Genomic DNA, 57671 nt, shown 5'->3' on the forward strand with positions numbered 1-57671 from the left:
CCCTTACCAAGGGGGGGCTGGGGGGGGTGCGTGCCGAAGTGTTGGCAAAATCCGATGCTTATGTCGGCGGCGAAGATATTGATATCTGGATTGTCGAAGATTATTTGCGGCAAATTGGTTCGTCGCGGGCAGAAGTCGGCGCAGTTGGCTGGCAAAATTTATTAGAAATAGCGGAAAAATTAAAAATTCAACTTTCTCAAGTTAATGAGGCGAAGGAAAGCTGGTTTGACGATGAAAATTTTATGTCTTACGACTTACAGCTAAACCGAGACAAGCTTGAGGAAATTCTGGAATCTAGGCAGTTGTTAGAACAGTTGCGAGAAAGTTTAGATGAAGTGCTGAGTATTGCACAGGGAAAAGGTATCGGCAAAGCCGATATCGAACAGGTTTTGCTAGTAGGAGGAACTTCTTTAATTCCGGCTGTATCTAATTTAGTGGTTTCGTATTTTGGGCGGCAAAAAGTCCAAAGAGATAAGCCTTTTGAAGCAGTGGCCCACGGTGCTTTAGCGTTGACACAATTGGTAAGTGTTGACGATTATTTGCGCCACAGCTATGCAATTCGCCTCTGGGAACCTTATGCTAAAGCTTATGCTTATTCGCCGATATTTAGCAAGGAAATGAAGTATCCCTGTCAAAGTTCCGAAGAGTTGACGCTGCAAGTGGCAATTGAAGGGCAAAGGGAAATTCGGTTAGATATTGGGGAAGTTGCGGAGGTATCGCAAGCGGAGGTTATTTTTAACGAAAAAGGGCAAATGACGAGCAGTTGGCTCAACAAACAGACGGATTTTCGCTCTTTGGAGAGCCACCACCAGCAAGTTTGTGTGGCGCATTTGAACCCGCCTGGGGTATTGGGAATTGACAGGGTTTCGGTGAGTTTTGAGGTGGATGAGAGGCGGGTTTTGTTGGCGACGGTGCGGGATTTGGTCACTGGTAAGGTGTTGGTGGAAAAAGGGGCGATCGCCAAACTGCAATAATGGTAAAATTTTTAGATAACATTCGGAGCTTGAAATCGGTACTAGACAAACTCTCGTCCGGATGGTGCGCGGACTGAAGAATATCGATTTCAATCAAATTTATGCCGCCATGAAAAAGCAACAAAATAAATTCAGCCACCTGACGGCAATCGAAAGAATTTCCCTGTCATTCCCGGCAAGATTTTTATTGGATAAAAACTTGCTGCAAGGGAAAGTCTTAGATTTTGGGTGCGGCTTCGGCAGCGATGTGAGATTGTTGCAGCAAAAAGGCTTCGATATTACGGGTTATGACCCTTATTATTTCCCGGAATTCCCCGAAGATAAATTCGACACAATCATTTGCTTTTATGTTTTGAATGTTTTGTTTCCTGAAGAACAAGCTAATGTCCTGATGGAAGTGTCGCACCTGTTGAAACCGGGAGGGAATGCGTATTTTGCGGTGAGAAGGGATATCAAAAAAGAAGGCTTTCGAGAACATTATGTCCACAAAAAACCTACATATCAGTGCATTGTCAAACTTCCATTTAAGCCAGTTCACCTAGATGAGTATTGCGAAATTTACAAATACGTGCATTACAACCATCAAAGAAATTCTACTAATAACTGCATATTCTGCAATCCGTATAAAAACCTAATTTTGCTAACTGAATCAGCAACAGCTTATGCGATGTTTGACGGTTATCCCGCCAGTAAAGGTCATGTTTTAATTATTCCCAAGCGTCACGTTGCCAGTTATTTTGAACTGCCGTTTCGAGAGCAATCGGCTTGCTGGTTTATGGCTAATAAGGTACAAGAGATGTTAACTAAAGAATTTAAGCCTGACGGGTTTAATGTGGGAATAAATATTAATAAACAGGCTGGTCAAAGTCGCACTCACGCGGCTATTCATGTTATCCCGCGTTATAAGGGCGATGCGGCGGGGAATAAAGGCGGAATTAGGTATGTGATTCCCAAGAGTGAAAAATAAAAGTTAGCCAATTGTGAAAGGAATTATTTTTTACCGCAGAGGCGCAGAGAACACAGAGGAATAGAGAAGAGAGGAATTCATAATTTTTGTAAGGATTGTTATATGTGAGCAAACGGCGACCCAAATAGAGTTAAAATGTGTTTGCAAGGTCTAAAACTACACATTAGCAGCAATTTGGTGTTCTGTTTATGTCTAAGCGCAAAAAGCAAGAATGGCTCAAGGAAACTCTAGAACTCAAAGAAGACCACAATTGGAAGTCAAAGCCTGGAACTCGAATTTTTGTAGCAGGAAGAGGTGCAGTCCGCTTTGATGTCCCGGAAGATTGGCATTTTGAACCCGATACTAACTCGTTCCGATTTACGGATAAAAAGCCGCCGGATGATGATTGTCGTTTGGAGGTTTCGTTTAATTTGCTACCACCTGGTAACTGGGCAGATTTTCCGCTAGTACCGCTATTACAGAAGGTGGTTGAAGATGATACGCGAAATCCGATCGCTCCTGGGGAAATTATCCAATTGAAGCGGCAAACTGCCCGCATTGTTTGGACTGAATTTAAGTTTCTCGACCCTCCAGAGCAGCGGGAAGCTTATTCGCGAATCTGTATTGGATTGGGTTCTAATGTTCAGTGTTTGATTACTTTTGATTACTGGGTTGACGATGCAGAGCATTTGACTCCTGTCTGGGATACGGTGATGGATTCGTTAGTTCTGGGTTTGTTTATCAGCGACCCTCGAACGGGGTTCGCACTTCCAGACTAGACCGATTTTCAGGGAAACTTTCAACAACTAATTTTGCTCAGTGTTGGATTGGCAAGCCACCGGCCAGTAAATTTAGAACCTACATTAAACTTTACAACCGCTGTGCCATGAAAATATCTGGCTTGCCAATTCCGTTGGCGTCGGGCATCACTCCCACGATCGCAAAACCCATTTTTTGATAAAATTCGTAGGGATGACCGCGCAAATTTCTAATTTTGGCGACGTGTTCCCAAACGTTAGGATAAAGATTGATGCCTGAAAGAGTTGTTTGATTGTCTTGGTCGTCGGTACCCACCCACAGCACGATCCCTCCCCGGTTTTTAGCTTCTGCTGCTAAATCAGCTACGAGCGATCGACCAATTCCTTGTCCGCGAAATTCTGTTCTCACTACCAGCGGGTGCAGTTCCCAAACATTACCGTCATACTGTTTAATCCCACCAATCCATCCCAAAACAAGATTGCTGTCGCCGACAGCAATTCGACTGATGCGATCGGCTCCCAAAGATTCTTGCACTTCTTGCAAAGCAGATTTTAGATCGGGCCAAGCATCGGGCCAATGCTCTTTAAAACCTTCAACTATTAATCTAGCTACCTGTTGAATTTTTGGCTCGTCGCCAGCACGCAAATCTGTAATTTGTACGTTCATGAATTTACATACTAAATTAAGGATTACGGACTACTACGCTCACCAACCGGATTTTATAACCGGGGTAAACGGCAAAAACGAATTATTATTCATAGTCTTCAGGTTCCTTATGTTCCCAAAGCGAAAAGTTATTATTGAAAACTTGCGCTCCCCCGTTAGCGAGTCCCTCGAAGAGGATCGCCAATTCCCCGCAAAATACTAACACAAGTGCCGTACAATTATCCCACCATCCGGCATCAACCAACCTGCGAACCCCATGCTTTGCGATTACCTGGTACAAATCCTCACCGCCCGCGTCTACGATGTTGCTCAAGAAACAGCCCTAGAAGTAGCCCCGAATCTATCAGCACGGCTCAACAATAAACTTTTGCTGAAGCGAGAGGATATGCAGTCGGTGTTTTCCTTCAAGCTGCGGGGTGCGTACAACAAAATGGCGCAACTGTCGCCGGATTTGCTAGCACAAGGTGTCATTGCAGCTTCCGCCGGCAATCACGCCCAAGGAGTCGCCCTCGCCGCCCGCCACCTGGGAACTCGCGCGATCATAGTCATGCCCGTAACTACGCCGCAGGTGAAGGTAAATGCGGTGATATCCCGTGGTGGAGAGGTCGTTTTGCATGGGGATACCTACGACGATGCCTACGCCTTTGCGCGCCAATTAGAGGCCGAAAAAGGTATGACTTTTATTCACCCTTTTGATGACCCCTACGTGATTGCTGGACAGGGTACGATCGGCATGGAAATTCTGCGACAACATCAAAAACCAATTCATGCGATTTTTGTGGCAATTGGTGGCGGCGGATTGATTTCGGGAATTGGGGCCTATGTCAAGCGGTTGCGGCCGGAAATTAAGATTATTGGCGTCGAACCCATCGATTCGGATGCCATGAATCAATCGCTGAAAGCGGGTAAACGGGTGCGTTTGTCGCAGGTGGGTTTATTTGCTGATGGCGTTGCTGTGCGGGAAGTGGGGGAGGAAACTTTTCGCTTATGTCAGGAGTATGTGGATGAGATTATTTTGGTGGATACGGATGATGTTTGCGCGGCGATTAAGGATGTTTTTGAAGATACGCGATCAATCTTAGAACCTGCAGGCGCTTTGGCGATCGCAGGTGCGAAAGCTTACGCCGAACGGGAACAAATCGCAGGAGAAACATTAATTGCTGTTGCGTGCGGCGCGAACATGAATTTCGATCGGCTGCGTTTTGTAGCAGAAAGAGCCGAGTTTGGCGAACGCCGCGAAGCCATTTTTGCAGTCACAATTCCCGAACAACCGGGAAGTCTCCGCAGGTTTTGCGAATGTCTGGGCAAACGCAATTTAACTGAATTTAGCTATCGAATTGCGGATGAAAAAGAGGCACATATTTTTATCGGTGTACAAATTCAAAACCGTGCCGATGCGGTGAAGATAGCGGCAAGTTTTGAAGATTGTGGGTTCAACACTTTGGATTTAACTGATGATGAATTAACGAAATTGCACGTGCGGCATATGGTGGGCGGGCGTTCGATGCTGGCACATCACGAATTGTTTTATCGCTTTGAATTTCCCGAACGTCCGGGTGCGTTGATGAAGTTTGTGAGTTCGATGAGTCCTAACTGGAATATCAGCGTTTTTCACTATCGGAATAACGGCGCTGATTACGGGCGAATTGTGGTGGGAATTCAGGTGCCGCCGGATGAGATGCAGGAATGGCAGGCTTTTTTGGATACGCTGGGCTATCAGTATGGAGATGAGAGTCAAAATCCGGCGTATAAGTTGTTTTTGAGGTAGGGGTTTTTGGGAAAGTTACCCTCTTGATGAAGGAGGCGGTTGAAACCGGGGCCACCACGGGGGGGTTGCCCCTACAAAGGAGAAAATCTCAGACTTCAGACGCACCCTACAACACAAACTAGAATCATCGTGCAAACTCATAGGCAATATTCGTGATGCGGCCGCGCCAGTAGGGCAATAGCGAGCCATCAGGCAGTTGCCACGCCACCTCACCGGAGAGCGGAATCCGCATACCGTCTGGCAATTCGTAGTCCCAGAAGCGGCCCTGCCAGGGCGCAAACACCAGCCCCCCGTTAACTGTACGGGCGCGGGCCTCGGCGCGGATACTGGCGATTAGCCCTGCTTCATCAAAGCGGAAATCCAGGGAAACATTAGTGTCGCCATCCTGTAGCGTTGCTCTGGCCGAAGAATTGTCGATCGCCTCCCAGCGAACACCCTGACTCGGCAGCAGTCTCGTCGGATACCAAGCCGCCTCCGCGAAAAAGCGCATCAGTTCCCCTTGTGCAGCTTCTGGAGTGCCGCGGATATCCGCCAGAGTCACCAGGCCAAGCAGCGCTGCATGGAGGATGCCTTCGCCAGAAATGTAGGCATCATGAACAAACGCATTGATACCGGGGATCATGGAAATTCGCCCGTCCCAGTCAAAGCCAGGGGGCTGAGTAATTACCAATTGAGTTGAGGTGAAGGCGCTCCATTTTTCTGCGGTTTCGCTCAAGTTAAACGTACCTTCGTGGGAAACCCGCGCTGCTACAATTAGCGGTTGTCCATCCTTCAGCACCGCGCGAAAGTAGCGCTGCACTGGCTGGGGTAAATCGGCGATTTCCCGCCCATCAAATGTGAGAGGTTTAATCGGTAAGCGTGCAGCTTCCAGATTTGCTCGCAGTTCCTTGGTACCCAGATGCCAGCGGTATGCTCCAAGGGCGATCGCGCCAACAATGCCAACTACAAGGGCAAGGATGATTAGTACGATCGCCGATCGCCACATGGTGATTCCTCTTGATACCTAAAAACGAGTTAATCAAGCGCGACTCTTAAACCCATCGACCCACTACAACTCTGAGCGTTCCATCTGCCAAAGTTTCCTCTTCTTCAACATGAAAACCCTCTGACTCCACCGCCGCCATCAAACTTTTGCGCGCGTATTTTTGACTAATTGAATTGACAAATTCCTGCTGATTAATTCGAGCGCCCCAAAAATCCGCCACCAATTCGTAATCCTCTCCGCTGCGGCGAAAACCCAAATCGTAACCATTGGATTGCCGAATCACGTACTCGGCATTAGTTTTGTCACCCCGATAACCCCGTACCTGCACATTGGACTCTACTTGATAACCCAACTCTTCCAACACTTGATGCAGCAGTTCGCCGTTCTTGATCTGAACCTTGATAGTTGTGAAGTGTGACATATCACTTTCGGATTTTTGTGTAAAACGCTGATTTGATTATAATAGCATAAACAGCAACAGTCAATAAGTTAGAACTTGCGGTATTAAAGCCGCTTTTTACGATAAATATGGGGTTTGGCAGGATAGCATCTGCACATAAACCCGGTTGAGGGCGGTTTTGTGTCCAGCGTTCTGTAATTACCAAATTTTAAGTTTTAAATTGATAGCATACCGACACAAAAAAGCAACTGTAGACAAGCTCCCAACCCTTAAGCAATGATTCTTTGCCAATTCTTCAATCTAAAACCTAAAATCTAAAATCTAAAATGATATGATGGCCGACAATCCTAACCAACCTAGAGAATATGATGCCGTCCTCGGCGGCCAAAGTCAAATCCCGATCGCCGGCGCAGTTTTGGGAGGCATCGCTGGGGTCAAGCAGCGCTTCAACAGCCCTAGTATCGAGTCGCGGATTGCCGCCGTTAAAGATGCTCCTAAATACGGAGGCGCTGGTTTAAATTTAGCAATTGAGGCGCTGCTTGACCCCGCAGCAGAAGTGCAGCGAGTTGCTTATTTAATTTTGCGATCGAGGACAGAACCTCTAGTGCGTCAAGCTTTAAAAGACTTTGTACCTTACAAGCTTTTTGACTGCATCCGCACGGTCAAAACTGCGATCAATGTTGCGATTAGTCCCGGAGGATATCACACGGCGAGTTTGCACGGGAAAATAATTAGAATTTGCGATGTAGAGACAGGAGAAATACTCTATACTGTTGACAAGTATCCCCGTGCTCAAGAAACTTTTGTCCTTTGCCAAGAAAGTGAAGTGTTTGTGAGGAGCAGAAATACTCCAAAACACCGCGCGATCGAAATTTGGCAGGGAGGAGAATTGCGGCATACTTCCCTCGGACATGAAGGGGAAATTACCGCAATTGTCATCAGTCCCGACAGTCAAGTTATCGCCAGCGGTTCGGCAGATACTACTATCAAAATTTGGAATTTAGAGACGGGAAAGTTAATCTGTACCTTTGGCAATCTTTTAACTTGGGGATCTCATAAAGCAGGAATTGTTAGTCTTGCTTTTAGCCCGATCGCACACAGTCTCGCTAGCAGCAGTTCTGACGGTACAATTAAACTGTGGAACCTCCGCAGCAGAGAATGCTTTCAAACAATTAAAGGTTATGCTAATTGTCTGGCTTTCAGTCCAGACGGGCAGACTTTGGCTACTGGTGGCTGGGACAGAAACATTCAACTGCGACAGCTATCGAATCCAGATAGTTCAATCACATTGGCAGGGCATTTTAACTCAATAAATGCGATCGCCTTTACTGCCGACGGACGCACTGTTATCAGTGCTAGTGCCGATGGTAATATCAAATTTTGGAATGCCAGTACCGGCGAAAATATTCACACTCTCAGGGGACATCAAAACTCTGTTACTTGTCTTACTTTTAGCAGCGATGGTGAAACTATTATCAGTGGCAGTATAGACAAAACTGTCAAAAGTTGGGGAGTTAATTGAAGGAAGAAGGAAGTTCGGCAACGGATTCTGTAACGGATGTAGCGGATGGAAGAAATAGAGAATAGGGAATAGGGAATAGGGAATAGGGAATAGGGAAGAAGGCAGAAGGCAGAAAGAAGAGGGAATCGACCTCATGATTTTCACAAATTAAGTACCTCCTAACCATTCAGGCGCTGGCTATATTTACAAATTCCAGATTCCCGATTCCTCGGTGCGTGAATCTACGCAAACAAATATAATAAATTTACAATCTCAGTTTTTGTGCAAGCCGAGGATTGCGGAACTTCTTTTTGCACTACTACAAATAGTTACCGTAAAAATACCGGCTGGCAGGCATTATTCAGCTTATTATCAATTTGTGAACTGTCGCCAGAAAGCCTGAGCGAGCCGCAATTTCTGAATCCTTTAAAGTAGCTTTAATATATCGCATATTGGTCTGATGAGTATTCCTGCTAATTGTAATATTTGACTTAAAAAGTTTATGCTTAAAAGATAGGCTGGGGTTAAATATACAGTGCGCCCTAGAGTAACCATGTCACACTGCAACCAATCCCTCTGTCGTTCCCGCCATTTCGCAGAAATGTGCGATACTGCTGCCAGTTGGCAGCAAAAAGCCGATCGACTAACGGTAGAATTAAACACCACGCAGGATCTGCTTCACGCAGAAATCGATCGGCTCAAACAAGCCAACGAAACCCTTCACGCCGCTGTCAGTTGTGCCCCAATTTTCCTGTGGGCAACAGACAGAGAAGGCAAGTTAACCCTTGCAGCAGGGAAAGGATTAGAAAATTTGGGACTCAAACCAGGTGCAACTGTCGGGCTATCGATTGTTGAAGTTTACAGCAGCCAGCCAGATATCTTAGAAACTATTGCCCAGGTATTAGCAGGAAACGATCGTACTTGGAACGTCCGAGAGAGGCATTTTATCCACGAAATTCGATCAGCAGCGCTGCGAGATGGAAACGGCGAAGTGGTTGGGGCAGTGGGTGTTTCTACTGAAATTACCGAGCGCGAACAGTTGATCGCAACTCTGGAAACGGCAAATCAAGAATTACAAGAGAGACTTCAGCAGCAGACGGCAGTCTTCAATGCAGCGCTTGCCGAAAGCGAAAAAAAGTACCGCAACCTCGTAGAAACCTCCCAAGAATTGATTTGGTCGATCGATATTCAAGGCCTCTTGACTTTTGTCAATTCCGCCGCCAAACGCATCTACGGTTACGAACCGCCAGAAATGATCGGACGCCGCTTCACCGATTTTTTAGTTCCTGAGCAAGAAAGTAGACCAAGAGAAATATTTGCCCAACTTTTAGCGAGAACCAAACTTCAGCCACAAACCGCTAATTCTCCTTACGAAACAGTACACATTCGTAAAGACGGTACTCCCGTCCACCTGCGCGTCAACAGCATCGTCAACCAAGCTGAAAACGGCGCTATTTTAGGCTTGTGCGGAACGGCGACAGATATTAGCGATCACAAGCGATCGGAAGAAGCACTCCAAGAAGCTACAGACCAACTTCGCGCCGTTTTGGATGCCGTACCCGGACTGATTTCTTGGATCAGTTCAGATTTGCGGTATATTGGAGTCAACCAGCACTTAGCAACCTCATTCAACCTGTCTCCTGAAAGCTTTGTCGGTCAAGAAATCAACTTTCTCGACAAAGGCTCGACTTTCGGAGAACTGATCCGAATTTTTTTTGACAGTTCATCTCAGCAAACCTGCCAAGAAATAGAAATAGAAATTAACGGTTTCGTCCGCAACTATTTGATAGTAGCTCAGAAATATCATCAGGGAACCGCAGCAGTTTCTGTAGGAATAGACATTACCGGCCGCAAGCGTGCGGAAGCTCTCAAAAACCAATTGATATGCTCGTTGCAAGAATCAGAACACAAATTTCGCAGCCTTTATGAAGCCACCAGCGACGCAGTAATGTTGCTTGACGAAAAGGGATTTTTTGACTGCAACCGCGCTACCTTAAAAATATTTGGCTGTAGCAACACAAAACCATTTTACGGCAAGAAACTGAGCGACTTTTCGCCACAATTTCAGCCTAGCGGACAAGACTCATCCAGTCTAGCAATACAGAGAATATCGACAGCAATGCAAACAGGTAGCTGTCGCTTTGACTGGGTACACAAACGACTCGACGGTTCAGAATTTCCCGCTGAAGTGCTGTTAAATGCAATGGAAATTAACGGACGAAAACTAATTCAAGTAGTAGTGCGGGATATTACAGAGCGCAAGCGCGACGAAGATGGCATCAAAGCCTCCCTCGCAGAAAAAGAAGTTCTCCTCAAAGAAATTCACCACCGCGTCAAAAACAACCTCCAAGTTATTTCCAGTTTGCTCAAACTTCAGTCACGCTACATCCAAGACAGCCACGTTAGTGAAATGTTAAAAGAAAGTCAAAACCGAGTCAGATCAATGGCCCTGGTTCACGAACAATTGTATCAATCCAAAGACTTGTCAAACATTGACTTTGCTGAATACATCCAAAATCTCGCCCACAATTTATTCCAAGCTTATGAAAATCATGCAGAAGGCGTCAAGTTGCAAACAAATATTGCGCCGTGTTATCTCAATATCGATACGGCAGTTCCTTGCGGGTTAATTATTAACGAGCTTATGACAAATGCCCTCAAATATGCCTTTAAAGGACAAGTTAAAGGTAAAATTAACATAGATTTCACTTTAGATAATAACAGAGCTTGCGTGCTAACCGTGAGCGACAGCGGAATTGGTTTTCCTCAAAACTTAGATTATCGCACAGCCCGAACTTTGGGTTTGCGACTGGTCGCGTCTTTAGTCAAGCAAATCCGGGGGAGAATAGAACTCTTAGAAACTGCTGGCACGACTTTTAGAATAACCTTTTCTCAACCCAAGTTGCACTCTAAGGAGAAAAATTAGTGTCCAACAAAAAAATTCTGATAGTTGAAGACGAGAGCATCATTGCGGAAGACATTTCCGACAGTTTGATATCTCTAGGATATAGAATAACTGGCATGGTCTATTCGGGAGAAGAAGCAATTGAATCGGCAGCCAAGTTGCGCCCGGATTTAGTTTTAATGGATGTTAACCTGCAAGGAGAAATCGACGGCATTACAGCAGCCGAAGAAATTCGCTTGCGCTTTCAAATTCCGGTAGTTTATCTGACAGCTTATGCCGATGAAACTACTTTGCGACGAGTCAATAGTACAAAACCGTTCGGCTATATTGTCAAACCATTTGAAGAAAAAAACTTGCACACAACTATTCAACTAGCACTCTACCGACATCAGTATGACAGCTTGACCAACCTGCCGAATCGTTCATTTTTGCGCGAAAAGTTAAGTCGAGTATTAGATGGTCAAAAAGAATTGTCAGAAATCGTTCCAGTTGTCGCGCTTAGCTTAGATAAAATCAACCGCATTAACAGTACCTGGGGACACGATATCGGCGACTCGGTGCTTTGCAGCATCGCGCAGCGGCTAACTAACTGCATTGAAAACATTAATATTGTTGCTCGTTTGGAAGCGGCCGAATTCGCGCTGATTCTTAAACCAGTTGCAGAAAAACAGGATGTGGCTAAGATTGCTCAAAAGATTTTAGATATTGTATCCCAAGGTATGATTATCAAAGATTGCGAAGTCTATGTCACTGCTAGTATGGGGATCTGCTTGTATCCCGGGGACGGCACCGACGGAGATGAAATGCTGAAAAATGCTTATATAGCAATGTATCACTCTCAGCAGAAAGGCGGGAATAATTATCATTTTTATACGGCAAAAAATGCTAATTTTTTCATCAATACACTTCTTCAAGAAAGTTCGTTGCGCCATGCTTTAAAAAGCTCCGAGTTTGAAATCTACTATCAGCCGCAAATAGAAATTAAAACAGGTAAAATTATTGGTGCTGAAGCTTTGGTGCGCTGGAATCATCCAGAACGGGGGCGAGTTTCTCCGGGGGAATTTATTCCAATGGCGGAAGAAATGGGCTTGATTGCACCGTTGGGCGAATGGGTATTAGAGACTGCTTGCAGGCAAACTAAAACATGGCAAAAAGCAGGTTTGCCGCTCCTGCGAGTGGCAGTTAACGTGTCAGCCCGTCAATTCGAGCGCAAAAATTTCACGGAAAGAGTCAGCGAGATATTAACAGAAACCAATCTCGATCCCAAGTGTTTGGAATTAGAACTGACGGAAAGTCTTGTTTTGCAAGACGAAATGGCAGCAGCTACAGCTTTTACGGTGTGGAAAGAGCAGGGGATTAGGATAGCAATTGATGATTTTGGAACGGGATATTCTTCTTTGAGTTATCCAAAACGCTTTCCGTTTGATGCGATCAAAATTGACAAGAGTTTTATTCGCGATATTGCAGACGATCACCAAAATGCAGCGATAACAATAGCGATTATTCAAATGGCACACTGCATGAACATGACGGTGGTGGCTGAGGGGGTAGAAAATGAGCAGGAACTTGATTTTTTGTGCGAACACGAATGCGACGAAATTCAAGGCCATCTTTTCAGTCAGGCTTTGCCAAGGGCTGAGTTTGAAGCGTTGCTGAAAAGCGATAAGTGCTGGGATTTATGCTTGAGGAAGAAGGAAGTTCGGCAACGGATTCGGTAAGGGAAGAAGGAAGAGGCAAGAAGGAAGAAGGAAGAAGGAAGAAGGAAGAGGGAAGAAGGAAGAAGGAAGAGGGAAGAGGGAAGAAGGAAGAGGGAAAAAGGAAGAAGGAACAAGGAACAAGGAACAAGGAAGAAGGGACAAGAAAGGGTCTCAGAAATTAATAACCTCCTAATCGTCTTAGTCGTTGCTAGACAATAGAATAATGGGCAAATGGTAGTTGGTAATTGGTAATTGGTAATTTTCCCTAAAGACTAATGACTCATGACTGATGACTAATTTAAAAGATACGATCCAACCAACCGTCCCAGCCACAGCCCAAAACCGGAAGTAGCCACCAACAGGATAAACGTATAAAGCCCGCTGCCGTTGTGGCTCAACCTTTCTGCAGCTACCATCCGCGCCACAACTCCAGCAATAATGCCGATCGCAGCCCAAGCCCCATAAACAGTCTTAGACCCGGCGATAGCGACAGCTTGGACGATCGCCCCCGAACCAGCCCCAGCAAAAGCCCCCGCCCACGCCCCAATCCCCAGCCCGATCGCACCTCCGAGCCCGACGGGGCCGCCAGAATTCACGCCTACTTCCGCCGCCAGCCCGCACGTCAAGCCGACAATCGCCCAACACACGGCCGCCACCAACGCCTTAACCCAATTCCCAGAATCTGTTCCCGCCATCAATCCCACCACTGTCACCACTCCTCCTACAGCCAAAACAGCAGCCACAGCCCGCGACTCGGCCTCGGAACTGGCGATCGCCCCCAAACCAGCCCCAACGGCGCCCCAAGCAGCCCCTGTTTCCATTCCTCCCGCCTGAAAACCGGCGATCGACCCCCCTACCGCCCCAGCTAAAACTAACGCTGCCAGCCACACTCTAGGCGTTGCCGAACCCTCCGCCAGCAAAATCGCGGCCCACAGCCAATCTGCACCGCAGATTAAAGCCCACATCCACAGCGGGGCGGCTGATTTCGTCAAAATCCAACCGGTCAAAGCGTAACTCGCCACGGCGATTGCCAGCGGCCACCAAGGGAAGCTTGAATAGTGTTGAGATGGCCGCACTTCCCTCGGCGCGCTTCGCGGTTTTGAGTATTGAGTTGAAAATTCTGTTTTCCTTTTCGAGGTAAGCTTTCGATAGTGTTGAGATGGTCGTGCTTCCCTCGCAACGCTTCGCCCTGGTTGCTTTCTGCCCCGCCACGCTTGACGATTGTGAGTGGTAAATCGTTTCTTGCTTGAAGAGTTTTTTTGAGTGAGAAATTTTTTGGAGGCGGCTTTTGGGCGGGTTTGACGGCGCTGGGAACCAGGCCAGGCGGCTGATTTTCCAGAACGCCTTCTCAGCGGCTTTTCCGGCGCAGGGGGCGGTGGCTGCTGAAACTGTTTTTCGATCGACCTCGATGATTCAGGCTGACTCAGAAACAACACCAACTGCTGGTAAGCTTCATTAATTTCTGTTAATCTTTGGTGAGCTTTTTGTTGCAGGCGGTCATTGTTGGCAAACCGATCGGGATGCCACACAAACGCTAAATCCCTGTAAGCGCGCTTAATTTCTTCTAAGGAAGCTCCCGGCTCAATTTCGAGGATTTCGTAGCATCGATTAATGTCAGCCATAGGCTTCGATCGGCAGGTGTTTGTAAATTTGCGTGAAGCGAAGCTATCCCGTAGGGAATCCCACTTAACATCTTCTACTATTCTCAGCCAAGCTGCACAGTAAGCCGAGATCCGATCGAGTGTCAAGCGTCCTCAAGTCTGCGGGCCATCCTTCGGGTCGATCGATGCCGACTGACAACTGAGTACAATGAGAAAATCCTTTCGTGCGATCGGTAACTGTGTCTGTGTCGGAAAATCAAGCTCCTACCTTCATTTTAGTTGACGGCCACTCCCTGGCCTTTCGCTCCTACTTCGCCTTTGCCAAAAGCCGAGATGGGGGTTTGCGAACTACGACAGGCATTCCCACCAGCGTCTGTTTTGGCTTTCTCAAGTCGCTCCTGGAAGTAATGGCGGCCCACGACCCCCAGTACATGGCGATCGCCTTTGACCTCGCCACACCCACATTTCGCCACGAAGCAGACGACACCTACAAAGCGGGTCGAGCCGAAACACCGGAAGATTTTAAGCCGGATATCAAAAACCTGCAAGAACTCCTCACCTATTTGAATTTACCTGCAATAACTGCTCCCGGTTTTGAGGCAGACGATGTTTTGGGAACTTTGGCAAACAAAGCCAGCGCGGCCGGTTATCAGGTCAAAATCCTCACGGGCGATCGAGATTTGTTTCAATTAGTAGAAACCGAAAAACAAATCAGCGTATTATATTTGAGTACCGATGAACTCAGGCGTTCGGGCAAAGGCAAATCCCAAGAATACGGCCCGGAAGCAGTCAAAGAAAAACTCGGTATTTTGCCACAACAAGTAGTAGATTACAAAGCCCTCTGCGGCGACAAATCCGACAACATCCCCGGAGTTAAAGGCATCGGCGACAAAACCGCACTGCAATTGCTGGAAGCTTACAATTCCCTTGATGGAATTTATGCAGCCATCGATGAGATTAAAGGAGCAACTAAGAAAAAGCTAGAAGAAGGCAAAGAAGCTGCTTATCATTCTCAACGCATGGCGACAATTGTCCAAGACGTGCCCTTGGAAGTAGATTTAGAGAATTGCCAGCTTAAAGGTTTTGATGAAGCAGCCTTGATCCCCATGCTGGAAAAATTAGAATTTAAGACATTTTTAAGCAAAGTCAAACAAATTCAAAAACGGTTCGGCGGTGTAGAAGAAACCGTAGTAGAAAAGGGCGTAGAAGAAACCATAGAAAAGAGTGTAGAAGACACAGTAGAAAAGGGCGAACCCGATGCCCAAGCCCTACTCCCCACAATAGATAAGCCACCTGCAACTTCTGAAAGTTCAGAAGACGACGCGTTGTGGTTTTTTAGTCCTGCAGAAACCCTAGCTGCCCAGCAGGAAAACAAACTGCCAATTAAACCCAGAATTATTCAAACAACCGAACAGTTAAACGAATTAGTCCAACTGCTGCAAACCTACACCGACAAAGCCTCACCCGTGGCGTGGGATACCGAAACCACCGCCATCGAACCGCGAGACGCCGAATTAGTGGGAATTGGCTGCTGTTGGGGAACTGGCGAAGAGGATGTCGCTTACATTCCCACGGGACACAAAACGGGCAAAAACGTGGATAAAGCCACAGTTTTAAATGCTTTGCGTCCGATTTTGGAAAGCGAGAATTATCCGAAGGCGCTGCAAAATGCTAAGTTTGATCGATCGATCCTGCGCTGTCAGGGAATCAAACTAGCCGGAGTCGTCTTCGACACCATGCTAGCCAGTTACGTACTCAACCCAGAAACTAGCCACAGTCTCAGCGAATTGTCAAGGCACTACTTAAAAATTGTTGCCAAAACTTACAATGAATTAGTGCCGAAAAACAAAACAATTGCTGACATTAGCATTCGAGAAGTAGCCGACTACTGCGGCATGGATGTTCACACCACATTTCAGTTAGTAGGTAAACTGAGAACTGATTTAGATAAAGCTGATGAACATAACTTTCGCGATAAGTCTTTGCACAAGTTGCTGCTGGAAGTAGAACAGCCCCTAGAACCTGTTTTAGCTGAAATGGAATTCTGCGGAATTCGCATTGATTCAGCTTACCTGCAAGAACTATCGCAACAGCTAGAAAAGAGCTTAAAAGAAATAGAAGAAAAGACTTATCAAGCAGCAGGGAGAAAGTTTAATTTAGGTTCCCCGAAACAACTCAGCGAAATATTGTTAGAAAAAATCCCCGATGAGTTTCAGAAAAAGTCTCGCAAAACAAAGACTGGATACTCTACAGACGCCGCTGTTTTGGATAAATTGCAAGGAGACCACCCGATTGTAGACGATTTATTAGAACACCGAACATTATCCAAGTTGAAATCAACTTACGTCGATGCTTTGCCACAGTTAGTGCGTGCGGAGACCGGGCGAGTGCATACAGATTTCAACCAAACTGCAACTGGTACGGGAAGGCTTTCTTCTTCCAATCCAAATTTACAAAATATTCCCATCCGCACCGAGTTTTCGCGACAAATTCGCAAGGCTTTTTTGCCGGAAGAAGGTTGGCTGATGGTGTCGGCTGACTATTCTCAAATTGAACTGCGAATTTTGGCTCACTTGAGTCAAGAACCTGTGTTAATTGAAGCTTATCAAAATAACCGAGATGTGCATACCGTAACGGCCAAACTGCTGTTTGAAAAAGAGGAAGTAACGCCGGACGAAAGACGGTTTGGCAAAACAATTAATTTTGGCGTAATTTACGGTATGGGGGCGATTAAGTTTGGTCGTTCGATGGGCAAAACTTCAGCAGACGGCAAAGAGTTTATTAAGCGATTTAACGAGCGTTACATTAAGGTTTTTGAATTTTTGGAGAAAGTAAAAAAAGAGGCGATCGCCCTCGGATACGTTACCACAATTCTAGGCCGCCGCCGCTATTTAAAATTCGAGAGCGAAAGCCTCCTGGACTTAAAAGGCCGCAATCCCCAAGACATTCACTCCGATAGACTTAAATCTGTCAGCAGAGATGACGCCCAATCTTTGCGGGCGGCAGCCAACGCTCCCATTCAAGGCTCTAGTGCTGATATCATTAAACTTGCCATGATTGAAGTACACAAAATTTTGCAAAACTATCAGGCGCGGCTGCTGCTGCAAGTTCACGATGAATTAATTTTTGAAGTACCTCCCGAGGAATGGGAAGAATTGCAGCCGAAAATTAGAACTGCGATGGAAAATGCTCTGCCACTACTTAGCGTACCGCTAATAGTTGACATCCACGCTGGGCAAAATTGGATGGAAACTAAATAAAACACAGAAATATGAGCCAACCTAAAATCGCCATTTTCCCAAAAATAAAAACCTTAAGTGCAGTTGCTCTGCTATTGCTACTATTCGGGTGTCCCCAAAAGTTAGCGCCCAACAACTATGCTGTCAAGCGAGTCAGCGACGGCGACACTCTTGTCGCTAGCGATGCCGCCGGGAAAGATATAAAAGTGCGTTTTGCCTGTGTAGATGCACCGGAAGTCGCGCACACAAATGCTGAGAAAAATAGCAAAGCATCAGCACTAAAAAATCAATTTAAGTGGGGAAATTTAGCGCACCAAAAAATGCAGCAGCTCGTCAAACAAGGGGGGGGTCGCGTTGTTTTGACCGTCACCGATACTGACCGCTACGGTCGCAAAGTTAGCGAAGTTCGGTTGCCAAACGGTACATTTGCCCAAGAAGTTTTGATCCGCGAGGGATTAGCAATGGTTTACCGTCCTTACTTGAAAAACTGTCCGAGTGCAAGTATTCTGGAACAAGCGGAAGCCGAAGCTAAGAAAAAGCGTCGCGGCGTTTGGGGAGATTCTAAGTTTGTTCCTGCGTGGAAATTTCGGAACAGTGATAAATGATGGGAAGAAGTCCCTTCGACTTCGTGATCCGGTAAAAAGAAGGAAAGTTGTAGGAGTACGAGCTAACTCTTGCCTTGGGAGTTTTGTTAGTCTAGTATAGCCACAAGTTTCAACCGATTTGTATATTGACAGGGACAGGATTATGTTGTTGGGGTGGAATATGGGAACCTGTATCAGACATTTACAGTCTGGGACTTACTCAGGTTTTGTTAAACCCCGTCTATACTATAAATCTTAGGTTTAGCTGCTCCGCATCGGCCCAGAAAGCGGGTTTCTAGATACCGATGCCGATCGTCCTAATTTAGTACAATACAATCAGGACGACGTTCTGCTCCTACGGTCTGCAATCTGTGGAGTTTCGGCGATAGCTGACGCCAGATTCATCTAAAACCAGACATGAGTTCGATCGCACTTTTCTCCGACCTGTTTTTTCGGAAAAGTCAACAAATGTGATAGGCTCCAGATAAACTAATAGACTGCTGACAAAAGCGATCTATTGCAATCACCCAAAATTAACTTTAAGGGACATCAATGAATTTCAAACATCTGGTTATTTCCGGCCTTGCGCTGATCCTGGGTACTGCAATTGTAGGAAATGCGATTGCTCAAGAACTGACCGACAACCAAAAAACGGTTATTTGTCGCTTGAAAACAGAAGTTGACCAGCGGAAAAGCAACGGTCAAAAGTTAGTATTTGTGCCGTTGCTGGGTCAAGTTCGCAAGCAAGTTTCATCTCCTTTTAGAGCCACGCTGCATCCTAATGTGGAGTATGTTTTTGTTGCCACTTGCGACGGAAATTGCCAGGATTTAAACTTATCTCTCAAGGATGCCAGCGGGCAGGAAATAGCTGCGAGTCAAAAAACAGGCGAACTGGCCTCAATCTCTTTTACTCCCCCATCCCAAGGCGAATATCAAATCAGTGCTAAACCGGGCGAATGCACGACGGCTGAGGGTTGCAGTTACGGCCTGGGAATTTTCGTTCCTGCCTCTGCGAGCGTACCTAATGCTTCAAGAATTCCTGCTGAGATAGCACAATTTCGACTTTGCCAGTAGGGTAACAGCGATAGAGTTGTGGGTTGCGAGTAGAGTAGAGTTTTCAATCAGAAATCTAACTCATAACTTGCAACTTATAACTCGCGACTTATATCGCAACCACGCCCGACGGTGAGTACGTTCTTAATGACTGAAACTATGTCTTTGACTGCTTCTTCCTTCTTGCTTTTTTTTACTCTGAGCGACTAGCCCGTTCGTATCGCCGAAGCGAAGGGAGCCGAAGGCAGCCAAAGAGCCTTATTCCTTCTGCTATAATTTGTTACGCATAACTGCTCCAAAGTGTCAAGCCGATCGAGCTGTGGAACTCTGCAAAGACCCAATAACTGCCGAAACCTAGTCCGAAGCCAGAACTTTATTTACCCTCCGGCAGGCATCAATTAGAATATAGATGGTGCCTCTCAAAGGTGACGAGTACATTGCCCATGTCTTTAACCTTAGCTTTGAAAAATCAACTGCAGAACCGTCCTCAAATAGGGTTGAAAAGTCTGTTGGGCCGCTTAGGTATCAGGCAGAAAATCGGCTGCGGATACGCCTTGGTCATTGGTATTGCCGTTTTAGGTGCTGTGGCGGGACGGGGTGTAGAATCCTATCACAAACAGCAAGTTAGAGAAAAACTAGCGTTTGACCGAGATAAAGCGGAAATCCTGACAAACCTCGCTAATACGGTGCAGGAAGTCAGAATTCAGCAGCAAGAGCTGGCGAGTCTGACGGGCAAACCGCAAATTTTCGATCGCCAACGCTCGGAATTCCTGGCTCGCGTTGCTCAGATGAGCGGCATCCTCGAACAACTGCAAACCCCGTCGCCGACGAAGAATCCCGAGATTGCCAAAGACTACCAACAGCTTCAACAGTTCGCTCAAGTCAACGGCAAAACCGTAGAATCATACTTTCAACAAGTACAAAAATTGTTGGCTACGGCGAAATTATCTGCTTTGAATCCGAAGCAGCAGCAGGCATTGGGGCAGAACTTGAACAATTTTGTGGCTGGCGAAACGGCTTTGAAACTCAAAGAGTTTTCCGAGGATTCAGCCCAACTGGCCGGTAACTTTGGCGATAAAGCAGACGAGGCATTTAGAACCTACGAGAAAGCAGAAAAACTTGGAACTCTGATTCTGGTTTGCTCTCTAGCAGTATCCGCCGGTATCGCAGCCCTACTGGCAGCATACACCAGCCGGGCGATCGCCCGCCCCTTAGAAGCCACCACCCTCATCGCCCAGCGAGTTACCGAAGAATCAAACTTTGATTTGCAAGTACCCGTCACTACCTCTGACGAAGTGGGAATGCTGGCAGTTGCGCTCAACGAACTCATTCAGCGGGTAGCAGAATATACAGAAGACTTGCACGAAGCAAAAGTAGCAGCCGAAGCTGCCAACCGTTCCAAAAGTGCATTTCTCGCCAACATGAGCCACGAACTCCGCACCCCCCTCAATGCCATCATCAACTACAGCGAAATGCTGCAAGAAGATGCTCAAGATTCCGGTTCCGAAGATTTTCTCCCCGACTTAGAAAAAATTCAAACCGCAGGCAAACACCTGCTCGACATGATCAGCGACATCCTCGACATTTCTAAAATAGAAGCAGGTCACGTCACCCTTTATTTAGAAAACTTCGACGTGGCGACCATGATTGAAGAAGTGATGACTACGGCTCAACCGCTAGTAGAGAAAAAAGGCAATGCTTTAGCACTGAAAACCAAAGGCGAACTCGGCACAATGTACGCCGACCAACCGAAAGTGCGGCAAATTCTCCTCAATTTGCTCAGCAATGCTGCCAAATTTACCGAAAAAGGGGTCATTACTATCGGCGTCGAAAGAATTATAATTGAAAAATCCAGACCGACGAAACAAAATAAAAATAATGATTTTTACTCGGGTTCAAACTACAGTTCTCAAGTCTTAATTTTTAGAGTCAGCGACACCGGCATTGGGATGACAAACGAGCAATTAGAGCAGATATTTAAACCTTTTATTCAAGCTGATGCCTCGACTACCCGCAAGTACGGAGGCACGGGTTTGGGATTGACAATTAGCCAGCGTTTGTGTCAAATTCTCGGCGGCGAAATTAGCGTCGAAAGCGAGGACGGTAAAGGTTCAACTTTTATTGTCAGTCTCCCGGAACGGGTGGTAATGCAGGCATGAAGTCAATCGATTTTAGATTTTAGATTTTAGATTTTAGATTGAAGCATTGACCCCACGGATAAATTCGGGGGCTTGTTTATCGGAGACAGGTTTTTTATTTCTCCACCGATGAATCCGGGGGCTTGTATCCTGGATGCTTTGGGTCAGGCAAAATATGGATTTTGACAGGGATACACGGATTAATGATTGAGCATTCGTCAATAGTCAGGAGGCAGATATTCAAGGAAAAAGAAAGAGGAAGGAAGAGGGAAATTTTAAAAGGTATTGATATAGCAACCGCCAATGTGGTTAGGGCATAAAATGTAAGTAGCCTCAATTGCCGTGCGATCGCAAAACCCATCTCCAAAGTTGCACTTTTAAATATCAATGCTTCGGACAGTTTTTGATTACCAACCGTAGAATATTTCAAGGCTCCAAGGCAATCGAGCTACTAACGGAAAATCAAGGGTTTCAGACTACGAAATAAAAACATCCAGACTATTGAAATATCAGGGCTTATGAATATTACTCGCGTCTCAGTTGACTCAGCAGGCAATCAGGGCAATCAAGGCCCCTTCTCCTTGACCTCTCCTTCCATTTCGCCCGACGGGCGGTTTGTGGCGTTTTATTCTTATGCCACCAACCTCGTGCCGGGAGATACTAACAATCACCGAGACATCTTTGTGCGGGACACGCTCACCAATACCATCACCCGCGTCTCAGTTGACTCAGCAGGCAATCAGGCGAATGCAGACTCCTTCAGCCCCTCCATCTCAACCGACGGGCGGTTTGTGGCGTTTCATTCAGATGCCACCAACCTCGTGCCGGGGGATACTAACGATAACCCTGACATCTTCGTGCGGGACACGCTCACTAATACCACCACCCGCGTCTCTCTAGATTCGGCAGGCAATCAGGCGGACACTGAGCTGTACAAGGGTTCCAGCGGCCCCTCCATCTCAGCCGACGGGAGGTTTGTGGCGTTTTATTCAGCTTCCGCCGACTTTGTGCCCGGGGATACTAACGAAACCTACGACATCTTCGTGCGGGACACGCTCACCAATACCACCACCCGCGTCTCTGTAGACTCGGCAGGCAATCAGGGGAACAATACCTCCTTAGACCAATTGACAGTCAGCGGCTCCTCCAGCCCCTCCATCTCAGCCGACGGGAGGTTTGTCGCGTTTCAATCATATTCCTCCAACCTCGTGCCGGGGGATACCAACGATAAACCTGACATCTTCGTGCGGGACACGCTCACCAATACAACCACCCGCGTGTCAGTAGATTCAGCAGGCAATCAGGGAAACAGTGGCTCCGACAGCCCCTCCATCTCAGCCGACGGGCGGTTTGTGACATTTGACTCTAATGCCTCCAACCTCGTGCCGGGGGATACTAACGACACCTACGACATCTTCGTGCGGGACACGCTCACCAATACCACCACCCGCGTCTCTGTAGACTCAGCAGGCAATCAGGGCAACGATAGCTCTTTCTACGACCCGTCCATCTCGGCCAACGGGCGGTTTGTGGCGTTTGCTTCTTCAGCCTCCAACCTCGTGCCGGGGGACACTAACAATTACGGCGACATTTTCGTGCGGGACACGCTCACCAATACCACCACCCGCGTCTCTGTAGATTCAGCAGGCAATCAGGGGAACAATTCCTCCTTCGACCCCTCCATCTCAGCCGATGGGCGGAGAGTAGCGTTTGATTCAGAGGCTTCCAACCTCGTGCCGGGAGATACTAACAATACCTTCGATGTCTTTGTTTCTGACATCGGCAACACTCCAGACAATAACCCTCCTAATAACAACATCAACGGCACGGACGGCAACGACCTCCTGACTGGCACCAGCGGCAACGATATCATCAACGCTGTGGAAGGGAATGACGTACTCACCGGCTTGCGGGGCAACGATATCCTTGTCGGGGGCGACGGCAGGGATGTCCTGAATGGCGGCAAAGGTTTTGACACTCTCAACGGCGGTTTGGGAAACGATATTCTAGTCGGCGGCGGGGGCAACGATGTCTTTGTTTTAGGTGCCGGGTTGGGAGTTGATACGATCGCTGATTTCGCCAACTCTCAAGATACCGTGCAATTAATCAATGGTTTGACCTTCCGACAGCTATCGATTTCGCCGGGAACTGACGGCACATTAATTACAGTAGCTGGCAGCGGTGAAGTTTTAGCTTCTTTGATAGGTGTTGCTCCCAATCTCATGGGTTCTGAAGATTTCATCTCGGTCTAGAGTTTGAGTTTTCCCACTTAGTCTTACCCTGCAACCCTATAGAGATTGAAACATTCATAAAAAGGTAGAAATATCAGTATTTGGTTGAAGGGTAGTTTTCTTACCTAACCCTTACCCAGTATACGTTTTACTGATTTAACTATAAGGTTTATAGTTATAGCAACCGCCAAGGTGGTTAGGGCATAAAGTGTAAATAGCCCCACTTGCCGTGCGATCGCAAAACCCATCTCCAAAGTTGTACTCTTAAATATCAATACTTCGGACAGTTTTTGATTACCAGCCGTAGAATAAGGGTTTCAAGGCTCTAAGGCAATCGAGCTATCAACGAAAAATCCCGGGTTTCAGACTACGAAATAAAAACAGTTCGGACTATTGAAATATCAGGGCTTATGAATATTACTCGCGTCTCAGTTGACTCAGCAGGCAATCAGGCCAATCAAAATCCATCGGTAACCTCCGATCCTTCCATTTCGTCCGACGGGCGGTTTGTGGCGTTTGGATCTCCAGCATCCAACCTCGTGCCGGGGGACACTAACGCTAGTAGTGATGTCTTTGTGCACGACACGCTAGCCAATACCACGACCAGTGTCTCAGTTGACTCAGCAGGCAATCAGGGGAACAAGTATTCCGGCGATCCCTCCCTCTCAGCCGACGGGCGGTTTGTGGCGTTTGAGTCTGGTGCCACAAACCTCGTACCGGGGGACACTAACAATACAAACGACATCTTCGTGCGGGACTTGTTGACGAATACTACCACCCACGTCTCAGTTGACTCAGCAGGTAATCAGGGGAACAAGTATTCCAGCAATCCCTCCATCTCAGCCGGCGGGCGGTTTGTGGCATTTTTCTCTTATGCCACAAACCTCGTGCCGGGGGACACTAACAATAGCGGCCACATCTTCGTGCGAGACTTGTTGATGAATACCACCACCCGCGTCTCAGTTGACTCAGCAGGCAATCAGGGAAACAAGTATTCCGGCGAACCCTCCATCTCAGCCAACGGGCGGTTTGTGGCATTTAGGTCTGAGGCCACAAACCTCGTACCGGGGGACACTAACAATAACACCGACATCTTCGTGCGGGATTTGTTGACGAATACCACCACCCGCGTTTCTGTTGGCTCAGCAGGTAATCAGGGGAATAATGGGTTCGGCGAACCCTCCATCTCAGCCGACGGGCGGTTGGTGGCATTTTCTTCTAATGCTACCAACCTCGTGCCGGGGGATACTAACAATAGACACGACATCTTCGTGCGGGACACGCTAGCCAATACCACCACTCGCGTCTCTGTTGACTCAGCCGGCAATCAGGCGAACGATTCCTCCGTCTTCAGCCCCTCCGTCTCAGCCAACGGGAGGTTTGTGGCGTTTTCTTCTAATGCCTCCAACCTCGTGCCGGGGGATAGTAACAATAGCCACGACATCTTCGTGCGGGACTTGTTGACAAATACCACCACCCGCGTCTCAGTTGACTCAGCCGGTAATCAGGGGAACAACGGGTCTTTTGAGCCCTCCATCTCTGCAGATGGGCAGAGAGTAGCGTTTTCATCTGAGGCTAGTAACCTCGTACCGGGGGATACTAACTTTACTTTCAATAGCCGCCTCGATGTCTTTGTTTCTGACACCGGTAGCACTCCAGGCAATAACCCTCCTGATAACACCATCAACGGCAGTCCCGACAACGACATTTTGACTGGCACCAGCGGCAACGACATCCTCAACGGTGTGGAAGGGAATGACGTACTTATGGGTTTGCGAGGCAACGATATCCTTGTCGGGGGGGACGGCAGGGATGTCCTGAATGGCGGCAAAGGTTTTGACACTCTCAACGGCGGTTTGGGAAACGATATTCTAGCCGGCGGCGGGGGCAACGATGTCTTTGTTTTAGGTGCCGGATTGGGAGTGGATACAATTGCTGATTTCGCCAACTCTCAAGATACCGTGCAACTAATCAATGGCTTGACCTTCGGACAGCTATCAATTTCGCCGGGAACTGACGGCACATTAATTACAGTAGCCAGCAGCGGTGAAGTTTTAGCTTCTTTGATAGGTGTTGCTCCCAATCTCATCGGTTCTGAAGATTTCATCTCGGTCTAGAGATAGTAAAGTGGTCATTTGTGAAATCACTTTTACTCAGGGAACATGATTAAAATTGGCAAACAATCCTTGGCATTAATAGGCACAGTTATTGCATTTTCGCAACCTATTTTTAGCGCTTGCTTCACAAGAAAGCAACAGCGAACTGAGCAAACTTCAATTTTTCTGAGAAGCCCAAAAATGGTTGTTGCCGATCGAGAAACAGTTTCTGCGATCCCCAACAACCCCGCCAATCTGTCTTGTCCGAACCTCCGCCGCCCCTTTTACCGTCGTTGGAGCGTGTAATCGAACAGTTTTTGAAATTTGGCCTTAAACAAGTTTACTGCCAACACTTGTGACAGGACAGGTGGTGGTGATGGATAATGCCACGTTTCATAAAGGTGGTCGAATTGAGGAATTGATTCAAAGTGTAGGGTGTAGATTGTTGTATTTACCGCCGTACTCCCCTGATTTGAACAGAATTGAACAAAGAAGAGTGTTGGCCGGGGAGTCGCATCCGCAAACAATTAGATCGGGAGAGATTGTTTACGTTCTGGCGACCCTTGGATGTCCTACGCCTTGCCTCCGGCGCCGACGAAAGCGGTTGCTATATATCAATTATCAAAATAAAGAATAATTAACAACCCGATCGGGACTGACGCACAGACTCTATCTGTAGGTGGGCCGTGTGTACCTTACATATAGGGGTTCTGCGTAAGTTTTGATAATTCCCAGGTCAAAACCTGGGAATATAGCAAGCCTACAGAACAAAGCCTTGTACAACAGTAGTTTTCAAGACTCCTTCAAAAGTGCGTTCTGTCTTGTCCACCAGGACAACGACATTGCGCCCGTTCGGAGACAAACGAACTTCTCGGATTGAATAAGAGAACACCCAATCTTGAAAATTGTTCAGCGATCCGAGGACACGCTGCCGACCGTTATGATTAATTACAAGACGCATTGCCGCGCTTTCTTTGCCAGGAGAAGCATTTTTTTGCCGCTGTTCCAGGCGAATTTGTAAAGGCTTTGCTGTATTGACTTTGACGGCGACTGTCTCGCTTCCATTGGCTCCGGGAGTACGAGAAATAATGTTGAGTTTAGTTCCAGCTTGAGGAGGAGCTAACTTCAAAGTTTCCCTGCTATTCCAACTTTTTTTAAGCAAGTCATCTTCTGCCATTTTAGTGCTTTTATTGGAGTCTGGCTCGCCATATTGAGTTTGGATACACCCATTTTTGATGCAGGAATTTGCAGCAACTTGGACAATTTGCAATTTTGCTTTGGGAATTCCCGCTCCTGTATCTCTGGAACTTTCTAGATACAAGTAGTAATTGCTGTTGGCGGAAAAACCCGACATCCGGTGTGCGGCACGCCAGGTACTTGCCAAAGCTTCAGGGGCGACTGCCATCGCGGCACTTGCTATAATTCCTAACGAAATTAAAGGTAAAATTTTCATAGCTATATTTTCCAGGTGTGAGAGTTATAGCGGCTGTTATTGATGCGTAAAACAATAACGCTTTGGGTTTAGCTATAGGACTGTGACGCTTATCAAGTCCTCTCTCCTATTTACATGAGTGTTTCTCCATTTTCCGCAAGAGACTGTTTAAGAATGTGCAGTTTTTTCAAGTGGCACTAGAAAGCATTTTTAATTTGAGAGTTGCTTTTATCCAAGAGTGCAACTTTTAGGGGCGACACTTTGCTTTTGGCTGCCAGAGACTGCGACAAAGGACGGAAATACCTATCTACAGAGAGGGGAACACCGATCCGATCGCCCTCCGCAACTCCCTACAATGACAATTGTACGGGCGATCGAGCAATTGCCTCTACAGCAGTCATCATTTTTAATGCAGGGAATTAAAATTTATGCAACCGAATAATCCAAACCAATTTACCGAAAAAGCCTGGGAAGCGCTCGCCCGCACCCCCGAAATCGTCAAAGCAGCCCAGCAGCAGCAGCTAGAAAGCGAACATTTGATGAAAGCTTTGCTGGAACAAGAATCGGGGCTCGCTAGCAGCTTATTTAACAAAGCGGGAGTTGCTGTAGCAAAATTGCGCGATCGCACTGATGAGTTTATCAGCCGCCAGCCGAAAATCTCAGGAAGCGGCGGCAACGTTTATCTAGGCCGTTCTCTCGACACTTTGCTCGATCGCGCCGAAACTTATCGCAAAGACTACGGCGATGAATTTATTTCGATCGAGCATTTGATACTAGGTTACGTTAAGGACGATCGTTTTGGCAAAAACCTACTACAAGAATTTAAACTAGATGAAGCCAAGCTCAAAGATATCATTACCCAAGTCCGGGGGAAGAACAAAGTGACCGATCAAAATCCAGAAGGCAAATACGAAGCGCTGGAAAAATACGGCCGAGATTTGACAGAAGCAGCGCGTCAAGGCAAACTCGATCCGGTAATTGGACGGGATGACGAAATCCGCCGCACGATTCAAATTTTGAGCCGTCGTACCAAAAATAATCCGGTATTGATTGGGGAACCGGGAGTCGGCAAAACTGCGATCGCCGAAGGACTCGCCCAGCGAATTATCACCGGAGATGTGCCCCAATCTCTCAAAGACAGACAATTAATTAGCTTAGATATGGGCGCGTTAATTGCCGGCGCAAAATTCCGAGGAGAATTTGAAGAACGCTTGAAAGCGGTGCTCAAAGAAGTTACCGACAGCAACGGCAAAGTCATCTTATTTATTGATGAAATTCACACCGTTGTCGGTGCCGGCGCAACTCAAGGCTCGATGGATGCCGGCAACTTGCTAAAACCAATGTTAGCGAGGGGAGAATTGCGCTGTATCGGCGCTACAACTCTCGACGAATACCGCAAGTACCTCGAAAAAGATGCGGCACTAGAACGCCGTTTTCAACAAGTTTATGTTGACCAACCGACAGTTGAAGATACTGTCTCGATTTTGCGGGGCTTGAAAGAACGCTACGAAGTTCACCACGGCGTGAAAATTTCTGACAGCGCCCTAGTGGCGGCGGCTACTTTGTCTACTCGATATATTAGCGATCGCTTCCTGCCAGACAAAGCCATTGACTTAGTGGACGAAGCAGCCGCTAAACTCAAAATGGAGATTACCTCCAAGCCGGAAGAACTAGACGAAATCGATCGCAGGATTTTGCAGCTAGAAATGGAAAGACTGTCGCTGCAAAAAGAAAGTAACCTGGCTTCGATCGAACGTTTGGAAAGACTGGAAAAAGACTTAGCCAACCTCAAGGAACAGCAAAACGCTTTGAATGCCCAGTGGCAATCGGAAAAAGGTGTCATCGGCAGCATTCAAAAGATTAAAGAACAGATTGATAAGGTGAATATTGAAATTCAACAATCTGAATTAAAATATGACCTGAACCGCGCTGCTGAGTTGAAATACGGCACGTTAACTCAGTTGCAAAAACAACTGCAAGAAGCGGAAACTCAACTGACAGCAACTCAAACCACAGGTCAAACTCTGCTGCGGGAAGAAGTCACCGAATCCGACATTGCCGAGATTATTTCTAAGTGGACGGGAATTCCGATCAGCAAGTTGGTTGAATCGGAAATGCAGAAACTTCTGCACTTGGAAGATGAACTGCACAAGCGGGTAATTGGACAGGATGAAGCAGTGACGGCGGTTGCAGATGCAATTCAGCGATCGCGCGCAGGTTTAGCCGATCCAAATCGTCCGGTTGCAAGTTTTATCTTCCTCGGCCCCACGGGTGTTGGCAAAACCGAATTAGCCAAAGCATTAGCGTCTTATCTGTTCGACACGGAAGAAGCGATCGTGCGAATTGATATGTCGGAATACATGGAGAAACACGCGGTTTCACGGTTAATTGGTGCGCCTCCGGGATACGTTGGCTACGATGAAGGCGGACAATTAACTGAGGCTGTGCGCCGCCGTCCTTACTCCGTGATTCTATTCGATGAAATTGAGAAAGCGCACCCGGATGTATTCAACATCATGCTGCAAATTCTGGATGACGGCCGCGTTACCGATGCTCAAGGTCACACAGTAGACTTTAAGAATTCTGTGATTATTATGACATCGAATGTTGGCTCTCAATACATCTTAGATGTGGCGGGAGATAACGAAGAAATGCGGAGTCGGGTGATGGAAGCGATGCGGGGAACTTTCCGCCCGGAATTCTTGAACCGGATTGATGAGATGATTATCTTCCACGGTTTGAGTAAGGCCGAACTGCGGCAGATTGTGCTGTTGCAAGTTAAGCGGTTGGAAAAACGGTTAGCCGATCGCAAAATGTCTCTGAAATTGTCGGAATCTGCGATCGACTTCTTAGCAGAAATTGGTTACGATCCGGTTTACGGTGCGCGACCTTTGAAGCGAGGAATTCAGCGCGAGTTGGAAACGCAAATGGCCAAGGGTATTTTGCGGGGAGATTTTGCCGATGGCGATACCATTTTTGTGGATATCGAGAATGAAAGGTTGGCGTTTAAGCGGCTGCCGGCTCAGTTGGTGACTGCCAAATAATTTGGATAGGGTGGGCTGCGGCCCACCTTATTTTTTTGAGGCGATGGTTCTTTTTTTAACCGCAGATGTAGGCGGATGGACGCGGATGGGATTGCGGGCGATCGTTCTTAAGGGCGAGCGCTTTCTGATTTATCTTTTTTCTGCTCTTGGCGTTCTCTAACAGATTTCGTCAGCAGGTACGTTGTCAAACTGCTGACGGATCTGCTTTCTTCTTCTGCCCATTCTTCCAGAGCTTTTTGAATTTCCTCTGGTAGGTATGCGGTAACTCGTCCCCGTGAAGCCATTTCGTTGTACTGCAAAACATTTCAATACAGTCCATCTTACGCTGTTTTGAGTTAAAACCGATAAAAATATTTCATTTTAAGTCATTTTATATTATTGTACGTCATAATGTGTTATGATGCGACCTGTAAACAGTCAAAAGCCAGCCCCTTACTGTCCAAGGTTCCGGGCTGGCTCTGGCTCCAACAATTCACTGGAGACGGATTCTATTATGACGTACAAAGAACGCTTGTGCTGTTGGGCGATCGCCCGTTTGTTACCGACTCAGCAATGGATTATTGTTGCCCGCTTCCGCAGTCGTTCAGATGCAGACGGGCATTTTCAGTTTTTGCGACAAACTATACCTCACGTTAAGTTTGAGGTTGTGTTCGATCGCAGTGGAAATAGTCACCGTTTATCCGCGACCTGCCGCCCTTCCAATTTCGTCACCAGCGCGTTATAAATGGTAACTTTCGCGGCAACTTCGGTTAACTAAACATTGGCGATCGCACTTTTTTTGATAAGTGCGATCGCTTTTACGAAGTAAGTCCCAAATTTTTATCGTAAAATCATAGTACCGATAAGTCTATTCACTCCGCAATATCCGATTATTATTTAAGAATATGCGATCGAAACTAGAAATTACCGAGCAACACAAAAAGGTTGATGCTGCTGAAGCCGAAATCCGCGACAAGCAGCAGCTAGTTAACTACGATACCAAAGAGTATCCAGTCGAAATACTCGTTCAAAAATATATGGCAGGAAAGGATGATGATACCAATGAGTTGTTCATCCCCGACTACCAACGTGAAATGGCTTGGGATGAAGCAACGCAGTCAAGGTTTATTGAGTCTATAATTTTGGGTGTACCAATACCTTATATTTTTGTTGCGGAAATCCATGAGGACGAAGATGAACCCCGTTTAGCAATAATAGATGGTACACAACGCATTCGGACTCTAAGTAGATTTATCAATAACGAATTAACCTTGACCGAATTAAAGAAAATACAGAGTTTAAATGGATTTAAATTTTCTGATTTGCCCCTAGCCCGTCAGAGGCGCTTCAACCGCACTACACTTCGGATGATTCAACTAACTGAAAGTGCAAATGAGGAAGTGCGAAGAGATATATTTGAACGCATTAATACAGGTAGCGTCGAGCTAAATGAGATGGAAAAGCGCAGAGGCATACTGCCCGGCCAGTTTCTTGATCTGATTGAGGAACTATCGAAACATGATAAGTTCCGCAAATTATGCGCTTTTTCTGAGTCTGCTATTCGCAGCCGCGAACCGCAAGAATTTGTGTTGCGTTTTTTTGCCTTTTTAAATAACTATGAGAAGTTTAATAGTAAGATAAACATATTCCTTGATGAGTATTTGAAGCAAGTAAATGCAGAGCCGAAATTCGATCGCGAAAAAATGCGGGCAGAATTCGAGTCAATGCTAAATTTTGTAGAAAAATATTTTCCTCAAGGATTTCGCCAAGGTAAAAATGGCGCGAGAACAACAACTCGGATTAAATTCGAGTCTCTGGCTGTCGGTGTTGCTCTTGCTTTGAGAAAAAACAGCAATCTTGAGCCAAAGTCAACAGAATTGCTCAATTCACAACAATTTAAGGATCTCACAAAATCTGATGCTAGCAGTTCTAAAAATAAAGTAGTTTCACGCATTGAGTATGTCCGCGACCGACTGCTAGGCTAAAGATGAATACTGTACTCTTAGATTTCAATACACGGGCTCAAGAGGTAGATGATTACTTCATCTTTTTACATGGCTTAATCAAACAAACCACTAAGTTAGCTGTCGCCGATAGTGCTGGACAAGATCAAATACAAAGTCTTAATCCTGAGTTGGCAAAAACTCTTAAAGCCAATGGCTTTTTGTTATTGTATAACTTAGTTGAATCCACTATGCGAAATGCCATTGTAGCCATATTTGATGAGTTTAAAAATCAAGCAATCTCCTTCGATCAACTCAAACCCGAAATCAAAATGATTGTTCTTCAAAATCTTAAAAACCGTTCTCCTAAGAAAATTCATTTACAAATCAACCAAATATCTATAGACATCATCACAGCTACATTTGAACGCGAAGAACTATTTTCAGGGAATGTGGATGCTAGGTTGATTAAAGAAATAGCAGAAAAATATGGCTTTTCATGTAAAACAGAACCTACTAAGACAAAAGACGGGCAAAATCTTTTAGTTGTTAAAAGCAACAGGAACGACTTAGCCCACGGAGTTAAGTCTTTTGAGGAAGTGGGGCGAGATCAGACTATTGAGGAACTTTTAGAGATTAAGGAGGAAGTCATAGAATACCTACGTCAAATACTGGAGAATATTAAAACTTATCTTGACAATCAAGAGTATTTGGATGTCACTACAGGTCCTCCATAATTTTAGGCTAAGAAACCGGGTTTCTCTGAGAATTTAGGTTGGATGGCGAGATATCTCGGAAGAAACCCGGTTTCTGGGGATGATGCGAGGCTACTGCCGCACCATCACAGACTTAATTACAGCATTCGGCTGATATTTATTAGTCTGATAAAATCCCCCTTGACCAGCCCCATAAACTCCCCCAAATTGTTTGCCTTCAGCCTTGGGAACAAACATAATGTTTCTAGTGGGTTGCTTGGCAAATAAAACCCCTTCTCTCATCTCATTATCCACGTTATAAGATAAAGTAGCCTTGCCGTAAATTGCCTCAGCTTGTTTCAGAGTCATTCCCGGTCCGACGCCCTGAACTGTTTTATAATTGGCATTTTCAGTCATCAAAAGTTCAATGACATCGGTATCTTTTAGCTTTGTTCCCGCAGCATAAATAACCCGATATTGCACTTTTCGCGACTGGGTGACAGCCACAGCATCAAAGTCTACCATAAAAGGAGACTGTACCTTAAACTGTGCTGTGGAACCCAGAGCCTTTTTCAATTGTCCGAAAGTCATCCCCACCTTCGCCGATCCAATTCCGCGATCGGAAATTGTTAAACTTGCAGAAGGTGTTTTTTGAGCAGCATTTGCCGCTTCTCCCAGCACATTTGTAGCCCCAGGCGCAGTGGAACCGGGAGTCGAAATTAAGGTGAGGTAACTGCCGATCGCCAATAAAACGGCTATCATTGATCCAGACAAAACTTTAACATTCAACATGACTAATTCTCCTAGATTTCAAATGCGACTATCTACCCGCATCTTTTGGGCTATACTGGGCCTCACCCTCCTACTTTGGATTCTCAGAGGTGTTGGCCTCTTGACATTCATTCCCGGTGGTGTCATTTGGATACTGATTTTGCTTTCTTTTGTTGCGGGCATCCTCAGCACTTTACTCCGTAGGTAAGCCAGCATCCGGCAAATAACAAATAACAAATAAAAATTAACCAATTATTTTAATTGTGATTGTTTCATTGCCTTGCCCACCGTCACATTTAATTGAGCGCCGCTCAGCATCACCAAAGAAGAAAGATTGAGCCACAGCAGCAACACAATAAAAGTTCCGATCGTCCCGTAAGTCCAAGTGTAATTGCTTAAATGCAAAACATAAAACCGAAATAAAGCTGAAAATAGCGCCCACAAAATAGCAGCAAAAACAGCTCCCGAAAAAATAGGAATATCTGGTTGACGGCGGCTAGGCCCGTAGCGGTAAACAAAGGCAAAAGCCAGTGATACAATTCCCAAAGAAATCGGCCACCGCCACAGACGCCAAACAGCTAACAGTTGCGATTCCAAAGGGCAATTGCTGGCGAGGAGCAAGCAATTTTGGACATCTTTTAAATCGCAAGTGGCAACGGACTCCAGCAGGCAACTCTGGCGGGCAATAGCTTGTACAATTAAGTCGCTGACAAATACTACTCCCGATGCCAGAATCAATAGTATAATTGTGCCGATACTCAGCGCCAGAGAAATAAGTTTGGCTTTCCAAAAGGGTCGAGTTCGATCGCTCGGGATTTCATGGATGCGATCGAGTGCAGCCATCGCCGCGCTCATTACTCCAGAAAATGCCCAAATCGCCACAAGAAAGCTCACGGAAAACAGCCCTTTATTGCGAGTTAACAGAATTTCTTTGATTAAGCCGCGAATCAAATTCCGAACGTTATCGGGTATTACCTCCCCCAAAAGGCCCGCGAGTTGATAAAGTGTTGACTGCAAAGGTTCAAAGAGAGCGATCGCAGATAAGATAGCCAACAGCCCCGGAAACAGCGCCAGCATAGAATTGTAGGCCATTTGCGCCGACAGCCCCGGCAAGCGCTGCTCTCCCGCCTTAGCGCCGACTTCCTTGAGCGTGCCCCAAGTCAAACACCGACAAAACAGCCAAAAACCACCAACTTTCCTTTTGAGAGCTCGAAGCAGCCTTAAAAGCGCCTTAAACAAAGCTAAAATCAGGTAGCGCAACCAGTAAAAAATGTTCATAGCGCACAGGAAACGGGGCGAAAGATGAGGTAACACAAGTCGTTAATTAATTAAGCCATTATCAACTCGCAATTGCCAATTCCCAATTGCCAATTCCCAATTCCCCAATCTAAAATCTAAAATCTAAAATCTAAAATCAATATTATGGCTCAGGATGTCAGACAGTGGTTAGATGAAATCAAGCGGCTGCAACAGCAGTTAACAGAAGTTTCGCGCGATCGCGATGAGGCCGGTGAAAGTGCTGCTCAGTGGCGCCAACTCTACAATACCGAAGCCGAGCAGCGGCGGAATGATGCTAAATTAACTCAGCAAAGCATCGCTTCTCTGGAAGCACAAATAGAGCAATTACAAAGTTTCTCCCCCATTGTGCCCGAAGAGGATGATGCTGGGGTTGCTCGCCAGGAGGAAATCGCACAACTGCAAACCGTAGGCGAACTTAAAGCTAAGTTAGCAGAAGTTCTCCAAGAGCGCGATCGCGCGATCGAACAAGTTAAACAACTCACTCAAGCCCTCAAACAAGAAGAAGCCCGCCACGCTGAAACTAGCAAAAATTTAACTAGCGCCCTCGGAGATGCTGTTGACTTGCTCACGAAAGCCCAAAATCCCGCTCCTGCAAAAACCGAGACAGTATATTCTTTGGAGATAGTACCTACTCGCACTGCAAATCCTGGCGAAACTGCTCTGGAAATCCGCCAAACTTCCGCCCCAGGCAAAAATCCCGCCCAGCTTCCACCTTCTAAAAATCAGTTACTCGATTTACCGCCCTTTGGGAATTAGGAGTTAAAAATTCAGGAAGTGTCGCCATGGCGATTACCATCGGCAGGTGGGATTTAGTCAGCGATTCCTTGTTTTTGTTTTTCCTGCAATTAAGCGGTATTAATTCATCGGCTTCTTTATTATTCCGCACCTACAGAGGGTTTACTAATCGATGTAACTGTACTATATCCCAACCTATAATCCGCATTCAAAATTTTGAAAACTGCCAAAAAATCTGCCTCGCGCCGTACCAACCTACAGTCTTTAGATAGAATTTAATCGAGCTAAATTTTACTACTATCGACAACGACTGATGCGCGAGGAGACTTCATGAAGGCAGAGATATCCATAGTCTGGAAAAAGATTCAGAGCATGAGCGACAGCTTTATGCTCATGCTGCCTAATATTGTGCTGGCGTTAATTGTCTTTGCAATTTTTTACTGTGTGGGTAGGCAAATTAAGAGAGTGGTCAGGCGAGTTACCCGCAACCACCACCAAGCTCGAAATTTGGGGCTGGTGTTAGGACGGTTAGCCCAGAGTGCGATCGTTCTAGTGGGTCTGTTTATTGCTCTTTCGATTGTAATTCCCACATTGAAAGCTGGGGATTTGGTGCAACTGCTGGGAATTAGCGGGGTGGCGATTGGTTTTGCATTTCGCGAGATCTTGCAAAACTTCTTAGCCGGTATCCTAATTCTGTTGACGGAACCGTTCCGAATCGATGACCAAATTGTGTTTAAAAACTTTGAGGGAACGGTAGAAAATATTGAGACCCGCGCTACAACAATCCAAACTTATGATGGTCGCCGGATTGTCATTCCTAATGCGGAATTGTTTACGAATACGGTGACAGTGAATACCGCTTTCGATCAACGCCGCATGGAATACGATATTAGTATTGGTTACGGCGACGATATTGACCACGCCAAGCAGTTAATCCTGGAAGCACTGTACAGCCTGAAGGAGGTTTTGAAAGTTCCTGCACCCGATGTACTGGCGATGGATCTAGCAGAAAGTACGGTCAATATCCGCGTTCGGTGGTGGATTGCTCCGCCGCGCCGAATTGACGATCTGCGATCGCGCGACAAGGTAATTTGTGCTATTAAAAAAAAGCTATATGTGGAAAACGGCATCGATTTGCCTTATCCCACGCGGAACATCTTGTTCCACGATCGAACCGAAGAGATAGATGGCGATCGCTCCCAGCAGTGTGAAGGATGGCCCGCAGGCAAACGTAAAGTTCCGAAACCTCGTCGTATTAGTGGCTCTGTGCGAAAACTGACCCAAGGGCGATCGCAACAAGACGGCAACGGAAAATCTTAACCGCGTCACCAGTCATGAAAAATATCAAGTTGAGGAAACTTTGGGCTTCTCTGCATTTCGATCGTGAAACCGGAATTGATATCACTCGCCGAGTGATCAAAGGAGTAACAAACCAGGATTGATATGATGCCTAATTTTCAAGCAAAAACCACAGTCCGATTGCCGTAAACTAAAACACGATTTTGTAAATGATATCGCACCGCCCTGGCTAAAACAACCCTTTCTAAATCTTTACCTTTGCGAACCAAATCAGACACTTCATCGCGGTGACTGACGCGCACAACATCTTGTTCGATAATCGGGCCAGCATCTAAATCTGGTGTAACGTAGTGGGCTGTTGCACCGATAATTTTTACCCCTCTTTCATAAGCCCTTCCGTAGGGGTTTGCACCCACAAACGCGGGTAAAAATGAATGGTGAATATTAATCACATTGGGAAATTTTATGATAAAGTCTTGACTCAAAATTTGCATATATTTAGCCAAAACTACTAAATCAATATTATATTTTTTAATAATTTCTAACTGTTGTGCTTCTTGAATAGCTTTATTGTCTTTAGTAATGGGAATATACTCAAAGTCGATACCGTATTGTGCGGCAACAGGCTTTAAATTTTGATGGTTGCTGATTATCAGCGGAATTTCACCTCTGATTTCTTGCGCTCGCTGTCGCCAAATCAAGTCTAATAAACAATGATCTTGACGGCTTACAAAAACCGCGATCCGCCGAATTTGATGGGAGAAATGCAATTGCCAGTTGGCTTGTAAGTCCTTGGCTATTTCACTAAAAGCAGGTGTTATTTGTTCGGTGGTTAAGTCAAAATCATCTAATTGCCATTCTAGCCTGCTTAGAAATAATCCAGCGGTAAAATCTGTATGGTGATCCGCGTGGATGATATTGCCGTTGTGGGATGCGATAAAATTGGCAAGTAAGGCGACGAGTCCTTTGCGATCGGGACAGGCAATTAACAGGGTAGCAGTAGGGCTAGTCATAATATAATGACAAAATTGTCTCGCTGAGTCGATCGAGAAAAAAGCGCTCTCACAGGGGTTTATTGATACGCTTAGGGGCGGGCAAGATGCCCACCCCACAATGGATTTTAACTGAGAGTGGAACAGGCATCTTGCCTGTTTCTATGGGCTTACGGGCGGGCAAGATGCCCACCCCACAAGAGATTTTAACGGAGAGTGGAACAGGCATCTTGCCTGTTTAGATCTTCCTTCTTCCTTCTTCCCTGTTCCGTCTTCCTTCTTCTTAAAATCCCATCGCCCCAGCTACTGCATCCAAAGTCGGATCAATACCGCTTTTAAACAGATTGTTGCTGTGATTAATTGCGGTATCCGGGTCTTTCAAACCGTTACCAGTCAACACGCAAACCACCGTCGCCCCAGTCGGAACTTGGTCTTTTACCTTCAGCAAGCCGGCCACAGAAGCTGCACTGGCTGGTTCGCAGAAAATCCCTTCCTGCGATGCTAACAAACGGTAAGCGTCGAGAATTTCGGCGTCGGTGACTGCGGCAAAACCGCCGCGGCTGGCTTCGGAAGCTGCGATCGCCTGTTTCCAGCTAGCCGGATTCCCAATCCGAATTGCCGTCGCCAGGGTGTCCGGGTGCGCCACCGGTTCTCCCGTCACTAACGGTGCAGCCCCGGCGGCTTGAAATCCCATCATCTGCGGCAAGCGCGAACATTTTTTGGCTTGGTGGTATTGACAAAAACCCATCCAGTATGCTGTGATGTTTCCCGCATTTCCTACGGGAATGCACAGCCAGTCTGGGGCGTCGCCTAAAGCGTCCACCACTTCAAAAGCCCCGGTTTTCTGACCTTCCAAGCGGTAAGGATTCACCGAATTTACCAAAGTCACGGGGTAGTTAACAGCCATTTCGCGGACAATTTCTAAGGCTCGATCGAAATTTCCGCCAATCGAAATGACTTCCGCACCGTAAAGCAAAGCTTGCGCCAACTTGCCCAAAGCCACATAACCCTCGGGAATCAACACGAAAGCTCGCATCCCCCCGCGTCGGGCGTAGGCGGCGGCGGCGGCCGAAGTATTGCCGGTACTGGCGCAAATTACTGCCTCGGCACCAGCTTCCTTCGCCTTCGAAATCGCCATTGTCATCCCCCGGTCTTTGAAACTACCAGTGGGGTTGAGGCCGTCGTATTTCACTAGGACGCGCACGTCTCGACCGATGAGAGAGGCGATCGCAGGTGCTGGAATCAGGGGAGTATTGCCTTCTTGGAGGGTCACTACCGGTGTGGTTTCCGTCACCGGCAGGTAGGGGCGATAAGCTTCGATCAAGCCGGGCCAGCCGTAGCGCTTGGGCGAGGCGGCGCGGGCAGCAGAGTTAGCAGGAGAGTCAGTAGCAGGTAGAATCAGGGTCACGGTGTCAATGGTTTTAGGCAATGGCTAAGGAATTTACACTAATTTTAGCTCGATCGGTTAATTTGATGTTTAATACGATCGGTTCAGGTTAAAGTAACTTAATGGTGTGAATGTGTAGATATGTCTACTCAATTACTGATGTCAAATAATTCATCCACTCTTTCCCGGCCTCAAGTCACCGCGAGCAATCCCGAAATGGCTAGTTCTTCTACGCTATCGACCAGTTTTGCCCGCAAAGTAAATTCGGTGAAGTGCCCCTACCAAGCCGATCAGCAAGTTAAGTTCCTGCACTTGCAAGCGGAAATCGAATCCTTGCTGCTGGAAGTGCAAAGCCTCAAACAGCAACGCTCGATCGCTGGCTTGCGGGCTCTCGACCCCATTTCTGGCAGCAACAGCAATTAGCAGACAACAGTCGCTAATGCTAATTGTCCTGCCCCTGTGTTATAAAAACGAATGTTTTGCTACCCGCAGTATTTTTTGCCAAAAGTGCTAGAAATTCCTAACTGCGGATAGCGATCGCTAGCTTTTGCTAAAACGCGCTTGCCTACAGCTCAACTCGTCTGCTGCTTGCTGGCAACGAGCTGACATTTTACGGCGCTTTTTTATTGCGCTAATTTGTTAAGCCATCCTCATGGCATACGGAGAATCGAAATCAATTTATGACAGCATCGATCGAAAAACCACTAAATTTGACATCCGCAAGTGACACTTCCAACCTGCGCCTCAAAGATATTCTCAAAACCCTGCCGCGGGAAGTATTCGCCAAAAACCCCCGCAAAGCTTGGACAAAAGTAATCGTCAACGTTTTGCTAGTTGCGGTCGGTTACTGGGGCATAGCAGTCTCTCCTTGGTTTCTACTACCCCTAATGTGGATTTTCACAGGCACCGGATTAACCGGTTTTTTTGTGATCGGTCACGACTGCGGGCATCGCTCATTTGCTAACCGCCGCTGGGTAAACGATTTAGTCGGACATCTCGCATTTCTGCCGTTAATTTATCCGTTTCACGCATGGCGCCATGGCCACAATTATCACCACAAGCACACCAATAAAATTGGCGAAGATAATGCTTGGCAACCCATGACAGCAGAAGACTACGCTGCTGCTCCCAAGGCTTTACAAATAGCTTATAGTTTAATTTTCGGTCGGATGTGGTGGATCGGCTCGATCGCCCACTGGGGAAAAGTGCACTTTATGTGGTGGCGCTTCAAAGGCAAACAGCAACAAGAACAAGTCCGGTTTTCGGTTTTTGTCGTTTTAATCGGTGCTGCGATCGGATTCCCGATTTTAATTGCAACCACAGGCATTTGGGGATTTGTCAAATTTTGGTTGATGCCCTGGCTGGTTTACCATTTCTGGATGAGCACTTTTACGATCGTTCACCACACAGCACCAGATATTTCCTTTAAAGAACCGGAAGAATGGGACGAAGCCCAAGCGCAACTATCGGGAACAGTTCACTGCGATTATCCCCGCTGGGTAGAGTTTCTGTGCCACGACATTAACGTCCACGTTCCCCACCACCTTTCAACTGCTATTCCCTGGTACAATTTGCGCCTCGCCCACAGCAGCTTAAAGGAAAATTGGCAAGATCATCTCTACGAAACAGAATTTTCTTGGTCTTTAATGAAGCGGATTGCCGACAACTGTCACCTATACGATCCCGCTGGCGGCTATCAGACATTGCAGGAATTTAACGCTCAAACAAAGTAGTTTTGAAGCGCCATTAATCCCCAAAAAACCCGGTTTGTCAAACACAACCGGGTTTTTCGATATTACAATCCATAGTTTTTGTAAGGGGCGGAATGCGCGCCCTACTGTCAATATCACAATCCTTACCATTATTAAATCAGTCATTCCCAATCTAAAATCTAAAATCTAAAATCTAAAATCGAATGACTTTCAATCCCAATAACTGTCGCAACGAAAGCGAAGTAGAAAGCAAACTCATTGTCAGCTATCTGCTACCAAAGTTAGGCTATACGCCCGACACTTGGCACCAAGAAATCGCATTTGGGAATATTCGTCTAGACTTCCTCTCCTTTGCCACCCAAGTTATCCCCATAGTTGTCGATGCAGACTCGCCGATGAGTGTAGTTATGGAGGCTAAACATCCCAAGGAAAATTTAGACCGCCACCTGCGAAAACTCAATCGCTATTTAACAACTTTGAGCATCCGCTATGGACTCATAACTAACGGTAAAGAAATTAGAATTTACCAAAGAGTCGCCGATGATATTCAGCTAGTCTTTAAGTGTGCTGGAAAAGACATTGAAAATAGAATTGATGAAATTATCGCTTTAATTGGCAGAGAGCGTTTAAAATTTATAAAAAATCCCGATAATCTCGAACTGGAAGATAGTAAAATTAATTTGGTTAGTCCTGAGTTAATTAGCGAAGTCCCAGTAAAGCCCAACAATCCCGCCACCGCAGAACCTGAGCCAAGTCAAATCTCAGAACCGGAACAAATACCTGAAAATTATCCAGTTAAGCCTCAAGTTAAAGCAGATGTAACCGTTCCCCAAAAAAGCCAAAATACGATGAAAATCATTGCAGTTTACCACAATAAAGGCGGCGTTGGCAAAACTACAACCGTAGTCAATTTAGCCGCAGCGCTGAGCAAACAAGGTAAAAGAGTCTTGGTAATCGACTTAGATAGTCAAGCGAATACAACATTTGCGACAGGTTTAGTAAAATTTGAGGATGAAGAACAAGATGATTTGAAAAACAACAATATTCTTCACGTTTTGCAGTCAGCCGATTTTTACTCAATATCAGCAGTCGCGAGAAAGTCTAATTTTTGCACTCCAGCAATAGATGTGATTCCTTCTCATATTGATTTAATGCAATATGAAAATGAACTAAACTCACTGGATTACAGTAAAATAATTTTGATTCAAAAACTAGCCGAAGTACAAGAAAAATACGATATTGTACTGATTGATACGCCGCCATCTTTGAATTTATATGCTAGAGTTGCTTTGATTGCTGCTGATTATTTAATTATTCCTTCTGACTTAAAGCCTTTTGCCAATCAAGGACTAATTCATGTCAAAGATTTTATCGGAAAAATCAATGGATTCAAGAAACTAATTGGCAGAAATTCTCTAGAAATTTTAGGCGTCCTTCCTTGTAAAATATCAACTAACACTAAATTTATACAGTACAGTTTGCCCAAACGGAGGGCGGCAATTCCCAAACGCTACGGCCTGGAAATTATGGAAAGCGCCATTTACGAAAGAGATGATTTGGCTAAGTGTGCAGAACAAACTCAGATGGTGGGAGATATGGAAATTGCCGATCCGATTTCCGTGCTAGACTTTAATCCAGATTCTACCGCATCTCAAGAATTTGAAGTATTAGCAATGGAAGTCTTGGAAAAGATAGGTGGTAAATAATGAAAAAATTATTGGTGTCGTTGGTTCTAGTTAAAAAGATTACATCCACAGTTCCCCGTTCCAATTTTGCCGAGCGCGATTTGGAGAAACTGGCGCAACTGATTTTAGAATTAGGAGGATTGATTAACCCCATAATTCTCCGCCGCAACGGTATGGATTCCTACGAGATAGTAGACGGAGACTTTGAATACTACGCGGCGGCGAAAGCCCGGGAAATCAACCCTATGAAAGGCGAGACAATCGGAGCATTTATTCTTGAACCCGAAAATGAAGGACTGCTTTTACAGCAAGTTCAAGCGCTGAGGAAATCAGCCAAAACTGAGAATTTAGTTGAGAACCCAGAAACCGGGGTTTTGTACGAAAATACTTCGTCGCAGCCGGCCGATTCAATAAAGAACCCGGTTTCTTTGGTCGAAGTCCCTAATTTATGTGAAAATGAAACTCCCCAAGATTCATCTAGTTTAGAACAGCGACTAACAAATATTGAAGCTCAGTTTGCCAGTCAAATTAATGAATTAAAAGCCGAGTACGCCCGCGAACAAAAAGTTTTAGCCCAGAGTATACAAGAACTTGAAAACCGAATCTTACAACAAGTACCTCTGTTAGTTGAAGCTGGGTTAGCAAACAGAATTAATGAGTTGAAATCAGAGTCGCCGCCCGAAAAACAAGTGGTGGTAGAGAGGATACCAGAAGTTGAAAACGTAGCTTCCGAAGCAATGTCGGCGTTGGAAGCACTCAATACTTTAGAGAAAAATCAACTGTCGGCTAATTTGAAAGATGCTGGCTTGAAGCTTTCAATAATCCAAATAATACTCAAAGAGCGAGATGTGCGGCCGTTTGTCTCATTTGCAAATGTGGTGGAACGTGTTAAAGGGTTAGCCGACAAAACAATGATTAAAATAATTGATAAGTGGCACAAATATTCATAACTCGCAATTCCTGCAGCCACTGGCAACTTTGACTCAGTGAGTCTCTACGCCAAAAAAAGTAAAGATGAGTAAAGCAGTGTATCATTCGTGTCCCACAGCCAGTTAAACTCATCACAGTAGCTTTTTTTAGGAATTGCAGTAACTTTTGCCGATCGCCCGGGCTGTCACCGCACAGCCAGCGGCACAGGTACAGCAGCAACGCGATATCTCCCCCAGATAACCGAGTTCGATCGCACACTGGGAAGACTCAGCCCAAGAAACCCTTTAACTTACCACAGTCTGGGTAAGGTGTTTGTCTCGCACCCTACAATTACAGTTCTTGGGTTAGTCCTGCAGCACTTAAAACGCAGGCTGTCAAGTGCAAACATACATAAATACCTACACACCAGATTTTAATGACAAAAGGGGACTTGTAACAAGATGGATCGATCGTCCGATCAAAACCGAATAGTTGAATATTTACGGATTAAGCCCATTACTCACAGTCAGATTTACACTTCCCAAATTGCAGTACCAGAGCCTCAGCGGGGCGAAATTCCTCGCGAACGCCGCGAAGCTCTCAGGAGAAGTCTGATCGAGCAAGGCAGCAACTTAATTCCTTTAATTGTACGCCCTACAGAAGCTTACAGCAACGAAGAAGAATATGAAGTTGTTTGCGGCTCAGATTGGTGTATTCTTGCTAAAGAACTGGGCATCGAGCAAATGTGGGCGTGGGTATTTGAAATGACCGACGAGGAGGTAGCTGTTGCTCAAGCAGAAATGGAACATTTAGCTCCGCAACAGACTCAGAAAACCGCACAAATTGAGACTCTACTGCAACAATTTGAGCTATCATTTCAAAAAAAGGTAGATAGTCTAACAAAACAAATAGAACAATCTGTTAAAAAAAATGAAGACCTGCTAAAAAAGCACGTAAAAGCTCTAACTGAGCAGAACTTTGAGCGTAACCAAATAGAACAGATTAAGCATTTGCTCGAACAAGTGGAAAAAGCATTTCATGAAAAGGTAGATAAAATGGCTAAAAAAATTGAACAATCGAGCAGCAACCGTCTGCCAACATCGGCTGTTATTTCTGAGGTAAATCTTGAAGGTGCTTTGAGACAGTTGGATGAACTGGAAAGACTGCTGTCAATAAAATTAGAACGCACAGTCCAAACAATTAATCAGTTTGTTTCCGAGGCCATTGAAGACGTAGAAAATGACCTAAAAAATCAAATTGAAACGCTCCGCCGCCAACTGGGAGCCGCAGGGACGCACTCAGAAATACAGGCGGAGGTACAACCGAAAAAGCAGTCAAAAACGCAGCCTAAGAAGCAGTCGAAAGCACAGCAGAAACCTCAGCTACCGCAGTTGCAGTTAGAGTTGCCGTTTCCGTCCCCGTCCCCAGAGGAAGACTACGAAAGTCTTTCGCTGAGACGGTTGAAGGCGCTCGGCAAAGACCGGAAAGTGCGGGGCTACGCGCGCATGAAACGACCGGAAATTCTGGTGGCTCTCAGACAAACTGACGGTCAATAAAACGCTAATTGCTAATAGTTAAAGACTAATTCTGGGGTGTTCGATCGCGTTTTTGGGCAAAAAGCGCGATCGGGCTTTCAGAATAGTCCTGGGCAGAGATATGAAAAGCTTGCTAAAATAGACACACAACCTCTTACTCCTCACCAAGCAGCCATGTCCGCAACCGCAGAATTAGCTACTACCCAAGAGATACTAGAACAAGAAATACCAGAAAATGTTATCTTTCCTTCAGGCGATTTATACAGTGACGAACCTCCCGTGGAAACAGAACTGCATCTCCGACAAATAATCCTACTCTTCCACTGTCTAGAATGGCTGTGGCGAGATAGAAACAATTTCTATGCTGCTGGAAACCTCACCATTTATTACAGTCCCAAGCAACTCAAATCGAAAGACTTCCGAGGCCCCGACTTTTTTGTGGTACTCGGAACCGAACGAAAAACTCGGAAAAGCTGGGTAGTTTGGGAAGAAGAGGGAAAGTACCCCAATATTATCGTTGAAATCCTGTCGCCCAAAACAGCGGATATAGACAAAAACTTTAAAAAACAACTCTATCAAGATACTTTTCGCACTCATGATTACTTTTGGTTTGACCCAGAAACTTTAGAATTAGCTGGGTTTCATTTAGTTGACGGGGAATATGAACCGATCGCACCAAACGAATTCGGCCATCTGCGGAGTCAGCAGCTCGATTTGAGTCTCGGAATTTGTGGCGGAAAATTGCGTTTCTTTACAGCAGAAGGAGAGCTTGTCCCTACTCCTGAAGAGGTTGCAGAAAGGGAGACTCAACGAGCCGGACAAGAGGCTCAACGAGCCGATCGCCTGGCCGCGAAACTGCGAGAATTAAATATTGATCCCGATACAATTTAGCGATCGCCCTTTTTATTGTAAGTTTCTGTATTGTAAGCGCGTTTAGGCGATCGCATATCCCGTATGTTGCCGAACATGATACGGATGAAACCCTAAAACTATCTGGTCTTTAGGCACTCCTAATTCTACAAGTTCTGGGGTAATTCCCGTTTCTATACCATCTTGGTGAATCCAAATTTTGCCGTCGATAATTTCCACATGAACGATACAATCGTGAATTCTTTGAGACCCTTGCCAGCCTTCGGGCATCAGTAAAAAATTGTTTTGTTCGCGGTCAACAATAACGCTGCTTTTAATTTCTCCGTATTGGTAGGGAATCTGGGCATAACTATCTAAGATTTTCTGAATAAATCCGCGATATTCATCTAGTCTATCCATCTGACAACGGTCTCCTTTAATGAATCAAAAACTATTAATTTAAATCTCTTTTTTCCTAACAAAACCTGCCCGATAGGTTCAGAAAAAAATTGTGCATAAACTTCTGCACGGATTGCCAGATATATTATCCGTAATTCATGAGTTGTCTTGCCTAATTGGCAATTCTATTATAAACTCCGTACCTCGATCGGGTGCTGAAACGCATTTCAATTTACCTTTGTGTTTTTCCGAGATTATATTGTAGCTAATATACAAGCCCAAACCAGTACCTTTTCCGACTTGTTTAGTTGTATAAAAAGGATCAAAAATGCGGTTTATTATCTCTTCTGGCATACCGCTGCCGTTATCCGTAATGCTGACAGCTACACAATTTTTATCTAAAAGCTTCGTGCTAATTTCGATTTGCGGTAAAGTTTCAGGCTCCTTAATGTTTCTTTTAATCCTTTTGACGACCAAAGCATCAATCGCATTAACCAGTATATTCATAAACACTTGATTTAACTCAGAAGCATAGCATTCGATTTTAGGTAAGTTACTGTATTTTTTAATCACCAGAATGCTCCGATTTTCTGTATTAGATTGCAAGCGGTTATCCAAGATAAGCAGCGTACTATCCAATCCTTCATGTATGTCTACTCTCTTTAGTTCCGACTCGTCCATGCGGGAAAAATTTCGCAAAGATAAGACTATCTTTTGAATGCGCTCTGTTCCTATCTTCATCGAAGAGAGAAGTTTAGGCAAGTCTTCCATAAGAAACTCTAGATCGAGTGCTTCTATTTCATTTTGAATTTCTGGTGCGGGTTGAGGATAGAATTTTTGATACAATTTGACAACATCGAGTAACTCTTGAGTGTATTGATTGGCGTGAAACAAATTGCCGCCAACAAAATTAATGGGGTTATTGATTTCGTGAGCAACTCCAGCTACTAACTGTCCCAACCCCGACATTTTTTCGCTTTGAATTAATTGAGCTTGTGCCTGCTGCAAATCTCCTAAAGTTTTTTCAATCTGTTGAGTTTGAACTCGCAACTGGTTCTCTACTTGCTGCCGTTGTGCGATCGCAGCATACAGCACTAAAGTTGTCAGCACAACAACCCCGATAAAAGACTGCAATAACACCAGAGATTCATTAAGATCGGGACGCGCAAAAGGCCCGCCACCTTTAACTGTTCCTAAAACTGCAATTGCCGAGACAATAAAAATTAATAATGTTGCTCCTTGGATGTCAAAGCGAAATACTGCCCATAGAAGAAATGGAATCAGCATATACTCTACAGGATAGCCGCCGCCAAAAGCAATTTTACCTACGGCAAGCACCAGCAGTATCAATATGGTAAACTCAGCCACTTTGACCTGAGATGAGATAGATTTCAAATGCTTCAATTTCAGCTTTTTTTTTTGCCTTATTCCTGCTGTACCGAGCCCGAATAAATCCTGAAGTTCCTCTAATAGTGGTTGGCTCCAAATTAATACTAGAGGTGTAAAAATCAGAATTCCGCCTACATTTGACATCCACCATGTAAACCAGTTCATGCCCCAATCTGCCAGAGGGATCATACCCCGCAAACAGAGAGTGGTAATGCCCACAGTCGCACTGACAATCGGGCCGCCCATTCCGCCCATAACTACAAATTTGAACACATTTTGAGGGCGGTCGAACAGATGGCCGCGTCTGACAAACTTGTTTAGCAGGAAACTGCCTAAGATTGCTGATAAGGTAGTTCCCACAGCGATGCTAGAGGCAATTGCGATAGAAATGGCAACAGAAGCTGCATTTGTCTTGTCCAAAAAAGCCCAAATATTGGCAAAAAATGAACCAATCCAAATTCCCGGCCAAACGCGATATCCTAGCAGCAGGAGAGCTGCTAAAGCGAACCCGTCAGGAGGCCACACGGGAGTCACATTGTCTGGCGTAGATGCCAAAAATCTCCCCAGTTCAGCGGTGCTGTAGTATACAGCAGCTAGAACCGTAACTGCTGTCGAGTGCAGCAACCATTTTGGTAGCGAACGAAAATTCATTAAAACTCTGTGAACTTGCTCTTATTTTTTAACAATATTCGGAGCCGAGCGCCAATTTTTTGACAAAGTTGCTTCCGAGGATCATCCCCAGGTATAAAACAGCAAAAAACCAGCAAAAATTATGAGTTCAAGCATAGTCATTGTTGCGGCAGATGTCTGTAATTCACCATAGCAGACTTCTGACCGAAAAATTGGGTCACCAGCCCCCGGATTCATTTGTGGTTTCAATCTAAAATCTAAAATCTAAAATCGGATGACGAATGGCTTTGTTAACTCACTTGCCCTCGATCGCACTCGCTGTCATAACATAAAACCAGAAGCAGCGCGTGCGACAGATCGGCAGATAAAAGCTCATCAATTATGTCAAAATTAATGTCAAGATTAATTCAGCGATCGCCAAAAATCCTCAGCTTCAGCCAAGCGTAAAAATCCGACGCAGCAAGTTCCAATGAACAATCCCATCTACCCCGCCATAACTCTCAACAACCACTACCGCATTGTCCGCGAATTGGGACACGGAGGCTTCGGGCGCACCTACCTCGCTGAAGACGCACACCGATTTAACCAACCCTGCGTTTTAAAAGAAGTGGCGCCCCAAGTAAACGGAAGTTACGCTTTACAAAAAGCCGAACAGGCAATCTAAAACCCGGAGAAGGGAAAGCTTACATTAATTCAAACTACTTATTGCCGCGTGTATCGGTGCTTTACCCCAATCGGAAAATACTCCGCATCGCCCGTGGCAGTTAATGTCACGACAGGTAACTGATATTCGGGCGGCACATAATTAGCAAATTCGCTGTTTAGCCGCCGCAATTGCGCGAGAATTGAAGATGCGATCGCCTGCTTCATCTCCTCGTCGCCATCCACCCCCGCTGCTAATTCCACAACCACCGATAAAAACCGATTTTGATCAGCATTTTCCTTGACTTGCAGCACAAATTTTCCAGTCACCCATTCCCGAATGGTGGGAACTTCTAAACCTACGGTGACATTTTCCGGGTAAATGTTGGCACCGAAGTAGGAAACGGTAAAGTGCGATCGCCCAAATACATAGACAAATGGCAAGCAGCGAATTCCTCTGGGGAAATCAGAAACTTTCATACCTGCTGCTTGCTGCAAACTTGCCACAGGGTTAAATCCCCATTCAGCCAAAAAATTTAGCATTGCTTCGTAACAAATTAAACCGCCGTTATCCGAGATGTGATAGCGTATTAGCGGGATGCCGTTGTCGCCCGAAAATAACAGCGTGCCGTCATTATTCACTTCAAAAAAGCGACTTGTCGGATCGTACTGCACCAGCGTTGGCAACCGCGATTCCCCGAATAAATTGCGTGCTGCTTCCGGCTTCTTTGCTAAAAAGCGGCGGATGCAAATGCTCAGCGGTGTCTCGTTGCCCAAAACGCCCGCATCGGCAGTACCGTAAAGGCTCGCAGAGTTGTAATATAGATTGTCAGAATTAGTGCGATCGCTCACCAAACTCCGCCATTCTTCGCTAAACACTTCTCCCGCAAACACCATCTTAATTCGGTATTTTTGCCACTCCACACCCCCAGCAATTCCGCTATCAATCACATCCTTGATAAATGGCGGATATCCCAACAAAACTACTTGCTCAAAATGCTCCCCAAGTTCCTGCACGACTCGGAATATTTCAGTCTTATTATTCCCCGGCGTCACAACTGTAACTGGATAGCCCTTACTCGCTAGATAGCGGCAGCAATTTGCCGTGTACATTCCGCCTACCCAAGTTCCCAACGCAAAGCAAATGACAGCTAAAGTTGAGCGTTTGTCGGCGTAAAAACTGTCGTGAAATATTTGTTCAAAACGAGCAGCAATTTGCAACTCGTCACTGATAAAACGCGGCCAAAATGTCGGGTTTCCTGTGGAACCAGATGAAACAGCAATGAAATCGCAAGTTTCTAATTTCCCCTCGTAACACAACTGAGGTAGCGGGTGACAGCGTAAATAATTCTCTTTGGTAATTAGCGGCAATTTTTGAAAGTCTTCAAAGGTTTGAATTGAAGCGGGATTGATGTTAAGTGCAGCTAGGAAAGTCTGGTAAGCTGGTACTGTGGCCGCGACTTTTTGAAAAAGCGCGATCGCCCCGGATTCGGCAACTCGACTCTGCTGGTGTTGCAATCGTTCCTCACGCGGCGCCCTCAAAAACTCTTCAAACGCCCCAATTGCTCGCTGACGCTGTTCTGGCTGCATGATTGGCTCCTTAAAATGCGTATTTTGCACCTCGATCGCTCAAGATTCAATTAGTAGCGCTAACACCCGATCGCACATTGGGCTGGACACTAAAAATTTGAACACATTTTGAGGTCGATCGAAAATATGGCGCAGTCGATAAACTTCCATAGCACGAAACCGCTGTTTTCACAAGAACCACAGGAGATAGCCAAGCTGCCGATCGACTAATAAACGCTGACACACTATGTCAAGATTAATTCAGCGATCGCCCAAAACTCCTAGTCTCAGTCAAGCGTGAAAATCCGACGCAGCAAGTTCCAATGAACAATCCCATCTACCCCGGCATAACTCTCAACAACCACTACCGCATCGTCCGCGAATTGGGACACGGAGGCTTCGGGCGCACCTACCTCGCTGAAGATGCCCACCGATTTAACGAACCCTGCGTTTTAAAAGAATTTGCGCCCCAAGTACATGGAAGTTACGCCTTACAAAAATCCGAGGAACTGTTCGAGCGGGAAGCAGGAGTGCTCTACAAGCTGCAACACAATCAAATCCCCCGCTTTCGCGAACTCTTCCGCGTCAGTATCAGCGATCGAGGCTACCTATTTCTAGTCCAAGACTACGTGCCAGGTCAAACTTACCGCTTTCTGCTCGACGCCCGCAAGCGTCAGGGTTTGCGGTTTATAGAAGCAGAAATCAATCAATTGCTGCAGCAGATTTTGCCCGTGCTCGAATACATTCACTCTTTGGGAGTGCTTCACCGCGACATCTCCCCGGACAACCTGATTCTGCGGCTGTCTGACGGAATGCCAGTGCTCATCGACTTCGGCGGAGTAAAACAAGTCGCCGCCACCGTAGAGTCTCTTTTCGCTGAGGCTAACGGCACTTCCGGCCCCGCGACTCGCATCGGCAAGCTCGGCTACGCTCCCGTGGAACAGATGCAGATGGGCATCGTCTATCCCCACAGCGATTTGTACGCTCTGGCGGCCACGGTTTTGGTGTTGCTGACTGGGAAGGAACCGCATCAGTTGCTCGACAGCCAAACGCTGAATTGGAACTGGCGGGCGGAATGTTCTCTGTCTCCGAATTTGTCCCTGGTGCTGGATAAAATGCTTGCTCAACAGCCGAGCCAGCGTTACTCCTCGGCTCGTGAGGTAATGCTTGCTCTCTCCGGCAATCCGCCTTTACAGGCACCTTTGCCACCAGCCCCGGATTTTGGGATCACGCAGCCGCCGGATCTCTCGCCTATACCCGTGCCCGCCCCCACGCCAAAACTGCCGGGAACTCCGGTGCGAGTTGCTGCTATTGGCAATCAGCAAAAGATGCCTGCTTGGAAAATGGTTTTGTTCGTGGTGGCGGTGCTCTCAAGTATGGGGGGAGTTGGCTGGTTTGCGGGCAATTCTTTGTTAAATCTACAATCAAAAGTACAGAAAGTTCCCCAGCCTCCAAACCCGAAGCAGCAGCAAGAAGATGCTTTGCAAGATCGCTTTGTAAAGCTCAAAATTGACGATCGATTCTATAACGGTTACGTCAACCTTGTGGACGAGACTTTCTATGCCAAATACCCGGAATTGGGCGGACGGCTGTTAAAAGAAGGCGAGGACGATCGCCAGTGGCGCGAAAGGTGGCAGAAAATCGGGGACGAGTTGCTCGATAAGCTGGAAAATCTCAGCAGCGACGCTAGAGCGCGGTTGGGCAGTTACGACACCACAGATATCGATCTCTGGAAAACTGAGGTTAACAAGCTGAATTTGAGCAGTCGGGCTTTGTACGATTTGGCTGATGCTAGGTTCTTTTATTGGTTTCCAGAACAGCCGCGCGATCGCAATCTCATTGGTTTGCCGATCGGACAAATTTGGCAAGCAATTACCGCCGACGAACTCGAAGCCTTACAAGCTGGAGCAACTGTCGAAAGCGTTGAATTTGACCGCCGATCGAACAGCAAAAGCCTCACAGGCAATCTCAAACCCGGAGAAGGGAAAGCTTACATTGCGCGGTTCGCTCAAAATCAAACTTTGCGCGTGAATTTGCAAGCACCGCGCAAATCTACTCTGCTGTCAATTTATTCTCCCGGGCAGACAAACAAAGCCCGCGCTTTGCTGCAAGATGCAGAGGGGCTTAGTTGGTCTGGATTGCTGGATGATGCTGGTTATTATGAATTCGTAGTAGTTTCTCAAGCATCTGAGCCGATCGCTTACGAGTTGAACCTGACGGCGGAATAACTGCTATTGACGCTCTCTATCCACCCAGGCAATAATAAGGTAATACCAATCAGATAAGTTGTCCGGTTCAAACAAAGAATATGCTGAAATTCGCGATCGTAGCTTTAGTGACTTTTGGATTAGTATTAGTGACTGCACTAGGTTTACATCCGGCCAATGCGACAGTCAGCACTCCCGAATTTTATGCTTGGAACTTTGCCTCTGTAGGCAGTAGCGAGCTGGTTTGTAAAAAGACCGTGGTAGTTCCGCAAGACCTGATAATTCCGTCATCATCCATGCAGGCTGTCAGTCTCACTTCTGCAATTGTAGATGAAAAGTTTTGCGCGAATTCCACTAAGCCTGTGAATTAAAGCCGTGATAATATGATTTCCGGTTAGAGAACCATAATTAAGTTTTCCGTTAGTCGATTTGAGATTTGAGATTTTAGATTCACTTCACAGATGAATCTGGCAGGTTGAACCTTAATCTAAAATTTTTATCTCTCCTCCGACTGTTGTCTGAAAGCAAGTATCCTTTTTTGGGCGCGGTCAGGACGCTGCCTCCTGATTCATCCATTGAGATAAGACTATAGTTGTCAGTACAAACACGGACTAATTATGAACAATTAACCGGACATCATATAAGTCATTGCCTGGGTAATTTCCGCCATCCGCGCACTGAAACTGTTAGCTGAAATTATTTTTATGAGAAATCTCGGGGATTTTGTAATAAAAGTTTATCAAAGGAGTCGGGCGCAGCAGTTGTCTGCTCTTGAAAGAGATCGAACTCTTCCCAATTTGGGCAGTTATTTGATTGTGGCTTAAAAACCGAGGGGAAATATTCAGCCATTTGGCTAATCATTTATTGGCTAATTAGCTGAAGTATTAATTTGCCAGTTTGAGTATGCTAGAGTTAGTCAGGTTCAGATATATAGTGCCATCTGTTATCTAAGTATCATGCTCAAAATTTTGGTGATTGAAGACGACGAATTAATCCGGGAAACTCTTCTGCAACTCCTGGAATCTCACAGCTACCGGGTCATTGCGGCTGAAAACGGTCGAGCAGGGGTGCAGATGGCACTTTCGGAGATACCTGATTTAATTTTGTGCGATGTGCAGATGCCGGAACTCGACGGTTATGACGTGTTGCGGACTCTGCGGCAAAACTCACTAGCTGCAACAATTCCATTTATTTTCCTCACGGCTCAAAGTGACAAAACCGATTTTCGTCGGGGGATGGATTTGGGGGCAGACGATTACTTGACAAAGCCGTTTACCAAGGCTGAATTGCTGGGAGCCATTGCTTCTCGCGTCTTGAAACGGCAAACTATTACTCAACCGCTGACAGTCGCGCTTCACCAAGCAGAAGCCAGACTCAAAGATTTAGTTAACGACTCCACCAAGGTTACGACTCTCTCTCCTGAAAAGTTTGCTCTCGAAGCTTTGCTGCGCCACGCTTTGGCACAAGGTGAGTTTCAGGTATACTATCAGCCACAAGTGAATATTGCTACCGGTCAAGTTATCGGCGCCGAAGCTTTAGTGCGCTGGCAAAATCCCGATCGAGGTATAATTTCTCCCTGCGAATTTATTCCATTAGCAGAAGAAACAGGTTTAATTATTCAGATTGGGGAGTGGGTACTGCTTTCAGCTTGCGCTCAAGCCGCTAGTTGGCTGGCGGCGGGGTTTTCGCCCTTTACAATATCAGTAAACTTGTCGGCCCGGCAGTTGTCCGACCCCGAACTCAAAGCGCGAATCGTCCAAATATTGGAAACTACAGGCTTGGAGCCTGCTAATTTAGAATTAGAAATGACCGAAAGCGCTTTGGTGGAAAATGCGACAGTAGCAGGCGCTACTTTAAACCAACTTAAAGCTCTAGGAATTCGGATTGCTATTGACGACTTCGGCACCGGTTACGCTACTTTAGGATATCTTAAGCAATTTGCTTTTGACAGTTTAAAGATCGATCGAATTTTCGTCCGTAATGCCAACGAAGATACTCAAAATGCTGCTATTACTACAGCGGTAATTTTACTGGGTCACAGTTTGAATATGACTGTAATTGCTGAGGGAGTGGAAACAGAAGCAGAACTAGATTTTTTGAAACAACATCAGTGTGATATCATGCAGGGCTATCTGTTCAGCCGCCCCGAACCAGCAGCGATAATTGAAAGTATGTTGGTTGCCGGCCCGAGTTTGTTGGCGCCGTCCCCAGCAGCACAACCTGCTGGCGTTGTCCCTTTTGTACCTGTGTCCGAACCCGAAAAATCTAAAAACCTTTCAATGTCGGGTCTAGGAATAGTGTAAGTGTCACCAAGATTTCTGTATAATAGGATAAAATTCTTTCTTTTACCTTCTATTTTCTGCATAAAAGTTGACGCTACCTCATAAAAAGTTGTAGCTTTTGATGATCGGCGAATCAAAGAAGGAGATGGTTCCCTATATTCCTCTACTGTTTCCCCTTTTATGCGATCGGCGCCCCTAATTGGACTATTTGAGAAATTGTGGCGTCTTGAAATTGCGAGCCTTTATCAAGTGGCAGCAGGTAAACTCATTTAAGTTCCTACTTTGGGACTGGCAGTTTCAAGAACTGTCCAACTGGAATTGGTGCAAGCCTGTCATGGAAAGAATATTAGTGGTTGACGACGAAGCAGACTGTCAAACAGTCTTAGCAATGTACTTGGAAAGTCAAGGATATCGGGTGGAATGCGCTAATTCAGGGGTTGAGGCGCTCTCGATTTTTGAAAATGCCCCCCCAGATTTGGTAATTTCAGATGTCATGATGCCGGAAATGGACGGGTTTGAGTTTTGTCGCCGTTTGCGAACTACCCGTTTGGGACAGTTAGTCCCCTTTATATTTTTGTCGGGTCAAGGCGAGTTGGAGTCAAAAGTTGAAGGTCATTCGATCGGAGCTGACGATTATCTGGTAAAACCTTTTCAGTCGGAAGAAATCTTAGCTAAGGTAAAGGCGCAGTTAGAGCGCTCTCACCGCATTCACGCCGAGATTGTCCGACTGCTTCAAACTTCTAGCGGTAGGGCGGTGGAACCACAATTGGTGGCAGTATTGCCAGCACCTGCACCTTTGCCTTTAACACCAGCCGAGGAAAGAGTTTTTTGGGAAGTGATCCAGGGTTATACTAACAAACAAATTAGCGATCGGCTGTTTATTAGCCCCCGGACTGTGCAAGCTCATTTAGGCAGCATTTTCAGTAAATTACAGTTAGAAAATCGTGCCCAGCTTGTGAGATTTGCCCTAGAAAGAGGATACAAACCACCTCAAACTTAGCTCGGAGATCAACATAGGGTGCGCCAGCCAGTCAGTGGATTTTAGATTTTAGATTTTAGATTTTAGATTTACTCTACAGATTCATCTGGGAGCTAAAACTTTAGTCTAAAAATTTGATCTTTCCACTACTTAAGTCGCAGGCTTCTATCCGTTTTTGGGCGGGATCAAAAACTCCCGTAGCTGAAAAAAATGGAGGCTGACGCACTCAGCAAGCAAACTATTGCACATTCAAAACACAATAAGGAAAATTAGTTACCACGCAAACCCCTGACCCCAAATTCGTACCTCGCAAGTTGGCACGTTCCAAATCTGCCTGTCGCACGTTATTCGCCGCATCAATATTTGTCCCGGTCAATTGAGCCCCAGGAAGCCTAGTATTTGACAAAATAGCATTCTGCAAATTAGTATCGCGCACATCCGCGAAAGACATATCCGCTCCGCTTAAATTCGCACGATTCAAATTAACTCTAAACAACAGGGAGCGCCTCAAATCGGCATTCGACAAATTAGCTTGCAGCAGATAAGCTTCCCCCAGATTGGCATTAAAAAGTTTAGCACCGCGCAAATCCGCACTCGTCAGATTCGCTCGCCCCAAAAAAGCATTAGACAAATCCGCATTTCGCAGATTAGCACCATTCAATTCAGCACCGTACATCTCGGCATTAACTAAGTTAGCATTCCCCAAATTAGCATCACTTAAATCCGCTTCTAGCAAATTAGCTTCATAGAGATTTGCTCCGCTTAAATCCGCTCCTCTTAAATTAGCTCTGTACAAGCTAGCCTTGAACAAATCAGCATTTCTCAAGTCACAGCCCTCGCACTCTTTACTTTCCAGCAATTGCCTAACATGATCTGGATTTTGAGCTTTAACGGGAGCTGCCAGCCCAAACAAAGCTAAACAGGCCGTTACAGTTGCCAAGAGTTTAAGTTTCACAAACAAACCTCACTGCTACTTCAAACAAATTCTACTAGCAAACTGTAGACTTTAAACCGATATCCTTTATCCTTCTCTCTTTTCTCTTGCTCTGCGCCCTCTGCGGTAAATCTTCAAAAACATGATTCGCAGCCAAGGATTTAGACCTGCTTCCAGCAAGGCGGGCAAAGCCCGCCCTACTTAACTTAATTAAGCTTCATCTAAAGCAGCAACACCAGGCAAGTCCTTACCTTCAAGAAGTTCCAAACTAGCGCCACCACCAGTAGAAATGTGGCTCATTTGTTCGCCCAAATTCAACTGTTCCACAGCCGCCACCGAGTCACCGCCACCGATAATTGTGGTAGTACCAGTTTTAGTAATTCCCGCCAAAGAATGGGCAATTCCTTCCGTTCCAGCAGCAAATTTCTCCATCTCAAACACGCCCATCGGCCCGTTCCAGATTACCGTTTTGCAATCGGCTAAAGCATCTTGGAAAGTTTTCACTGAATCCGGGCCAATATCCAAACCCATCCAACCCTCGGGAATGTTCTCAACGGAGACAGTTTGAGTGTTGGCGTCAGCAGCAAACTTGTCAGCAACTACCACATCAGTAGGCAACAGAAAAGTAACTCCCCGTTCCTTCGCTTTAGCTTCCAAAGACTTCGCCAGTTCCAGCTTGTCATCTTCCACCAAAGACTTGCCAACGCTCAAACCGCGAGCTTTGTAGAACGTGAAAACCATGCCACCGCCCAACAGCAGTTTGTCGCACTTTTCGAGCAGTTTTTCAATGACTCCAATCTTACTGGAAACCTTAGAACCGCCGATAATAGC

The 57671-nt window shown here is 46.0% G+C and carries 51 protein-coding genes and 1 pseudogene (2 of these 52 running past the window's edge); 35 read left to right on the plus strand and 17 right to left on the minus strand.

Annotated elements, in window-relative coordinates:
- The 3 genes from D0A34_03200 to D0A34_03210 form a co-directional block, all read left to right on the plus strand.
- Nucleotides 1-974 carry the 3' portion of an Hsp70 family protein gene (locus D0A34_03200; protein ID UNU18001.1) on the plus strand. Its footprint begins 658 nt before the window's first position, so 974 of the gene's 1632 nt are visible here — the last part of the coding sequence; its start codon lies off the left edge, out of view; it ends in the stop codon at nt 972-974.
- Nucleotides 975-1083: 109 nt separating this feature from the next.
- On the plus strand, nt 1084-1941 hold the full coding sequence (locus D0A34_03205; protein ID UNU22145.1) for an HIT domain-containing protein: 858 nt from the start codon (nt 1084-1086) through the stop codon (nt 1939-1941).
- A 188-nt stretch (nt 1942-2129) separates the two neighbouring features.
- Nucleotides 2130-2699, plus strand: coding sequence for a hypothetical protein (locus tag D0A34_03210; protein ID UNU18002.1), 570 nt, complete (start codon nt 2130-2132; stop codon nt 2697-2699).
- Nucleotides 2700-2790: 91 nt separating this feature from the next.
- On the opposite strand, the gene D0A34_03215 is transcribed toward D0A34_03210, so the two are convergent.
- Nucleotides 2791-3345, minus strand: coding sequence for a GNAT family N-acetyltransferase (locus D0A34_03215; GenBank protein ID UNU18003.1), 555 nt, complete (start codon nt 3343-3345; stop codon nt 2791-2793).
- Between D0A34_03215 and D0A34_03220 the strand changes: the two genes are divergently transcribed.
- Nucleotides 3344-3547: a hypothetical protein gene (locus D0A34_03220; protein UNU18004.1), complete on the plus strand. Its 204-nt coding sequence runs from the start codon at nt 3344-3346 to the stop codon at nt 3545-3547. The two genes, D0A34_03215 and D0A34_03220, sit on opposite strands and share 2 nt — an antisense overlap.
- A 54-nt stretch (nt 3548-3601) precedes the next feature.
- Entirely contained in the window at nt 3602-5113 is a 1512-nt protein-coding gene (ilvA, locus tag D0A34_03225) for a threonine ammonia-lyase, biosynthetic (protein UNU18005.1), read from the plus strand.
- Between the two features lie 124 nt (nt 5114-5237).
- Here ilvA and D0A34_03230 read toward each other — a convergent pair whose 3' ends face one another.
- From D0A34_03230 to D0A34_03240, 3 genes are read right to left on the minus strand one after another with little or no spacing between them, the layout of a single operon-like run.
- Complete coding sequence (locus tag D0A34_03230; GenBank protein UNU18006.1) at nt 5238-6098, minus strand: hypothetical protein; 861 nt, start codon at nt 6096-6098, stop codon at nt 5238-5240.
- Between the two features lie 46 nt (nt 6099-6144).
- Nucleotides 6145-6519: a DUF1257 domain-containing protein gene (locus D0A34_03235; protein UNU18007.1), complete on the minus strand. Its 375-nt coding sequence runs from the start codon at nt 6517-6519 to the stop codon at nt 6145-6147.
- A 1-nt stretch (nt 6520) separates the two neighbouring features.
- Nucleotides 6521-6703 carry a hypothetical protein gene (locus tag D0A34_03240; GenBank protein ID UNU18008.1) on the minus strand — a complete coding sequence of 61 codons (183 nt, stop codon included), beginning with the start codon at nt 6701-6703 and terminating at the stop codon, nt 6521-6523.
- Between the two features lie 126 nt (nt 6704-6829).
- Here D0A34_03240 and D0A34_03245 point away from each other — a divergent pair, with 126 nt between their 5' ends.
- From D0A34_03245 to D0A34_03260, 4 genes are all read left to right on the plus strand, one after another.
- A complete protein-coding gene (locus D0A34_03245; protein UNU18009.1) occupies nt 6830-8020 on the plus strand; it encodes a WD40 repeat domain-containing protein in 1191 nt (396 codons plus the stop codon).
- A gap of 532 nt (nt 8021-8552) precedes the next feature.
- Nucleotides 8553-10925, plus strand: a complete 2373-nt coding sequence (locus tag D0A34_03250) for a PAS domain S-box protein (GenBank protein UNU18010.1) — start codon at nt 8553-8555, stop codon at nt 10923-10925.
- Nucleotides 10925-12622 carry a GGDEF domain-containing response regulator gene (locus tag D0A34_03255; GenBank protein UNU18011.1) on the plus strand — a complete coding sequence of 566 codons (1698 nt, stop codon included), beginning with the start codon at nt 10925-10927 and terminating at the stop codon, nt 12620-12622. Before D0A34_03250 ends, D0A34_03255 begins: the two co-directional genes overlap by 1 nt.
- A complete protein-coding gene (locus D0A34_03260) occupies nt 12583-12783 on the plus strand; it encodes a hypothetical protein (protein UNU18012.1) in 201 nt (66 codons plus the stop codon). Before D0A34_03255 ends, D0A34_03260 begins: the two co-directional genes overlap by 40 nt.
- Before the next feature lie 111 nt (nt 12784-12894).
- Here the strand turns inward: D0A34_03260 and D0A34_03265 are convergent, their stop codons facing one another.
- A complete protein-coding gene (locus D0A34_03265) occupies nt 12895-14349 on the minus strand; it encodes a J domain-containing protein (GenBank protein UNU18013.1) in 1455 nt (484 codons plus the stop codon).
- 77 nt (nt 14350-14426) lie between these two features.
- On the opposite strand from D0A34_03265, the gene D0A34_03270 reads away from it, so the two are divergent.
- The 8 genes from D0A34_03270 to D0A34_03305 all read left to right on the plus strand — a co-directional run bounded on the left by D0A34_03270 (nt 14427) and on the right by D0A34_03305 (nt 26180).
- Nucleotides 14427-17462, plus strand: coding sequence for a DNA polymerase I (locus D0A34_03270; protein ID UNU18014.1), 3036 nt, complete (start codon nt 14427-14429; stop codon nt 17460-17462).
- A gap of 11 nt (nt 17463-17473) precedes the next feature.
- On the plus strand, nt 17474-18046 hold the full coding sequence (locus tag D0A34_03275; protein ID UNU18015.1) for a thermonuclease family protein: 573 nt from the start codon (nt 17474-17476) through the stop codon (nt 18044-18046).
- 531 nt (nt 18047-18577) lie between these two features.
- Nucleotides 18578-19099: a hypothetical protein gene (locus D0A34_03280; protein UNU18016.1), complete on the plus strand. Its 522-nt coding sequence runs from the start codon at nt 18578-18580 to the stop codon at nt 19097-19099.
- 422 nt (nt 19100-19521) lie between these two features.
- Nucleotides 19522-21237 (plus strand): HAMP domain-containing protein, encoded by a 1716-nt coding sequence (locus D0A34_03285; protein UNU18017.1) that lies wholly within the window; start codon nt 19522-19524, stop codon nt 21235-21237.
- 497 nt (nt 21238-21734) lie between these two features.
- Nucleotides 21735-23468 carry a calcium-binding protein gene (locus tag D0A34_03290; protein UNU18018.1) on the plus strand — a complete coding sequence of 578 codons (1734 nt, stop codon included), beginning with the start codon at nt 21735-21737 and terminating at the stop codon, nt 23466-23468.
- A gap of 389 nt (nt 23469-23857) precedes the next feature.
- A complete protein-coding gene (locus tag D0A34_03295; protein ID UNU18019.1) occupies nt 23858-25564 on the plus strand; it encodes a calcium-binding protein in 1707 nt (568 codons plus the stop codon).
- Nucleotides 25565-25609: 45 nt separating this feature from the next.
- On the plus strand, nt 25610-25849 hold the full coding sequence (locus D0A34_03300) for a hypothetical protein (GenBank protein UNU18020.1): 240 nt from the start codon (nt 25610-25612) through the stop codon (nt 25847-25849).
- A gap of 49 nt (nt 25850-25898) precedes the next feature.
- The gene (locus D0A34_03305) at nt 25899-26180 is read left to right on the plus strand and encodes a hypothetical protein (GenBank protein ID UNU18021.1); all 282 of its coding nucleotides are present in this window, start codon (nt 25899-25901) and stop codon (nt 26178-26180) included.
- 123 nt (nt 26181-26303) lie between these two features.
- On the opposite strand, the gene D0A34_03310 is transcribed toward D0A34_03305, so the two are convergent.
- Entirely contained in the window at nt 26304-26996 is a 693-nt protein-coding gene (locus D0A34_03310) for a DUF2259 domain-containing protein (protein ID UNU18022.1), read from the minus strand.
- A gap of 407 nt (nt 26997-27403) precedes the next feature.
- On the opposite strand from D0A34_03310, the gene clpB reads away from it, so the two are divergent.
- Nucleotides 27404-30019, plus strand: a complete 2616-nt coding sequence (clpB, locus tag D0A34_03315) for an ATP-dependent chaperone ClpB (protein ID UNU18023.1) — start codon at nt 27404-27406, stop codon at nt 30017-30019.
- A 107-nt stretch (nt 30020-30126) separates the two neighbouring features.
- Here clpB and D0A34_03320 read toward each other — a convergent pair whose 3' ends face one another.
- Entirely contained in the window at nt 30127-30303 is a 177-nt protein-coding gene (locus D0A34_03320; protein UNU18024.1) for a hypothetical protein, read from the minus strand.
- Between the two features lie 209 nt (nt 30304-30512).
- Here D0A34_03320 and D0A34_03325 point away from each other — a divergent pair, with 209 nt between their 5' ends.
- From D0A34_03325 to D0A34_03335, 3 genes are all read left to right on the plus strand, one after another.
- Nucleotides 30513-30743, plus strand: a complete 231-nt coding sequence (locus D0A34_03325) for a hypothetical protein (protein ID UNU18025.1) — start codon at nt 30513-30515, stop codon at nt 30741-30743.
- Between the two features lie 160 nt (nt 30744-30903).
- A complete protein-coding gene (locus tag D0A34_03330) occupies nt 30904-31983 on the plus strand; it encodes a DUF262 domain-containing protein (protein ID UNU18026.1) in 1080 nt (359 codons plus the stop codon).
- Between the two features lie 2 nt (nt 31984-31985).
- Nucleotides 31986-32678, plus strand: a complete 693-nt coding sequence (locus tag D0A34_03335) for a hypothetical protein (GenBank protein ID UNU18027.1) — start codon at nt 31986-31988, stop codon at nt 32676-32678.
- A gap of 90 nt (nt 32679-32768) precedes the next feature.
- Here the strand turns inward: D0A34_03335 and D0A34_03340 are convergent, their stop codons facing one another.
- Complete coding sequence (locus D0A34_03340; GenBank protein UNU18028.1) at nt 32769-33428, minus strand: hypothetical protein; 660 nt, start codon at nt 33426-33428, stop codon at nt 32769-32771.
- Between D0A34_03340 and D0A34_03345 the strand changes: the two genes are divergently transcribed.
- On the plus strand, nt 33427-33615 hold the full coding sequence (locus D0A34_03345; protein UNU18029.1) for a hypothetical protein: 189 nt from the start codon (nt 33427-33429) through the stop codon (nt 33613-33615). The genes D0A34_03340 and D0A34_03345 overlap by 2 nt on opposite strands.
- Nucleotides 33616-33659: 44 nt before the next feature.
- Here D0A34_03345 and D0A34_03350 read toward each other — a convergent pair whose 3' ends face one another.
- On the minus strand, nt 33660-34685 hold the full coding sequence (locus D0A34_03350) for a YihY/virulence factor BrkB family protein (GenBank protein ID UNU18030.1): 1026 nt from the start codon (nt 34683-34685) through the stop codon (nt 33660-33662).
- Between the two features lie 144 nt (nt 34686-34829).
- Between D0A34_03350 and D0A34_03355 the strand changes: the two genes are divergently transcribed.
- Entirely contained in the window at nt 34830-35462 is a 633-nt protein-coding gene (locus tag D0A34_03355) for a hypothetical protein (protein ID UNU18031.1), read from the plus strand.
- Between the two features lie 309 nt (nt 35463-35771).
- The gene (locus D0A34_03360; protein UNU18032.1) at nt 35772-36761 is read left to right on the plus strand and encodes a mechanosensitive ion channel family protein; all 990 of its coding nucleotides are present in this window, start codon (nt 35772-35774) and stop codon (nt 36759-36761) included.
- Nucleotides 36762-36898: 137 nt separating this feature from the next.
- Here D0A34_03360 and purU read toward each other — a convergent pair whose 3' ends face one another.
- Both purU and D0A34_03370 read right to left on the minus strand, forming a co-directional pair.
- Nucleotides 36899-37753, minus strand: a complete 855-nt coding sequence (gene purU, locus D0A34_03365; GenBank protein ID UNU18033.1) for a formyltetrahydrofolate deformylase — start codon at nt 37751-37753, stop codon at nt 36899-36901.
- Between the two features lie 262 nt (nt 37754-38015).
- The gene (locus D0A34_03370) at nt 38016-39056 is read right to left on the minus strand and encodes a threonine synthase (GenBank protein UNU22146.1); all 1041 of its coding nucleotides are present in this window, start codon (nt 39054-39056) and stop codon (nt 38016-38018) included.
- A gap of 204 nt (nt 39057-39260) precedes the next feature.
- Here D0A34_03370 and D0A34_03375 point away from each other — a divergent pair, with 204 nt between their 5' ends.
- From D0A34_03375 to D0A34_03400, 6 genes are all read left to right on the plus strand, one after another.
- Nucleotides 39261-39542, plus strand: coding sequence for a hypothetical protein (locus D0A34_03375; protein ID UNU18034.1), 282 nt, complete (start codon nt 39261-39263; stop codon nt 39540-39542).
- 257 nt (nt 39543-39799) lie between these two features.
- Complete coding sequence (locus D0A34_03380; protein ID UNU18035.1) at nt 39800-40852, plus strand: fatty acid desaturase; 1053 nt, start codon at nt 39800-39802, stop codon at nt 40850-40852.
- A 182-nt stretch (nt 40853-41034) separates the two neighbouring features.
- The gene (locus D0A34_03385) at nt 41035-42537 is read left to right on the plus strand and encodes a ParA family protein (protein ID UNU18036.1); all 1503 of its coding nucleotides are present in this window, start codon (nt 41035-41037) and stop codon (nt 42535-42537) included.
- Nucleotides 42537-43466: a chromosome partitioning protein ParB gene (locus tag D0A34_03390; GenBank protein UNU18037.1), complete on the plus strand. Its 930-nt coding sequence runs from the start codon at nt 42537-42539 to the stop codon at nt 43464-43466. Before D0A34_03385 ends, D0A34_03390 begins: the two co-directional genes overlap by 1 nt.
- A gap of 420 nt (nt 43467-43886) precedes the next feature.
- Nucleotides 43887-44981: a Rho termination factor (modular protein) gene (locus tag D0A34_03395; GenBank protein UNU18038.1), complete on the plus strand. Its 1095-nt coding sequence runs from the start codon at nt 43887-43889 to the stop codon at nt 44979-44981.
- Nucleotides 44982-45134: 153 nt separating this feature from the next.
- The gene (locus tag D0A34_03400) at nt 45135-45851 is read left to right on the plus strand and encodes a Uma2 family endonuclease (protein ID UNU22147.1); all 717 of its coding nucleotides are present in this window, start codon (nt 45135-45137) and stop codon (nt 45849-45851) included.
- A gap of 42 nt (nt 45852-45893) precedes the next feature.
- Here D0A34_03400 and D0A34_03405 read toward each other — a convergent pair whose 3' ends face one another.
- From D0A34_03405 to D0A34_03415, 3 genes are read right to left on the minus strand one after another with little or no spacing between them, the layout of a single operon-like run.
- Nucleotides 45894-46229, minus strand: coding sequence for a XisI protein (locus tag D0A34_03405; GenBank protein UNU18039.1), 336 nt, complete (start codon nt 46227-46229; stop codon nt 45894-45896).
- On the minus strand, nt 46217-46357 hold the full coding sequence (locus D0A34_03410; protein UNU22148.1) for an FdxN element excision controlling factor protein: 141 nt from the start codon (nt 46355-46357) through the stop codon (nt 46217-46219). The genes D0A34_03405 and D0A34_03410 overlap by 13 nt, the downstream gene beginning before the upstream one ends.
- Nucleotides 46358-46364: 7 nt before the next feature.
- Nucleotides 46365-48248 (minus strand): hypothetical protein, encoded by a 1884-nt coding sequence (locus D0A34_03415; GenBank protein ID UNU18040.1) that lies wholly within the window; start codon nt 48246-48248, stop codon nt 46365-46367.
- Between the two features lie 448 nt (nt 48249-48696).
- Between D0A34_03415 and D0A34_03420 the strand changes: the two are divergent.
- Nucleotides 48697-48882, plus strand: a pseudogene (locus D0A34_03420) (serine/threonine protein kinase).
- Nucleotides 48883-48929: 47 nt separating this feature from the next.
- Here the strand turns inward: D0A34_03420 and D0A34_03425 are convergent.
- Nucleotides 48930-50459, minus strand: a complete 1530-nt coding sequence (locus tag D0A34_03425) for a phenylacetate--CoA ligase family protein (GenBank protein UNU18041.1) — start codon at nt 50457-50459, stop codon at nt 48930-48932.
- A 302-nt stretch (nt 50460-50761) separates the two neighbouring features.
- Between D0A34_03425 and D0A34_03430 the strand changes: the two genes are divergently transcribed.
- The 4 genes from D0A34_03430 to D0A34_03445 all read left to right on the plus strand — a co-directional run bounded on the left by D0A34_03430 (nt 50762) and on the right by D0A34_03445 (nt 55927).
- Nucleotides 50762-52666, plus strand: a complete 1905-nt coding sequence (locus D0A34_03430; GenBank protein ID UNU18042.1) for a serine/threonine protein kinase — start codon at nt 50762-50764, stop codon at nt 52664-52666.
- A gap of 80 nt (nt 52667-52746) precedes the next feature.
- Nucleotides 52747-53016, plus strand: a complete 270-nt coding sequence (locus tag D0A34_03435; protein UNU18043.1) for a hypothetical protein — start codon at nt 52747-52749, stop codon at nt 53014-53016.
- 585 nt (nt 53017-53601) lie between these two features.
- Entirely contained in the window at nt 53602-54948 is a 1347-nt protein-coding gene (locus tag D0A34_03440; GenBank protein ID UNU18044.1) for an EAL domain-containing protein, read from the plus strand.
- A gap of 313 nt (nt 54949-55261) precedes the next feature.
- Nucleotides 55262-55927: a DNA-binding response regulator gene (locus D0A34_03445; GenBank protein ID UNU22149.1), complete on the plus strand. Its 666-nt coding sequence runs from the start codon at nt 55262-55264 to the stop codon at nt 55925-55927.
- Between the two features lie 217 nt (nt 55928-56144).
- Here D0A34_03445 and D0A34_03450 read toward each other — a convergent pair whose 3' ends face one another.
- Complete coding sequence (locus D0A34_03450) at nt 56145-56861, minus strand: pentapeptide repeat-containing protein (GenBank protein UNU18045.1); 717 nt, start codon at nt 56859-56861, stop codon at nt 56145-56147.
- 189 nt (nt 56862-57050) lie between these two features.
- Nucleotides 57051-57671, minus strand: the 3' portion of a protein-coding gene (gene pgk, locus D0A34_03455) for a phosphoglycerate kinase (protein UNU18046.1). 579 nt of this gene lie beyond the right edge of the window; 621 of the gene's 1200 nt are visible here — the last part of the coding sequence; the start codon falls outside the window, past its right edge; it ends in the stop codon at nt 57051-57053.

It is taken from the genome of Microcoleus vaginatus PCC 9802 (assembly GCA_022701275.1).
In the GTDB taxonomy this organism is placed as follows: Bacteria; Cyanobacteriota; Cyanobacteriia; order Cyanobacteriales; family Microcoleaceae; genus Microcoleus; species Microcoleus vaginatus_A.

Coding starts and splice junctions, on each gene's coding strand:
- D0A34_03205 (UNU22145.1), top strand. CDS start 1,084: ATGAAAAAGCAACAAAATAAATTCAGCCACCTGACGGCAATCGAAAGA.
- D0A34_03210 (UNU18002.1), top strand. CDS start 2,130: ATGTCTAAGCGCAAAAAGCAAGAATGGCTCAAGGAAACTCTAGAACTC.
- D0A34_03220 (UNU18004.1), top strand. CDS start 3,344: ATGAATTTACATACTAAATTAAGGATTACGGACTACTACGCTCACCAA.
- D0A34_03215 (UNU18003.1), bottom strand. CDS start 3,345: ATGAACGTACAAATTACAGATTTGCGTGCTGGCGACGAGCCAAAAATT.
- ilvA (UNU18005.1), top strand. CDS start 3,602: ATGCTTTGCGATTACCTGGTACAAATCCTCACCGCCCGCGTCTACGAT.
- D0A34_03230 (UNU18006.1), bottom strand. CDS start 6,098: ATGTGGCGATCGGCGATCGTACTAATCATCCTTGCCCTTGTAGTTGGC.
- D0A34_03235 (UNU18007.1), bottom strand. CDS start 6,519: ATGTCACACTTCACAACTATCAAGGTTCAGATCAAGAACGGCGAACTG.
- D0A34_03245 (UNU18009.1), top strand. CDS start 6,830: ATGATGGCCGACAATCCTAACCAACCTAGAGAATATGATGCCGTCCTC.
- D0A34_03250 (UNU18010.1), top strand. CDS start 8,553: ATGTCACACTGCAACCAATCCCTCTGTCGTTCCCGCCATTTCGCAGAA.
- D0A34_03260 (UNU18012.1), top strand. CDS start 12,583: ATGCTTGAGGAAGAAGGAAGTTCGGCAACGGATTCGGTAAGGGAAGAA.
- D0A34_03275 (UNU18015.1), top strand. CDS start 17,474: ATGAGCCAACCTAAAATCGCCATTTTCCCAAAAATAAAAACCTTAAGT.
- D0A34_03280 (UNU18016.1), top strand. CDS start 18,578: ATGAATTTCAAACATCTGGTTATTTCCGGCCTTGCGCTGATCCTGGGT.
- D0A34_03285 (UNU18017.1), top strand. CDS start 19,522: ATGTCTTTAACCTTAGCTTTGAAAAATCAACTGCAGAACCGTCCTCAA.
- D0A34_03290 (UNU18018.1), top strand. CDS start 21,735: ATGAATATTACTCGCGTCTCAGTTGACTCAGCAGGCAATCAGGGCAAT.
- D0A34_03295 (UNU18019.1), top strand. CDS start 23,858: ATGAATATTACTCGCGTCTCAGTTGACTCAGCAGGCAATCAGGCCAAT.
- D0A34_03300 (UNU18020.1), top strand. CDS start 25,610: ATGATTAAAATTGGCAAACAATCCTTGGCATTAATAGGCACAGTTATT.
- D0A34_03310 (UNU18022.1), bottom strand. CDS start 26,996: ATGAAAATTTTACCTTTAATTTCGTTAGGAATTATAGCAAGTGCCGCG.
- clpB (UNU18023.1), top strand. CDS start 27,404: ATGCAACCGAATAATCCAAACCAATTTACCGAAAAAGCCTGGGAAGCG.
- D0A34_03320 (UNU18024.1), bottom strand. CDS start 30,303: ATGGCTTCACGGGGACGAGTTACCGCATACCTACCAGAGGAAATTCAA.
- D0A34_03325 (UNU18025.1), top strand. CDS start 30,513: ATGACGTACAAAGAACGCTTGTGCTGTTGGGCGATCGCCCGTTTGTTA.
- D0A34_03330 (UNU18026.1), top strand. CDS start 30,904: ATGCGATCGAAACTAGAAATTACCGAGCAACACAAAAAGGTTGATGCT.
- D0A34_03335 (UNU18027.1), top strand. CDS start 31,986: ATGAATACTGTACTCTTAGATTTCAATACACGGGCTCAAGAGGTAGAT.
- D0A34_03345 (UNU18029.1), top strand. CDS start 33,427: ATGACTAATTCTCCTAGATTTCAAATGCGACTATCTACCCGCATCTTT.
- D0A34_03340 (UNU18028.1), bottom strand. CDS start 33,428: ATGTTGAATGTTAAAGTTTTGTCTGGATCAATGATAGCCGTTTTATTG.
- D0A34_03350 (UNU18030.1), bottom strand. CDS start 34,685: ATGAACATTTTTTACTGGTTGCGCTACCTGATTTTAGCTTTGTTTAAG.
- D0A34_03355 (UNU18031.1), top strand. CDS start 34,830: ATGGCTCAGGATGTCAGACAGTGGTTAGATGAAATCAAGCGGCTGCAA.
- D0A34_03360 (UNU18032.1), top strand. CDS start 35,772: ATGAAGGCAGAGATATCCATAGTCTGGAAAAAGATTCAGAGCATGAGC.
- purU (UNU18033.1), bottom strand. CDS start 37,753: ATGACTAGCCCTACTGCTACCCTGTTAATTGCCTGTCCCGATCGCAAA.
- D0A34_03375 (UNU18034.1), top strand. CDS start 39,261: ATGTCTACTCAATTACTGATGTCAAATAATTCATCCACTCTTTCCCGG.
- D0A34_03380 (UNU18035.1), top strand. CDS start 39,800: ATGACAGCATCGATCGAAAAACCACTAAATTTGACATCCGCAAGTGAC.
- D0A34_03385 (UNU18036.1), top strand. CDS start 41,035: ATGACTTTCAATCCCAATAACTGTCGCAACGAAAGCGAAGTAGAAAGC.
- D0A34_03390 (UNU18037.1), top strand. CDS start 42,537: ATGAAAAAATTATTGGTGTCGTTGGTTCTAGTTAAAAAGATTACATCC.
- D0A34_03395 (UNU18038.1), top strand. CDS start 43,887: ATGGATCGATCGTCCGATCAAAACCGAATAGTTGAATATTTACGGATT.
- D0A34_03400 (UNU22147.1), top strand. CDS start 45,135: ATGTCCGCAACCGCAGAATTAGCTACTACCCAAGAGATACTAGAACAA.
- D0A34_03405 (UNU18039.1), bottom strand. CDS start 46,229: ATGGATAGACTAGATGAATATCGCGGATTTATTCAGAAAATCTTAGAT.
- D0A34_03415 (UNU18040.1), bottom strand. CDS start 48,248: ATGAATTTTCGTTCGCTACCAAAATGGTTGCTGCACTCGACAGCAGTT.
- D0A34_03425 (UNU18041.1), bottom strand. CDS start 50,459: ATGCAGCCAGAACAGCGTCAGCGAGCAATTGGGGCGTTTGAAGAGTTT.
- D0A34_03430 (UNU18042.1), top strand. CDS start 50,762: ATGAACAATCCCATCTACCCCGGCATAACTCTCAACAACCACTACCGC.
- D0A34_03435 (UNU18043.1), top strand. CDS start 52,747: ATGCTGAAATTCGCGATCGTAGCTTTAGTGACTTTTGGATTAGTATTA.
- D0A34_03440 (UNU18044.1), top strand. CDS start 53,602: ATGCTCAAAATTTTGGTGATTGAAGACGACGAATTAATCCGGGAAACT.
- D0A34_03445 (UNU22149.1), top strand. CDS start 55,262: ATGGAAAGAATATTAGTGGTTGACGACGAAGCAGACTGTCAAACAGTC.